The 55703-nt window shown below is 71.1% G+C and carries 57 protein-coding genes and 1 tRNA gene (2 of these 58 running past the window's edge); 27 read left to right on the top strand and 31 right to left on the bottom strand.

Annotated features, from left to right (window positions below; all coding sequences use genetic code 11):
• From ACWEOH_RS08645 to ACWEOH_RS08660, 4 genes are all read left to right on the top strand, one after another.
• A protein-coding gene (locus ACWEOH_RS08645) for a SulP family inorganic anion transporter (protein ID WP_452030031.1) crosses the window boundary here: on the top strand, positions 1-592 show its 3' end. Its footprint begins 1214 nt before the window's first position; 592 of the gene's 1806 nt are visible here — the last part of the coding sequence; its start codon lies off the left edge, out of view; it ends in the stop codon at positions 590-592.
• Between the two features lie 86 nt (positions 593-678).
• Positions 679-1329 (top strand): RNA polymerase sigma factor, encoded by a 651-nt coding sequence (locus tag ACWEOH_RS08650; RefSeq protein WP_452030032.1) that lies wholly within the window; start codon positions 679-681, stop codon positions 1327-1329.
• Position 1330: 1 nt separating this feature from the next.
• The gene (locus ACWEOH_RS08655; protein ID WP_452030034.1) at positions 1331-2077 is read left to right on the top strand and encodes a hypothetical protein; all 747 of its coding nucleotides are present in this window, start codon (positions 1331-1333) and stop codon (positions 2075-2077) included.
• A gap of 184 nt (positions 2078-2261) precedes the next feature.
• Entirely contained in the window at positions 2262-2453 is a 192-nt protein-coding gene (locus ACWEOH_RS08660) for a hypothetical protein (RefSeq protein WP_452030036.1), read from the top strand.
• 1 nt (position 2454) lies between these two features.
• On the opposite strand, the gene ACWEOH_RS08665 is transcribed toward ACWEOH_RS08660, so the two are convergent.
• The gene (locus tag ACWEOH_RS08665) at positions 2455-2781 is read right to left on the bottom strand and encodes a CHY zinc finger protein (RefSeq protein ID WP_452030038.1); all 327 of its coding nucleotides are present in this window, start codon (positions 2779-2781) and stop codon (positions 2455-2457) included.
• Positions 2778-3128: a DUF2200 domain-containing protein gene (locus ACWEOH_RS08670; protein ID WP_452030040.1), complete on the bottom strand. Its 351-nt coding sequence runs from the start codon at positions 3126-3128 to the stop codon at positions 2778-2780. Before ACWEOH_RS08670 ends, ACWEOH_RS08665 begins: the two co-directional genes overlap by 4 nt.
• Before the next feature lie 28 nt (positions 3129-3156).
• Between ACWEOH_RS08670 and ACWEOH_RS08675 the strand changes: the two genes are divergently transcribed.
• The 4 genes from ACWEOH_RS08675 to ACWEOH_RS08690 all read left to right on the top strand — a co-directional run bounded on the left by ACWEOH_RS08675 (position 3157) and on the right by ACWEOH_RS08690 (position 6524).
• Entirely contained in the window at positions 3157-3828 is a 672-nt protein-coding gene (locus ACWEOH_RS08675) for an arginase family protein (RefSeq protein ID WP_452031889.1), read from the top strand.
• A gap of 173 nt (positions 3829-4001) precedes the next feature.
• Complete coding sequence (locus tag ACWEOH_RS08680; protein WP_452030042.1) at positions 4002-4535, top strand: hypothetical protein; 534 nt, start codon at positions 4002-4004, stop codon at positions 4533-4535.
• Between the two features lie 102 nt (positions 4536-4637).
• Positions 4638-6200, top strand: coding sequence for a class I adenylate-forming enzyme family protein (locus ACWEOH_RS08685; RefSeq protein WP_452030044.1), 1563 nt, complete (start codon positions 4638-4640; stop codon positions 6198-6200).
• Between the two features lie 54 nt (positions 6201-6254).
• Entirely contained in the window at positions 6255-6524 is a 270-nt protein-coding gene (locus ACWEOH_RS08690) for a hypothetical protein (RefSeq protein WP_452030046.1), read from the top strand.
• A gap of 31 nt (positions 6525-6555) precedes the next feature.
• On the opposite strand, the gene ACWEOH_RS08695 is transcribed toward ACWEOH_RS08690, so the two are convergent.
• The 3 genes from ACWEOH_RS08695 to ACWEOH_RS08705 form a co-directional block, all read right to left on the bottom strand.
• Complete coding sequence (locus ACWEOH_RS08695; RefSeq protein WP_452030048.1) at positions 6556-7014, bottom strand: SRPBCC family protein; 459 nt, start codon at positions 7012-7014, stop codon at positions 6556-6558.
• 133 nt (positions 7015-7147) lie between these two features.
• Positions 7148-8230, bottom strand: coding sequence for an alpha/beta fold hydrolase (locus tag ACWEOH_RS08700; protein WP_452030050.1), 1083 nt, complete (start codon positions 8228-8230; stop codon positions 7148-7150).
• Positions 8231-8320: 90 nt separating this feature from the next.
• Positions 8321-8391: transfer RNA gene (locus ACWEOH_RS08705), tRNA-Gly, on the bottom strand.
• A 109-nt stretch (positions 8392-8500) separates the two neighbouring features.
• On the opposite strand from ACWEOH_RS08705, the gene dcd reads away from it, so the two are divergent.
• From dcd to ACWEOH_RS08730, 5 genes are read left to right on the top strand one after another with little or no spacing between them, the layout of a single operon-like run.
• Entirely contained in the window at positions 8501-9106 is a 606-nt protein-coding gene (gene dcd / locus ACWEOH_RS08710; protein ID WP_148733105.1) for a dCTP deaminase, read from the top strand.
• A 2-nt stretch (positions 9107-9108) separates the two neighbouring features.
• Positions 9109-10176, top strand: a complete 1068-nt coding sequence (locus tag ACWEOH_RS08715; protein ID WP_452030052.1) for a glycosyltransferase — start codon at positions 9109-9111, stop codon at positions 10174-10176.
• Positions 10173-11042: a nucleotidyltransferase family protein gene (locus ACWEOH_RS08720; RefSeq protein WP_452030054.1), complete on the top strand. Its 870-nt coding sequence runs from the start codon at positions 10173-10175 to the stop codon at positions 11040-11042. The genes ACWEOH_RS08715 and ACWEOH_RS08720 overlap by 4 nt, the downstream gene beginning before the upstream one ends.
• A complete protein-coding gene (locus ACWEOH_RS08725) occupies positions 11039-11305 on the top strand; it encodes a PqqD family protein (protein WP_452030056.1) in 267 nt (88 codons plus the stop codon). Before ACWEOH_RS08720 ends, ACWEOH_RS08725 begins: the two co-directional genes overlap by 4 nt.
• A 54-nt stretch (positions 11306-11359) precedes the next feature.
• Positions 11360-12733, top strand: a complete 1374-nt coding sequence (locus ACWEOH_RS08730) for an O-antigen ligase family protein (RefSeq protein WP_452030058.1) — start codon at positions 11360-11362, stop codon at positions 12731-12733.
• Here the strand turns inward: ACWEOH_RS08730 and ACWEOH_RS08735 are convergent.
• Entirely contained in the window at positions 12720-13907 is a 1188-nt protein-coding gene (locus ACWEOH_RS08735; RefSeq protein ID WP_452030060.1) for a hypothetical protein, read from the bottom strand. The two genes, ACWEOH_RS08730 and ACWEOH_RS08735, sit on opposite strands and share 14 nt — an antisense overlap.
• 66 nt (positions 13908-13973) lie before the next feature.
• Between ACWEOH_RS08735 and ACWEOH_RS08740 the strand changes: the two genes are divergently transcribed.
• From ACWEOH_RS08740 to ACWEOH_RS08760, 5 genes are read left to right on the top strand one after another with little or no spacing between them, the layout of a single operon-like run.
• Positions 13974-15476 (top strand): polysaccharide biosynthesis tyrosine autokinase, encoded by a 1503-nt coding sequence (locus ACWEOH_RS08740; protein ID WP_452030062.1) that lies wholly within the window; start codon positions 13974-13976, stop codon positions 15474-15476.
• A gap of 20 nt (positions 15477-15496) precedes the next feature.
• Positions 15497-16576 (top strand): glycosyltransferase family 2 protein, encoded by a 1080-nt coding sequence (locus ACWEOH_RS08745; protein WP_452030064.1) that lies wholly within the window; start codon positions 15497-15499, stop codon positions 16574-16576.
• Between the two features lie 48 nt (positions 16577-16624).
• Positions 16625-17746 carry a glycosyltransferase WbsX family protein gene (locus tag ACWEOH_RS08750; RefSeq protein WP_452030066.1) on the top strand — a complete coding sequence of 374 codons (1122 nt, stop codon included), beginning with the start codon at positions 16625-16627 and terminating at the stop codon, positions 17744-17746.
• A complete protein-coding gene (locus ACWEOH_RS08755) occupies positions 17743-18822 on the top strand; it encodes a glycosyltransferase family 4 protein (protein WP_452030068.1) in 1080 nt (359 codons plus the stop codon). The genes ACWEOH_RS08750 and ACWEOH_RS08755 overlap by 4 nt, the downstream gene beginning before the upstream one ends.
• Positions 18812-19918 (top strand): glycosyltransferase family 4 protein, encoded by a 1107-nt coding sequence (locus ACWEOH_RS08760; protein WP_452030070.1) that lies wholly within the window; start codon positions 18812-18814, stop codon positions 19916-19918. Before ACWEOH_RS08755 ends, ACWEOH_RS08760 begins: the two co-directional genes overlap by 11 nt.
• On the opposite strand, the gene ACWEOH_RS08765 is transcribed toward ACWEOH_RS08760, so the two are convergent.
• On the bottom strand, positions 19915-21153 hold the full coding sequence (locus ACWEOH_RS08765) for an ABC transporter ATP-binding protein (RefSeq protein ID WP_452030072.1): 1239 nt from the start codon (positions 21151-21153) through the stop codon (positions 19915-19917). The two genes, ACWEOH_RS08760 and ACWEOH_RS08765, sit on opposite strands and share 4 nt — an antisense overlap.
• Positions 21154-21377: 224 nt before the next feature.
• Here ACWEOH_RS08765 and ACWEOH_RS08770 point away from each other — a divergent pair, with 224 nt between their 5' ends.
• A complete protein-coding gene (locus tag ACWEOH_RS08770) occupies positions 21378-21851 on the top strand; it encodes a hypothetical protein (protein WP_452030074.1) in 474 nt (157 codons plus the stop codon).
• Positions 21852-21932: 81 nt separating this feature from the next.
• On the opposite strand, the gene ACWEOH_RS08775 is transcribed toward ACWEOH_RS08770, so the two are convergent.
• From ACWEOH_RS08775 to ACWEOH_RS08800, 6 genes are read right to left on the bottom strand one after another with little or no spacing between them, the layout of a single operon-like run.
• Entirely contained in the window at positions 21933-22751 is an 819-nt protein-coding gene (locus ACWEOH_RS08775) for an ABC transporter permease (RefSeq protein ID WP_452030076.1), read from the bottom strand.
• A gap of 49 nt (positions 22752-22800) precedes the next feature.
• Entirely contained in the window at positions 22801-23922 is a 1122-nt protein-coding gene (locus ACWEOH_RS08780) for a glycosyltransferase (protein ID WP_452030078.1), read from the bottom strand.
• Positions 23919-24956 (bottom strand): glycosyltransferase family 4 protein, encoded by a 1038-nt coding sequence (locus ACWEOH_RS08785; RefSeq protein ID WP_452030080.1) that lies wholly within the window; start codon positions 24954-24956, stop codon positions 23919-23921. The genes ACWEOH_RS08780 and ACWEOH_RS08785 overlap by 4 nt, the downstream gene beginning before the upstream one ends.
• Entirely contained in the window at positions 24953-26080 is a 1128-nt protein-coding gene (locus tag ACWEOH_RS08790) for a glycosyltransferase (RefSeq protein WP_452030082.1), read from the bottom strand. Before ACWEOH_RS08790 ends, ACWEOH_RS08785 begins: the two co-directional genes overlap by 4 nt.
• A complete protein-coding gene (locus tag ACWEOH_RS08795) occupies positions 26077-27249 on the bottom strand; it encodes a glycosyltransferase family 4 protein (protein ID WP_452030084.1) in 1173 nt (390 codons plus the stop codon). The genes ACWEOH_RS08790 and ACWEOH_RS08795 overlap by 4 nt, the downstream gene beginning before the upstream one ends.
• On the bottom strand, positions 27246-29261 hold the full coding sequence (locus tag ACWEOH_RS08800; RefSeq protein ID WP_452030086.1) for a glycosyltransferase: 2016 nt from the start codon (positions 29259-29261) through the stop codon (positions 27246-27248). Before ACWEOH_RS08800 ends, ACWEOH_RS08795 begins: the two co-directional genes overlap by 4 nt.
• Positions 29262-29353: 92 nt before the next feature.
• Here ACWEOH_RS08800 and ACWEOH_RS08805 point away from each other — a divergent pair, with 92 nt between their 5' ends.
• Both ACWEOH_RS08805 and ACWEOH_RS08810 read left to right on the top strand, forming a co-directional pair.
• The gene (locus tag ACWEOH_RS08805) at positions 29354-30037 is read left to right on the top strand and encodes an arsenate reductase/protein-tyrosine-phosphatase family protein (RefSeq protein ID WP_452030088.1); all 684 of its coding nucleotides are present in this window, start codon (positions 29354-29356) and stop codon (positions 30035-30037) included.
• Entirely contained in the window at positions 30034-31278 is a 1245-nt protein-coding gene (locus tag ACWEOH_RS08810; RefSeq protein ID WP_452030090.1) for a glycosyltransferase, read from the top strand. Before ACWEOH_RS08805 ends, ACWEOH_RS08810 begins: the two co-directional genes overlap by 4 nt.
• On the opposite strand, the gene ACWEOH_RS08815 is transcribed toward ACWEOH_RS08810, so the two are convergent.
• The 12 genes from ACWEOH_RS08815 to ACWEOH_RS08870 form a co-directional block, all read right to left on the bottom strand.
• Positions 31258-32256, bottom strand: a complete 999-nt coding sequence (locus ACWEOH_RS08815) for a glycosyltransferase family 2 protein (protein WP_452030092.1) — start codon at positions 32254-32256, stop codon at positions 31258-31260. The two genes, ACWEOH_RS08810 and ACWEOH_RS08815, sit on opposite strands and share 21 nt — an antisense overlap.
• Entirely contained in the window at positions 32253-34271 is a 2019-nt protein-coding gene (locus ACWEOH_RS08820) for a hypothetical protein (RefSeq protein WP_452030093.1), read from the bottom strand. Before ACWEOH_RS08820 ends, ACWEOH_RS08815 begins: the two co-directional genes overlap by 4 nt.
• 84 nt (positions 34272-34355) lie before the next feature.
• Positions 34356-34700: a ferredoxin gene (gene fdxA / locus ACWEOH_RS08825; protein ID WP_452030094.1), complete on the bottom strand. Its 345-nt coding sequence runs from the start codon at positions 34698-34700 to the stop codon at positions 34356-34358.
• Positions 34697-36106: an FAD-dependent oxidoreductase gene (locus ACWEOH_RS08830; protein WP_452030095.1), complete on the bottom strand. Its 1410-nt coding sequence runs from the start codon at positions 36104-36106 to the stop codon at positions 34697-34699. The genes fdxA and ACWEOH_RS08830 overlap by 4 nt, the downstream gene beginning before the upstream one ends.
• The gene (gene cobA, locus ACWEOH_RS08835; protein WP_452030096.1) at positions 36103-36924 is read right to left on the bottom strand and encodes a uroporphyrinogen-III C-methyltransferase; all 822 of its coding nucleotides are present in this window, start codon (positions 36922-36924) and stop codon (positions 36103-36105) included. Before cobA ends, ACWEOH_RS08830 begins: the two co-directional genes overlap by 4 nt.
• Positions 36921-37913: an ABC transporter permease gene (locus tag ACWEOH_RS08840; protein WP_452030098.1), complete on the bottom strand. Its 993-nt coding sequence runs from the start codon at positions 37911-37913 to the stop codon at positions 36921-36923. Before ACWEOH_RS08840 ends, cobA begins: the two co-directional genes overlap by 4 nt.
• On the bottom strand, positions 37903-38646 hold the full coding sequence (locus tag ACWEOH_RS08845) for an ABC transporter ATP-binding protein (RefSeq protein ID WP_452030100.1): 744 nt from the start codon (positions 38644-38646) through the stop codon (positions 37903-37905). The genes ACWEOH_RS08840 and ACWEOH_RS08845 overlap by 11 nt, the downstream gene beginning before the upstream one ends.
• Before the next feature lie 11 nt (positions 38647-38657).
• A complete protein-coding gene (locus ACWEOH_RS08850; RefSeq protein WP_452030102.1) occupies positions 38658-39764 on the bottom strand; it encodes an ABC transporter substrate-binding protein in 1107 nt (368 codons plus the stop codon).
• On the bottom strand, positions 39761-41113 hold the full coding sequence (locus tag ACWEOH_RS08855) for a sulfate adenylyltransferase subunit 1 (RefSeq protein WP_452030104.1): 1353 nt from the start codon (positions 41111-41113) through the stop codon (positions 39761-39763). The genes ACWEOH_RS08850 and ACWEOH_RS08855 overlap by 4 nt, the downstream gene beginning before the upstream one ends.
• Positions 41113-42126 (bottom strand): sulfate adenylyltransferase subunit CysD, encoded by a 1014-nt coding sequence (gene cysD, locus ACWEOH_RS08860; protein ID WP_452030106.1) that lies wholly within the window; start codon positions 42124-42126, stop codon positions 41113-41115. Before cysD ends, ACWEOH_RS08855 begins: the two co-directional genes overlap by 1 nt.
• The gene (locus ACWEOH_RS08865) at positions 42123-42866 is read right to left on the bottom strand and encodes a phosphoadenylyl-sulfate reductase (RefSeq protein ID WP_452030108.1); all 744 of its coding nucleotides are present in this window, start codon (positions 42864-42866) and stop codon (positions 42123-42125) included. The genes cysD and ACWEOH_RS08865 overlap by 4 nt, the downstream gene beginning before the upstream one ends.
• Positions 42863-44647, bottom strand: a complete 1785-nt coding sequence (locus tag ACWEOH_RS08870; protein ID WP_452030110.1) for a nitrite/sulfite reductase — start codon at positions 44645-44647, stop codon at positions 42863-42865. The genes ACWEOH_RS08865 and ACWEOH_RS08870 overlap by 4 nt, the downstream gene beginning before the upstream one ends.
• Before the next feature lie 263 nt (positions 44648-44910).
• Here ACWEOH_RS08870 and ACWEOH_RS08875 point away from each other — a divergent pair, with 263 nt between their 5' ends.
• On the top strand, positions 44911-45339 hold the full coding sequence (locus tag ACWEOH_RS08875) for a hypothetical protein (protein ID WP_452030112.1): 429 nt from the start codon (positions 44911-44913) through the stop codon (positions 45337-45339).
• The gene (locus tag ACWEOH_RS08880) at positions 45336-45671 is read left to right on the top strand and encodes a winged helix-turn-helix domain-containing protein (protein WP_452030114.1); all 336 of its coding nucleotides are present in this window, start codon (positions 45336-45338) and stop codon (positions 45669-45671) included. The genes ACWEOH_RS08875 and ACWEOH_RS08880 overlap by 4 nt, the downstream gene beginning before the upstream one ends.
• A gap of 6 nt (positions 45672-45677) precedes the next feature.
• Here the strand turns inward: ACWEOH_RS08880 and ACWEOH_RS08885 are convergent, their stop codons facing one another.
• Positions 45678-46433: a sirohydrochlorin chelatase gene (locus ACWEOH_RS08885; RefSeq protein WP_452030116.1), complete on the bottom strand. Its 756-nt coding sequence runs from the start codon at positions 46431-46433 to the stop codon at positions 45678-45680.
• A gap of 113 nt (positions 46434-46546) precedes the next feature.
• Between ACWEOH_RS08885 and ACWEOH_RS08890 the strand changes: the two genes are divergently transcribed.
• A complete protein-coding gene (locus ACWEOH_RS08890) occupies positions 46547-47536 on the top strand; it encodes a Gfo/Idh/MocA family protein (RefSeq protein WP_452030118.1) in 990 nt (329 codons plus the stop codon).
• Positions 47537-47562: 26 nt separating this feature from the next.
• Here the strand turns inward: ACWEOH_RS08890 and ACWEOH_RS08895 are convergent, their stop codons facing one another.
• Positions 47563-48468, bottom strand: coding sequence for an alpha/beta hydrolase family protein (locus ACWEOH_RS08895; RefSeq protein WP_452030120.1), 906 nt, complete (start codon positions 48466-48468; stop codon positions 47563-47565).
• Between the two features lie 105 nt (positions 48469-48573).
• On the opposite strand from ACWEOH_RS08895, the gene ACWEOH_RS08900 reads away from it, so the two are divergent.
• A complete protein-coding gene (locus ACWEOH_RS08900) occupies positions 48574-49233 on the top strand; it encodes a TetR/AcrR family transcriptional regulator (RefSeq protein WP_452030122.1) in 660 nt (219 codons plus the stop codon).
• Positions 49234-49308: 75 nt separating this feature from the next.
• Here ACWEOH_RS08900 and ACWEOH_RS08905 read toward each other — a convergent pair whose 3' ends face one another.
• The 4 genes from ACWEOH_RS08905 to ACWEOH_RS08920 all read right to left on the bottom strand — a co-directional run bounded on the left by ACWEOH_RS08905 (position 49309) and on the right by ACWEOH_RS08920 (position 53631).
• Complete coding sequence (locus ACWEOH_RS08905; RefSeq protein ID WP_452030123.1) at positions 49309-51222, bottom strand: substrate-binding domain-containing protein; 1914 nt, start codon at positions 51220-51222, stop codon at positions 49309-49311.
• A 203-nt stretch (positions 51223-51425) separates the two neighbouring features.
• A complete protein-coding gene (locus tag ACWEOH_RS08910) occupies positions 51426-51980 on the bottom strand; it encodes a hypothetical protein (RefSeq protein ID WP_452030124.1) in 555 nt (184 codons plus the stop codon).
• Between the two features lie 38 nt (positions 51981-52018).
• Positions 52019-52828 (bottom strand): PDC sensor domain-containing protein, encoded by an 810-nt coding sequence (locus ACWEOH_RS08915; RefSeq protein ID WP_452030126.1) that lies wholly within the window; start codon positions 52826-52828, stop codon positions 52019-52021.
• A complete protein-coding gene (locus ACWEOH_RS08920) occupies positions 52825-53631 on the bottom strand; it encodes a FadR/GntR family transcriptional regulator (protein ID WP_148733146.1) in 807 nt (268 codons plus the stop codon). The genes ACWEOH_RS08915 and ACWEOH_RS08920 overlap by 4 nt, the downstream gene beginning before the upstream one ends.
• Positions 53632-53748: 117 nt before the next feature.
• Here ACWEOH_RS08920 and ACWEOH_RS08925 point away from each other — a divergent pair, with 117 nt between their 5' ends.
• Positions 53749-54798 carry an ABC transporter ATP-binding protein gene (locus ACWEOH_RS08925; protein WP_452030128.1) on the top strand — a complete coding sequence of 350 codons (1050 nt, stop codon included), beginning with the start codon at positions 53749-53751 and terminating at the stop codon, positions 54796-54798.
• An 85-nt stretch (positions 54799-54883) separates the two neighbouring features.
• Positions 54884-55703: the 5' portion of an ABC transporter substrate-binding protein gene (locus tag ACWEOH_RS08930; RefSeq protein WP_452030130.1), read on the top strand. Its footprint extends 359 nt past the window's final position; only the first 820 of its 1179 coding nucleotides appear in the window; it begins with the start codon at positions 54884-54886; its stop codon lies off the right edge, out of view.

Here is a 55703-nt window from a genome sequence, read left to right on the forward strand (position 1 = left end):
CGCGGTCACGATCGCGCTGAGCCTGCTCGCGTTCGTGAACCAGTCGTGGCGGCCCTACCGGGCGGAGCTCGGCCGGGTGAGCGGCCTGCGCGGCTACCACGACCTGTCGCGCTATCCCGAGGGCGAGCGGATCCCCGGCGTCGTCATCGTGCGCTTCGACGCGCCGCTGTTCTTCGCCAACGGCGGGATCTTCGACGACTTCGTGCGGTCCCGCGTGCAGGCGGCCGGACCGGGCGTCCAGACGGTCATCCTCGCGGCCGAGCCGATCACGGGCATCGACACGACCGCCATCGACGAGCTGGTCGAGCTCGACGAGTACCTCGCCTCGCGCGGCATCCGGCTGATCCTCGCCGAGATGAAGGACCCCGTCGTCGACGTGCTGCGCGCCTACGGCGTGACCGACCGGTTCACGCCCGACCGATTCGCCCCGACGGTCGGCGCGGCCGTCGACGAGATCACCGGGACGCTGCGCGGCGACCTCGACGGCACGAAGTGGGCGGACGAGCCCGGCGCGTCCGGCTCCGACGATGACGGCGGCGACGACTCCGATGGGCCCGACCGGCCCGACGAATCGGGCGCGTCGGGCCGATAGCGCTCGCCGGAGCAGGCGGGGAGCGGAGCCGCCCTGTGGATGCATCGGCGCACGTGCAGGTCGCATCGCCTACACTCGTCCGCGCCATGGCTGAGAACGAGGGCGCGATCTCACGCGCGACGTCCAGAAGCGCGGCATCCGCGCGCCCATCCGCCGCCGGAGGCTCCGCCGACGCCTTCCCTGCCGTGCTGCTCGCGGCGCAGGCCGGCGCGCAATGGGCGTGCACGAACCTGTGGGTCGACTACGCCCCGGCCGTCGCCGCGTTCCTGCGGGCACGGGGGTCGCTCGAGCCCGACGACCTGACGAGCGAGGTGTTCCTCGCCGTGTTCGACCAGCTCGATCGCTTCCGCGGCGACGAGCCCGCCTTCCGTGCCTTCGTCTTCACCATCGCCTACCGGCGGCTCACCGACGAGCTTCGCCGACGATCGCGGCACGGGGTCCACGAGGAGTGGGACGACGAGCGCGACCCGCGGCGCAGTCCGAGCGCCGAAGACGTGGCGACGTCGAGCCTCGGGGATGCCGCGACGCGAGCGCTCCTCGACGGCCTCGCACCCGACCAGCGCAACGTGATGCTGCTGCGCATCGTCGCCGACCTCACGATCGAGCAGGTCGCGGAGGTGCTCGGCAAGCGTCCCGGCGCCGTCAAGGCGCTGCAGCGCAGGGCGCTCGAATCGCTGCGAAAGAAGTTGGCGCGAACCCGTACCCCTTTCGGGGCATCCGTCGATGGCAGGGAGTGAGATGAACACGCACCGGATCACCGACGACGAGGCCCCCGCCCTGTTGCGCGGTCGGGTCCCCGCAGACCGCGAGGACTTGACCGCGCTGGCGGAGGCCGTCGCCGAGATGCGGCAGGCGGCGTTCCAGGCGCCCCCTCGGCCCTCGGCCGAGCTGGCCCTGCGCCTCGACCTCGAACGAGCCGAGCGGATCTCGCCGTCCCTACCGGCAACCACCCCGGCCACGGCGCTCACCCCCGCGTCGTCGCCGAGAACACGGAGAAGAAGAGTGGCATTCACCGGACTTGCGAGCCTCGGGCTCGCGACGAAGATCGCGATCGGAGCGGGCGCGGCGCTCGCCGTCGGTGTCGGAGGAGCAGGTGCGGCGGGTGCCGTCGGCGCCCTCCCCGGCCCCGCGCAGCAGGTCTTCGAGCAGGTCACCGGGCACCCCGGCGGGGAGCACGTGAGCGACACCGGCGTCGAGAACAGCGAGTTCGGCATCGAGACCGCCGAGAACGCGGGCAAGCCGGCCGACGACGAGCGCCAGACCGGACTCGAGAACGCCGAGGACGCCAACCAGAACGGCATGGAGACCGCCGGCGAGAACGCCAGCGAGCAGGGCCAGGAGGGCCTCGACACCGCGGTCGAGCAGCGCGAGGCCGGCCTCGAGAACGCCGAGCAGGCGACCCAGGGCGCCGGAGACACGGCCGACGACAAGGGCGCCACCGGCCAGCAGAGTTCCGGGGACGCCCCCGGTTCCGGGAAGCACTGACCCCCCTCAGCGACCCGAAGCGACGGACCCCCGCCCTCCCCCCGGGCGGGGGTCCGTCGTGTCCGCGGTGTGCGACCTTCCTCCGGCCGGGCCGGCGTCGTTCGCGGGCATCCCGGCACCGCGGATGGGACGAATGGCCCGTGCGGCGTCACGCGCGGGCGTATCGTGGCCCGCGGAGGTCGACATGAGCGACAGGAGTTCGAACGCCGGCTGCTTCGCCGGCGGCGGCGCGATCTACGGGCTCGGGATCATCGGTGCCTGGGTGTTCTTCTTCCAGCGGGCCGATCAGTTCTGGGAGTTCATCTGGGCGTTCTTCCAGGGCATCTTCTGGCCGGCGTTCATGGTCTACGAGCTGTTCCACACGCTCGTGACGTGACTCAATCCTCGAAGTACAGGTGCGCGTGCAGGCGGCACCCAGGATTGAACGCGGCGCCGCAGGACGGGCACACGTCGGTGGCCCGATAGGCGTCGATCGTCAACTCGGTGCGGCACACGCCGCACAGGATCGCGTGCTCGCCGCCCGCGTCGCGCGGCCACTGCCGCGCGGGGTGCGTCTCGGACTCGGCGTGGCACGCGTGGCACGGGTAGTACCGGCCGCAGCACGCGAATCGGATCGCGACGACGTCGAGCTCGGTGCGATAGTGGATGCACCGGGTCTGGTCGTCGACGGTGGCGCCGTGCACGACGGGTGAGGCGTTCGTCATGACCCGCGGAGGATCGACGTCATCTTCTTGCCGCGGGCGATCTCGTCGACGAGCTTGTCCATGTAGCGGATCTGCTGCATGAGCGGATCCTCGATCTCCTCGACGCGCATGCCGCAGATCACGCCTGTGATGAGGGACGCGTTCGGATTCATCCCGGGGGCATCCGCGAAGAAGGTGCGCAGGTCGACCCCGTCGTCGATCGCGCGCTCGAGGCCCGCGTCGTCGTACCCGGTGAGCCAGCAGATGACCTCGTCGACCTCGTCCCGGCTGTGGTTCTTCCGCTCGACCTTCTGCACGTAGAGCGGGTAGATGCTCGCGAAGCTCAGGCCGAAGATCCGGTGCTCCATGCTCGTCGGTCTCCTTCGTGTCGTGGCGATGCGGGTCGGTCCTCCCAGCGTACGAGACCGCGATCGGAGGGTGGCTCCCGCCGCGAGGGGCGACATGGCACGATGCGAGGGCGACGTCCGCGTCGGACCGTACGGCATCGAGGAGGCCGTCGACACCATCCACGCGAAGGCGGGGCAGCTGGTCTCGGACGGCACGAGGATCCTCGCACTCGGAGGGGACCACACCATCGCGCTGCCGCTGCTCCGGGCGGCCGCCGCGGAGCACGGACCCTTGGCGGTCCTGCACTTCGATGCCCACCTAGACACCTGGGATGTGCTGCACGGCGCCTCGATCTGGCACGGATCGCCGTTCCGGCGGGCCGCCGAGGAGGGGCTGCTCGATCTGGACCACTGCCAGCATGTCGGCATCCGCGGCGGCGTCTACGGCCCGGAGGAGCTCGATGACGACCGACGTGCCGGGTTCGAGCTGATCCGGAGCGAGGAGTTCCAGAACCGGTCGATGGAGGACATCGCGGGTCGGATCCGGCGACGGCTCGGGTCCGGCCCGGTCTACGTCTCGATCGACATCGACGTCCTCGATCCGTCGCAGGCGCCCGGGACGGGCACGCCCGAGGTCGCCGGCACGGGCCTCGCCGCCGCGCACACGGCGTGGGAGCTGCTCACGCTGATGGGGCTGGGCGTGCCCGCGGCTCGTCGATGAATGCATCGGCATCGCGCTCGCGGTCCTCGCGCGCTGCGGTGCCAAGCCCTCCCAGCTCGTCCCCCGCATTGGGGACACGGGCGGCCGATCGCGGGCGGATACTCTTGCGACGCTGACGCCGGTGCAGCCCCTTCATCCGTGCCGGCGGACCCGACGAAGAAAGCCCGATGATCATGACCGATTCCGCTCGCCCCCAGTTCGGCGAATACGCTCCAGCCGCGCACCCGACCACCGCGTATCCCACCGCCGTTCACCCTGCAGAAGGGCACCCTCCGACCGGCCAGTATCCCCCCGCCACGTCGGGGGTCCTGCCCTACGGCATCCCGTCGCCGGATGCCCCGAAGCCCCGCATCCTGGGCATCGTCGCATGCATCGGCGCGATCGTGCTGCTGGTGCTCTCGGTCGCGACGTCGGTGGCCATCGGCGTCTTCGCCGGCTCGGTGACCGACCCGTCGACGACGTTCGAGCAGGACTTGACGGCGCCGACGACTGCGGTGGACGTCCAGCTCGGACTCATCGTCCTGCTGCACCTCGGGCTCGGGACCCTGGTGGGGGTCTGGGCGCTGGTCCAGGGGATCTTCGCCGTGGTGCTGAAGCGCGGACGCGGGTACGGAATCGCGGCGATCGTCGTGGCGACCGTCGCCCCGATCCTCTCGATGGTGGTGTACCTCGTGACGTCGGGCGCGATCATCGCCACCAGGATGTGAGCGCGCGAGAGGCGCATCCGGACTCGCGCTTCGTGATGACACGCCGTGGTGGCGAGACGGGCAGGGGCGTAGGCTCCTGCCACACGCCGTCGGGAGACCTTGGTGGGGACCTACTCCGGAGCAGAGCTGCGACAGCCGGCAACGCCGAGCGACCTGCTGCGTGCCGGTCTCGAGCGCGATCCGAACGGGCTCGCGCTCGTCTCCGCTCGGGCGCGCCTGTCGTGGGAAGCGCTCGAGGACGTGACCGAACGGCTCGCAGCCGGCTACCTCGAGCTCGGCCTGGAGCCGGGTGACCGGATCGCGTCGCTCATGCCCAACCGGTACGAACTCATCGTTCACTACCTCGCATGCTTCAAGGCGGGCATGGTCGCGACACTGCTCAACTACCGCTACACGGCGACCGAGATCGACCACGCGCTCGGCATCAGCGGCGCACGGATGCTGCTCGCCCACGTCGAGCGCGACGAGGACCTGGCGGCGAGCGAGCGGGTGGCGCAACTCCCGCTGGGCACGATCGGCTACCGGGAGGCCGAGCATGGCGGAGCCGCGTTCCAGGAGTTGCTGGAGCGCGGTGGGCCGGCCGAGCCGCTGGAGCCCGCGGAGCCTACCGCGCCCGCGGTCATCTTCTTCACGTCGGGGAGCACGGGCCCCCCGAAAGGCGTCACGCACACTCACCGGTCGCTCGGCTGGATGTTCGCGACCGCGGCGGCCGCGCTCGAGTTCGGCCCCGGTGACCTCGTGCTGGCCGGATCGTCGCTCTCGCACGTCGGCGCATTCTACGTGTCGTTCGGGGCGCTGAGTGCCGGTGCGGGCATCGCCGTCGCCCGCACGTTCGACGGAGACGAGCTGCTTGCGCTCCTGCGCGACGATCGTCCCACCGTGCTCTCGATGCTGCCGTCGGCCCTCTTCGCACTGACCCGTGACCACGGCGCCACGCAGGACGACTTCTCGTCCCTCCGCCTCTGCCGGGCGGCTGGTGACAAGGTGTCCGCCGAACTCGAACGCGAGTTCATCGCGCTCAGCGGAACCACGATCGACGAGGCCTACGGGCTGTCGGAGACCGGGCTCGTGAGCGTGAGTCCACCTGCCGAGATCAGGATCGGATCCGTCGGCCTGGCCGCACCCGGCGTCTCGCTCTCGATCCGTGACGACCTCGGCGCCGAGGTCGAGGTCGGGGGCGAGGGTCGCGCGTGGATCAAGACCAAGGGCGCCTGCGTCGGCTACTGGGGTGACGCCGCCGCGACGGATGCCGCCTTCGCCGACGGATGGCTCGACACGGGCGACGTCCTCCGCGCGGATCACGACGGCTTCCTCTACTTCACGGGTCGGCGGAAGCAGATCATCGTGCACGACGGATCGAACATCAGCCCGCAGGAGATCGAGGACGTCCTGCTGGAGCACCCCAGCGTCGACAGCGTGGGCGTCGTCGGAATCCATGACGCCGTCCACGGCGAGAACGTGCGCGCGTACATCACGCTGCGTGAGGGCTGCGAGCGGCCCCCCGACGTCGAGCTGATCCGCTTCGCGCGAGCGAAGATCGGCTACAAGGCACCCGAGGAGATCGTCGTGCTCGACGAGATGCCGTCGACCGCCACCGGAAAGGTCGACCGCATGGGCCTGAAGCGGATGGCGGAGCGCTCGGTGCACGGGCTCTCGCGTCGGTGACCCCGATCGGAGCCCATGACGGGGTGGGATCCGCGGACACGAGATACTGGGCGCATGTCATCTTCCGTCGAGTCCCGCTCCAACCCGACCGCCTGGGCCGCGTTCTGGTTCGCACTGGCCGGTCTCGTGCTCATGCCGATTCCATTGTTCATCGGGTTGATCGTGGGCGGCGGCCTTTCCATCGTCGCCGCGGTGCTCGCCGTGATCGCCCTCTTGAAGGGGCTCGCGCGCAACGGGAAGGGCATCGCGCCCGTCGTGTTCGCCGCGATCTTCATCGCGCTCACGTGGGGCGGCATCTCGGTCGGCGGCGGCACCGTCTGGTAGGTCTACCGATCGGTGTCCCGCCGGTCGAGTATCACATAGGACGGCCCGCGGCCGGCTGCGTCTCGAGCACTCGCTTGAGCGCCTGCGCGGTCTTGGTGTTCGGGTCGTTGGGATTCCGCTTGAGCAGCGGCGCCGCGATGCGGAAGAACCCGGTCGGTTCGAACTGGATGCGCCGGGCGAACAGGGTCCCGTCGCCATCGGGCTGGAACGTCATGGTCACCACGGGCTTCATCTTCCCCTTGCCCTCCACGGTGGTCAGCTGGATGAGCCGCTCGGGCTCGAGACCGGTCACCTCGATGCCGTAGGTGCTCGTGCCCAGCATCTTGATCACCCACTGGAATCGTTCGCCGACCCGGTACGGGCCGTTGCCGTCGCGGATCACCTCGACGAGCTCGCGGTGGTAGCGCTGTTCGTTGCGCGGCTCGGCCACGTAGGCGAACACCTCGTCGACCGGGCGGTCGATCCTGACGGTGTGGGTCTTGTCGATCATCGGGATCACCCCTCTCGCTCGCTGCGTCGGGTTCGGTGCTCACGTTAGGGCCCGACCGCAGTCGGGGGCGTCGGTGTCCACACGCAGGTTCGGCCGACGTTCCGCATCGCGTTGGCGTCCGACACGTACGCGCTCAGCGTCTCAGGATGTGCGCGACCGCGGCGGCGCGGGCAGTCGGGCCACTCACACCCAGCTTGCGGTAGACGTTCGACATGTGGCGCTCGACCGTCCGCGCGCTGAGTATGAGCCGATCGGCGATCTGATCGTTGGAGAGTCCCTCGGCCACGAGCAGGAGGAGTTCCTCCTCCCGGCTCGTGAGTTGTTCGTGCGGAGGTGGGACCGACATCGCGTCCCGCTCCGGTTCCAGGAAACGGCGGACCGCCTCCTGCCAGATCGGCCACGCCGGCTCGTCGGCCAACGGCAGGAAGTTGTCGGTGTCGAGCGTAACCAGGCGCGCGTCGGGGATGTTCGACGCCATCACGCGGCCTTGCTCGAAGGGCGTCATCCGGTTGCCGCGGCTGTGCACGACCAGTGTTGGGACGGCCACGTCCGACAACTCGGCCTGGACGTCGATATCGAATCGCGTACGGGCCGCAGCGACCGCTGTCGCCTTGCTGGTCACGAGTGGGGCGAGGTCGTCGATCCAGCGCTTCTGGTCCTCGGTCGCTCCCGGCACCATGCTTTCGGAGAAGACCCGTCGGAAACGTGAGTCGGGCAACGTCCACCCGTACTGCGCGGCTGCCGTCAACGCCTCGAAGAACTCCTCGAACTGCTCGCGGTACTCGTCGGTCACGCCGGCGTATGCGCCGTTGAGGACCAGGCGGGTCACGCGCCCTGGATGTCGCGCCGCATGACGGATCGCCACCTGCCCTGTCTGGCCCATCGCCAGCACTGCGTAGCGGTTGAACCCCGCGGCAGTTGCGACGGCCTCGAGGTCGGCGACCCTGGAATCCAGGGTGAAGCCGGGGGGATCCCAATCCGAGAGCCCGTACCCACGTTCGTCATATCGGACCACGGTCGTGATTCGGCTCAACGTCTCCAGGACGTGGCTGAGTGTCGGATCCTGCCAGTCGTATTGGAGGTGGCTGATCCACATCTTTCCCATGAGCAGCGGTGGGCCGCTGCCGCACACGGCGTATGCGATTCGGACGCCGTCGGGCGCACGGCAGAACATGACGCGCTCGGCTGCCGGTCCGAATCGGCGTGATGGCGTCATCACAGCCAATTCTGCCCCAGCGGGCCGCACCGGAGCCAGCCACCGCCTGCAATCGACGGCGGTCGGTGGGACGGGAAAACCCCTGATAAGAGCCGATGACGGGAATCGAACCCGCGCTGTCTGCTTGGGAAGCAGAAGTTCTACCATTGAACTACATCGGCGAGCGGCATCCGTGGATGCAGCGGTGACCATCGTAGCAACAGCGGGCCCCATTCCCATGCGCTCGCCGCCGGGCGGAACGAGCCCGCCGCGATCGGTAGGCTGACCAGCATGCTGCTCTCGGATCGTGACATCAGGGCGGAGCTCGATCGCGAGCGCATCCGGCTCGAGCCGTACGAGCCCGGGATGATCCAGCCGTCGTCGATCGACGTGCGACTCGACCGGTACTTCCGGCTGTTCGACAACCACAAGTACCCGTTCATCGACCCCGCCGAGGACCAGCCCGAGCTGACCCACCTCATCGAGGTGCGGCCCGAGGAGCCGTTCATCCTCCACCCTGGGGAGTTCGTGCTCGCGTCGACCTTCGAGGCCGTCACCCTGCCCGACGACGTCGCGGCGCGCCTGGAGGGCAAGAGCTCGCTCGGCCGGCTCGGCCTGCTGACGCACTCGACGGCCGGCTTCATCGACCCGGGGTTCACCGGCCACGTCACCTTGGAACTGAGCAACGTCGCGACGCTGCCGATCAAGCTCTGGCCGGGCATGAAGATCGGCCAGATGTGCTTCTTCCGGCTCTCGTCGCCGGCCGAGAAGCCCTACGGCTCGGCCGACTACTCGAGCCGCTACCAGGGCCAGCGCGGGCCGACCGCGTCGCGGTCGTTCCAGAACTTCCACCGAACCGACGTCGGCGTGACCGAGGCCGGGTCGGCAGGCCGGTAGCCGTGCCCGACATCGTCCTCGCCCACGACTACCTCGTGCAGGTGGGCGGCGCGGAGCGCGTCGTCGCCGAGTGGGCGGCCGGGTTCGACGTCCGCACGGTCGTGACACTCGCGTACCGGCCCGAGTCGACGTTCGAGGCGTTCGACCACCTCGACGTTCGGGCCACCATGCCGCCGGCACTCGCGCCGCAGGTCGAGCGGATGCTTCCGATCCTGCCGTCGATCGCGGCACGCACCACGGTGTCGGGCGGCGATGTCGCGCTCGCCTCGTCGAGCGGCTGGGCGCATCGGTTCCGCTTCGAGATCCCGCATGTCGTCTACGTGCACAGCCCGGCCCGCTGGCTGTATGCCGCTTCCGACTACCGGATGAGGCTCAGCGCCGTGCGGCGGGCCGGGCTCACGCTGAGCACCCCGCTGCTGCGACGCGGCGACCGGGAGGCGATGGGGCGGGCGCAGGCGATCGTGGCGAACTCCGAGATGACCCGGGCGCGCCTGCGCGACGCCTACGGCTTGGACTCCGTCGTCGTGCATCCGCCGGTGCAGCCGGTCGCCCGCGACGCCGTCCGGCCGGCACGTGAGCTGCCCGACGAGTTCGTCGCGGTGGTCGCCCGCGACCGGGGATACAAGAACGTCGCGCTCGCCGTGGCGGCGGCTCGTACGGCGGGGCTGCCGATCGTGATCGTCGGGACGGGATCCGAATCGCTCGACGAGCCCGAGTCCGGCGTGCACGGGATCGGTCGGGTCGCCGACGCCGAACTGTGCTGGGTGTACCGGCACGCGGCGGTCGTCGTGGGCGCGGGGCGCGAGGACTTCGGACTCACGGTCGTCGAGGCGACGCTCGAGGGCACGCCGGCGGCGACGGTGGCGGCGGGCGGATACCTCGAGACCGTGAAGCCCGGCGTGAACGGCTTCCACGCGGCATCCGAGACCCCCGCCGCGCTCGCCGAGGCCATCCGTCGGTCGCGCGAGCTCGACGCGGAGGCGTGCCGATCCTGGGGACGCGCATTCAGCCGCGACGCGCACGTCGCTCGCCTCGCTAGAGTGATCGAAGAGGTGGTGCAGCGGGCGTGAACGAGTCACAGGTCGAGGTGCCGCTGTCGGTGCGCCTGCGGTTCGGGCACGCAGCCGTGCAGCAACTCGCCGACGAGGTCGGCGTCGACCTGCTGCACATCAAGGGGGCGGCGATCGACCCGTCGCTGCGGCCGGCCGAGCTCCGCGGCACCGACGTCGACGTGCTCGTGCGGCCCCAACACGTCGCCCGACTCGACGACGCGATCCGGTCGCACGGATGGCGGCTCTACACGACCTTCGCCTCGGGCTCGCCCTTCGGTCACGCCCAGACCTACACGCACCACGTGTGGGGCTTCCTGGACCTGCACCGCTTCTTCCCCGGCATCCGGATCGCTCCCGGTGCGGCGTTCGACCGCCTGTGGGCCGACGCCTCCATGGTGCAGATCGCCGGGGTCGGATGCCGCGTGCCGAGCGTGCACGCGCAGTCGGTGCTGCTCATCCTGAACGCCGCTCGCGCGGGGAAGACCCGCGGCGACGATCTCGCCGTCGTGTGGGAGGCGGCGCCCGATGATCGCCGAGCGCAGATCAGGTCACTAGTCGACGAGCTCGACGCCGACGTCGCCTTTGCCGCCGCGATCGGCGGACTCGAGCACTACCGGCATGAGCGCGACTACCGGCTGTGGAAGGTCGTCTCCGAGGGTGGCCCGAGGTCGGCTGAGTGGTGGGCGCGCGTGCGTGCGGCGCCGAACCTGTCGCAGGCACTGCGCATCGCCGCCAGGGCGGGGCTCGTGAACGTCGATCACCTCACCCATCGGCTCGGGAGGCGGCCCACCGGCGTCGAGATCGCGTTCGAGTTCCTGGACCGACCCGCCCGCGCCATCGGCGAAGCCTGGCGCGGCCTGCTCGGGCGAGGAACCGCGAGGTGAACCGCCTGGGGCTGGGTCGCGATGTGGCGGTCATCGACGATGGCACCGTGATCTACGCGGCGGCGCTCCCCGACGGACCCATCGTCGTGCTCGAAGAGGGTGCTGCGGCCATCTGGGTCGAGGCGTGCCGCGGCGATCGGGCGACCATCGCGGACCGGCTGGTCGAGGGCACGGATGTGCCGGCCGACGAGATCCGCGACAATGTCGAGGTGTTCGTCGAGCGGATGATTCGCGCCGGGCTCCTCCGTGAGGATCCCGCCTGACCGTGCGGGGGTGCACCTGCGATACTGGGAAGAGCTGCGGCAAGGGAGGCGGTCATGACGTCGACAGGCCTCCGCGCGCCGTGGCGCAGCCGGATCGCCGACTGGTGGGCGAACGCGTGGCGCTGGGTGCTCATGGCCGCCGCCGCCGCCGCGGTCGTCTACATCCTGCTCGACCAGCACGTGGTCAACCCGCCCGCGATGGCGTTCGCCCTGTCGGCGTTGATCATCGCGGCCGTGCTGAGTGGTTCACGGCCCTTGGCCATCGCGTTGGTGGCCATGCCGGGGCTGTTCATCGTCCAGCGAGTGGGTGCGGGCGGTGTCGCATTGTCGGTCTCGGATGTCGCCCTGGCGGCCGCGCTCGGATGCGCCGTGCTGCTCGGTGAGCGGCCGTACAGCAAGCCCCTCCGGCAGTTGCTGTGGCTGAACCTGCTGTACCAGTTCACGACGCTGTTCACCGTGATCGTGAACCCCTACCTCGCCAACGCCGTCGAGTGGGTGCACGCGTGGCTGCTGGTTTCAGGCGCGCTCATCGTCGGATGGGCGGTCGGCGTCGCCGGCTACGCGAGAACCGTCTTCGGGTTGATGGTCGGCACCGGCTGCCTGCTCGCCGTGATCACCATCGTCCATGGCGCGCTGCAGTACTCGCGTGGGAACTTCGACGCCGTCTACCTGACCTGGCCGTTCGAGATGCACAAGAACTTCACCGGAACGGTACTGGCGATCACCGCCGTCATCCCGTACATCAACCCCGACTGGCTGGGCTGGTCGAAGCGCGCCGCGGGGACCGCGTTCTGGCTGCTGGTGGTCGGGGTGCTCCTCACGCAGTCGAGGCAGGCCATCATCGGCCTGATGATCGCGATCATCATCGCGGTCATCCGCCGCAAGGTGACCGGCCGCTCGCGGCTGATGCTGGTGCTCATCGTTCCGGCGATCATCCTGATCGTCACGATGGTCGCCGACCAGATCGCGTCGCAGAACAAGTTCAACTCCGTGTTCCAGCGCCTGGACTGGTTCCGCGAGGTGTACGGCCTCTGGCGCGAGGCTCCGGTCTTCGGGCACGGGCTCCGCTACTGGTACCTCGACCCGACCGGCTCGTTCCAGCCGCCGCAGGCCGAGATGGAAGTGCTGGTATCTGCAGGCGTCGTGGGCCTGCTGGGCTTCGGCGTGATGTGGATCGGGATCGTCGTCGTGCTCTGGCGGGTGGATCCCCGCTACGGAACGCTCGCGCTCGCCGCGGTGCTCTCCCGGTTCGTCCAGTCGCAGTTCGACCTCTTCTGGACCGCCGTCCAGGTCTCGATCCCCTTCGTGATCGCCGGCGTCTGCCTCGGTGCGTTGGCGCGAGAGGAACGCGGGAGCACGGGGTCATCCCCACAGGATGCCCGCGAGTCGACCGAGCGCCTGGGAGCGGCGTCGGCTAACGCCGCGTGAGCAACCGGGCGTCGACCAACTGATCCAGTGCCGTGCGAACGACCTCTGCCGCATCGACGCCCTCGGGCGGCTCGGGGAGCTGACGGAGCGCGGCATCGACGAGCTCGGGTTCCGTCGTGGCGTCGGCTGCGAGCCAGATCACCGGTCCGACGCCCTCGAGCATCGTGGCCTGCGCCGGCCTGAGCACGAGGAGACCGTCGTCGATCAGCAGCGCGTCGGTGTGGTCGGTGCGGCGGTATCGGCTGGGGGCCGCAGTTCCGATGGTCGCGTCCGCGACCGGGTCGGCGTCGGTCGCGCTGCCCTTGGCGCAGTCGCAGTCCCGTTGGGACTGATCCGCCACGGAGGTGAACGACGGCCTGCTCTCATCGACGGTTGCGAGGATCTCGTCGACCAGGGCCGGAAGCGTCTCGGCCTCGGTGTAGACGACGCGGCGCACGCCGCCGGTCGCGATGATCGTCTCCGCGAGCGTGGTGAGCGGATGCTCGAGGTCGGCCAGGAAGCTGGACTCGGGGATGAGCAGCGGTAGGGCCTCCGCGAGCGGAACCGACTCGACGTACGGCCGGTCGATGCCGGGTCGCCGGTCGAGCAGTGCCAGGGCGCCGAGCCGAAGACCATCGCGCGCGGCGGTGCGGAGTCCGAGCTCGGATGCCGCGCGGTGCAGCTTCCGCTCGGGACGCTCGCCGAACCCGAGCGGCTTCGGGTAGGCGAGGACGCCGCCGTCGGGAAGGATCGCCAGCGTCTCGTCGGTGACGTAGGCGAACTCCGAGCCCAGCGCCTGTGCGGCAGTCGTCTTGCCTCGACCGGACGGCCCGACCAGGGCGACGACCCGGCCGTCGTCGAGGGCCGCAGCGGCAGCGTGCAGCATGAGCGCCTCGCCTCGGAGCGCACCGATGGCCCCGAGTGTGACCTCGGAGCTCAGCGTGTCGGCGAGCTCAGTCGGGGAGGCGGCCCGAATCGTCTTCCGGTCCCGGATGAACATCTCGTCGGGCGTTCGAGCGGCTGCGTCGGAGGTGTCGATGCTCCCCCGAACGGTCAACGACGGCGCGTCGCCGTTCTCGGCGATGAGATCGGACCACTGCGACTGGATGCGATCGCGCTCGTCGGCGGACAACGAGTCATCGAGCTCGACACGGATCGTGGAGGTGAGCGCCCGCACATGGAAGGTCGTTGGCATAGCATGGAGCCTACTCGTTGAAGGTCTGCCGCGCCGCGGCGGGGGCCCAAACGCGACGGAGGTGTCATGGAGCTCCGCGATTACATGCGTGGCCTGCGCCGGCACTGGCTGGCGATCGTCCTGATGACGGCAATCGGGGTGGCGGCAGGCTACGGCTGGACCCTGCTCCAGACGCCGGTCTACACCGCGAGCGCGAGCGGATACGTCGCATCGCAGCAGAGCGAGGATGTCGGCATCTCCACCATCGGAGACAACCTGGCGCGATCCCGAGTGCAGTCGTACCTCGACATCGCCGGTTGGCGGGCCGTCGCCGAGAACGCGATCGACGAGCTCGGCCTCGACACCACGCCCGAGGAACTCGTTACCCGGGTCACGGCGGAGAACCCCGAGGACACCGTCGTGATGAAGATCACCGCCGAGGCATCGACGCCCACCGACGCTCGTGATCTCGCCGAGGCCTGGATCCAGGGGATGATCATCGAGATCGACGCCATCGAGGGCGACGGCACCAAGGGGTCGGCTCCGGTCCAGGTCGTCGCCGGTGACTCGGCCTCCCTTCCGTCGAGCCCGTCGTTCCCCGATGTGCAGACCGCCCTGCTGGTGGGCGGCATCCTCGGGCTCGGATTCGGCATCGCCTTCGCGATGATCCGAACCGTGTCCGACCGACGCATCCGCACCGCCGAAGACGTGGAGCAGAAGACCGGGGTGGCGGTCGTCGGCACCATCCCCATCGTCTCGGGACTCGACGCCGACAATCGGCTCATCGACTCCATCGAGAAGTCCGGCAAGATGTCGCTCTTCGCCGTGTCCGAGGCGCTGCGATCGCTCCGGACGAATCTCCAGTTCATGGACGTCGATCACCCGCCGAAGACCATCGTCGTCACGAGTCCCCTCCCCGGCGACGGCAAGTCGACCATCGCCTGCAACCTGGCACTGACGCTCGCCGCGGCCGGAACCACCGTCGTGCTGGTCGACGGCGACCTCCGCCGGTCGATGGTCGCCAAGACCATGGGGCTTCCCGATGGAGCCGGGCTGAGCGATGTCCTGGCGGGCCGCGCGAGCCTCGCCGAGGTGCTGCAGCGCACCCCCCGTTCGGGCAACCTCCTGGTGCTCGCCGCGGGCAGCGTGCCGCCGAACCCGAGCGAGGTGCTCGGGTCGGAGCGCATGCACACGCTGCTCGCCGACCTGACCAAGCACGCAACCGTGATCATCGATGCGCCACCGCTGCTCCCGGTGACCGACGGCGCGGTGCTCACGCACCAGGCCGATGGCGCGCTGGTCGTCGTCACCCTCGGCAAGACGACGCACGACCTGCTCGACAAGGCACTCGACACGCTTCACAAGGCGCGCGGTCGCGCGCTCGGCGTGGTGCTCAACAAGACCCCGCTCCGCGGCGCCGACGCCTCGCCCTACTCCTACGACTACCGTCGCGAGTACACCGCGAGCGCACCCAAGGCGGCACCCGCGCCCCGCGCCGACCTCGACGCGAGTCTCTCCGCAGACCTCGCAGACGTCGTCGGCGAGCCTGAGACCGTGCCGGCGCCCCCGCGACGCGGACGGCGAAGCTGAGCTCCGCGCGGCTGCGCAGGATGGCGGCGGAGTCGATCGGCGGGTCGGCCGATGCTGACGTGCAGCCCGTCGTGTCGGTGGTGATCCCGCTCTACAACGGCGCCTCCTACATCTTCCAGACGCTCACCTCGATCGCCCGCCAGACGCTCGAGGGAATCGAGGTCATCGTCGTCGACGACGGCTCCACCGACGACGGACCCGAACTCGTTCGCTCGCATCCCGTCGGCGCCTCGCTCCACGAGCAGTCGCATCTCGGCGTGGCCGTCGCGCGGAATCGCGGGCTCATGCTCGCACGCGGGCGCTGGGTCGCCTTCCTCGACCAGGATGACCTCTGGCATCCGACGCACCTCGAGCGGACCCTCCGCTGGTTTCGCGCCCACCCGGGCGAGCGCATCGTCTTCGTCCGGGAGATCACATTCGGCATCGCAGACGAGACCGACCGGCTTCGCTCGATGGATTCGGGTGTCTCGGACTGGGCGACGCATCTCGTCGGCCGCGAGCGGACGTTGGAGGAGCTCGTCGATGCGGCCGACGTGAGTGGGTCTGATGAGGTCGAGGTCCATGACCTCCGTACGATGCTGCGCGGACCGATCTCCGTGACCACGAGCTTCGTCGCGCAGCCGGAGCTCCTCCGGCTCGTCGGCGGTTTCGCACCGCACGCGCTCGCCATGGACGACTACTGGATGCTCGTGAACGTGGCACGGCTGCAACCCATTCCGCAGATCGATCAGCGCACCGTGTTCTACCGCGTGCACGTCGGCGCAACCTCCCGCACCACCCGACTCGGCCTTCCCTTCCTCTCCTCGGCGGTCGCGCTGCGCCTGGGCGGCGGCCTGATCGACACCGACGAGGGACTCCGCGGCGGGCAGGTTGGGAAGCTCCATTCGCATCTGCTCCGTGAGCTGCTCACCTCGTCCGGGTACGCCCGGGAAGCACGGGTGCGCCGCGCGGTCGGTCATCTCGCTTCGCTGCTCTGGCCACCGCACGGTCGGCGGGGAGAACGTCGCCGCGCGCTGATCGCGGCTCGCCTGCCGTGGTTGCGGCGGGCGGTGCGCACACTGCGCGACGGACGGAGGCCCGCCGCCCGACGGCAGGACTGACAGTAGGATCAACGTGCTCGCGTGACGGTTGGAAGAATGGTGGTTCCGGTGGTCGAGAATCCCGCATCCCACTCGGCCGCCGATGTGCGCCGCGAGAGCGCGCCGCCGGCGCTCAGGGCACGGGCACTCGCGTTCTACCTTCCGCAGTTCTTCCCGATACCCGAGAACGACGAGTGGTGGGGTCCCGGCTTCACCGAATGGACCAACACCGCACGGGCACGGCGCCTCTATCCTGGGCACCTCCAGCCCACCCTCCCCGCCGACCTCGGCTTCTACGACCTGCGCGTTCCCGAGACGCGGCAGGCGCAGAGCGATCTCGCCCGAGAGTACGGGGTCGAGGCGTTCGTCTACTGGCACTACTGGTTCGGCGGTGGCGAGCGCATCCTCGAACGGCCGTTCCGCGAAGTGCTCGAGCTCGGAGCACCCGAGATCGGCTTCTGCCTCGCATGGGCCAACCAGTCGTGGACCGGAATCTGGCACGCCGCCGCCGACAAGGTGCTCAGGCAGCAGACCTATCCGGGCGACGACGATGACCGGCGCCACTTCGAGGCGATCCTCCCGGCGTTCCGCGACGAACGGTACTTCCGGGTCCACGGGCGCCCGTTGTTCTACGTCTTCCGGCCCGAGGAGCTGCCCGATGCGGCTGCATTCGTCGATCGTTGGCAGGCCATGGCACGGAAGGCCGGACTGGAGGGCCTGTACCTCGTCGCGGAGTCGAGCGACCTGCTCGGCGCGGGTGCGCGATACACGGATGCCGCGGCGGACGGGTTCGACGCGAGCGTGTACATGCGGCTGCCCGCGCAGGTGACACCGGCCTCCCGTTTCCGCATGCGCGCGATCCGCAAGGTCATGGGCGGACCCGAGATCTGGCCTTATTCCGACTCCGTGGTCTCCACCTATCCCCGCGACCCCCACGTGCAACCGTGCGTCTACCCCAACTGGGACAACACGCCCCGCGCCGGCCGGCGCGGCCTCGTGGTGCAGGGGGCCACCCCGGCACGGTTCCAGCGCGCCGTCGAGCAGGCGGTCGACCTGCTGGCCGACCGACCCGCCGAGGAACGCCTGCTCTGGATCAAGTCGTGGAACGAGTGGGCCGAGGGCAATCACCTCGAGCCCGACCTCCGCGACGGGCATGCGTGGCTCCGCGCGCTCCGGACCGGCCTGTCGTGACCGCCGCCCCGCAGCATCCGCCCGCGGCATCCGATCGACCATTGCGGATCGCGATGATCTCGTACTACCTCCCGAGCGAGAGCAAGATCGGCGTCGGGTACCAGGTGCATGCGCTCGCCAACGAGCTCGTCCGCCGCGGACACGCCGTCGACGTGTTCAGTCCCTGCGCGCCGGTCGACGGCGCGCAGTACGGTCACGTCCACCTCCCGATGTCGGGCGGGCTCAAGACGTTCCGCTTCGCGTTCGTCATGCGCAGACAGGACCTGTCGTCGTACGACGTGCTCCATGCGCACGGTGAGGACTACTGGATGTGGCGCAGGCGGGTTCCGATGCACGTTCGCACGCTGCACGGGTCCTGCTTCGAAGAGGCGCGGTACGTGAAGGGCGTCAAGGAGAAGGCACGGATGCTGCTGCTGGGCCTCACCGAGGTGCTCGCGAGCCTCGTGGCCGACCGGACCGTGCTCATCTCGCCCGGGACCCGTCGGTGGACGCCATGGGTCCGCACCGTCATCCCGAACGGCGTGGATCCGGCGCTCTTCGGGCGGACTGCACCGAAGGCCGAACGGCCCACCGTGCTGTTCGTCGGCACGTGGGGCGGTCGGAAGCGGGGTGCCGCGCTCGCCGAGGCGTTCGCCCGCGACGTCACTCCGCGTGTGCCCGATGCCGAGCTCCGCATGGTCACGCAGGACGCGCCGGCGAACCTCCCGTCCGGCGTCACGGCCCTCGGGCGGCTCAGCGACGAGGAGCTCGCCCACGAGTACGGCCGTTCCTGGGTGTTCTGCCTCCCCTCGACGTACGAGGGGTTCGGCATCCCGTACGCCGAGGCCATGACCGCCGGACTTCCGGTCGTTGCGACACCGAACCTCGGCGCCAGGTACGTGACGGAGGAGGGCCGTGCGGGGGTCCTGACGGACCTGCAGGATCTCGGAAACGTGGTCGCGGACCTCCTCTCAGAACCGGAACGTCGGGAGCGAGTCGCGCGCAGCAGTCGCGAGCGTGCGAGGTCGTTCGACCTCGGGGTCGTCGCATCGGCCTACGAGCGGGTCTACCGCAGCAGGAGGCGTCGTGACCGCTGACCAACGACGTCGCCGCGTCCTCTGGCTCAGCAACGAGACGCCCGACGTCGCAGGACAGGGAGGCCAGCGGCGCCAGTACTTCCAGATCAGGGAACTGAGCCGCGCCGGAGTCGCGGTGGACGCGATCACCCTCGCGGGTCCCCAGGACGACGCGTCGCTCCGGGCGATCGCCGACGTGCGTCGCGTCCGCCGCCACCGGAGGTTCGGCATCCCGGATCCCGTCGGGCGATCGATCATCGCCCGCGCAGTGCGCGACACAGGGTACGACGGGATCGTGATCGCCCACCTCGATTCGTGGGCCATGGTCGAGCGACCGATGGCATCCGCCGGTGCTCGAGTCCTGGTCGACCTGCACAACGTGCTCAGTGCGTGGTCCGAGCGAGAGGGCGATCACGCCGGGGCCGTCGCGTTCGAGAGGATCGAGCGGACCGTGCTCGGTCGCGTCGACGCGGTCGCCGTCTGTTCCGCGGCCGAGGGACGCCGGCTCGGTGCCGGCGGCGCCGCACGCCGGATCGTGCTGCCGCACGGGATCGATACCGCGGAATGGCCCGAGCCCGGTACCCCGATGGGGACGCCCGCCGTGGGCGCCATCGGCAACTGGGACTGGGAGCCGAACCGGCACGGCATCGAGTGGTTCGTCCGTACGGTGTGGCCGATCGTCGTCGCTCGAGTTCCGCACGCCGAATTCGTCGTCGCGGGCGCCGGCCTGCGGGCGGCCCTGGCCGACGCACCCGGCGTGCGATACCTGGGCCGGATCGAGCACCGCGAGGATCTCATCGCTCGGGTCGACGCGATCGCCGTCCCGGTGCTCGACGGCGTCGGCGCTCCGGTCAAGTACGGAGAGGCGCTGGCCAGCGGGCGCGCTGTCCTCGCCACGCCCGATGGGGCGAGCGCCCATCCCGACGCGCCCGCGTTCGTCTCATCCGATCCCGCCGCATGGGCGGAGGCCATCGTGGCCTGGTTCTCGGATCGTGCCGCCGCAGCGACGATCGGGGCGGAATCGAGGCGTTATGCGCTGGCCGAGCTGACCTGGGGCCGAACCACCCGGCCGCTCGTCGCGTGGGTGCGCGACGCCTCGGGAGAATCGCGAGCCTAGAGAACCCGGGGCTCGGAGTCGCCGGGCGCGTCGACACGGTACGTGAAGTCCGTGAGGACGGTGCCGTTGGAGTACGCGTCCTCGGGGACGGCGCCGGGATAGGGCAGCTCGGGCAGCACGTCGAACGCCTGCGCACCCTGCCATGCGTCGAGGATGCCGGCGCGGCAGACGAACACGTCGACCGTGTAGCGACCCGGCCGCAGCCAGAGGCCGCTCACGGTGAGGGTCATGCGCTGCGGTTCGGTCGGGTCGAACCAGACGCCGTGCACGCGGGAGTCGCACTGGGCGATGACGGCGCCGTTCGCATCGTTGATGTGCGCGGAGACGTAGTACGGCAGGGTCGAATCGGCACTCGTCGACCCGACGTCGATCTCGATCACCTTGTCGTCAGCTGCGTGATACGCGCGCTCCATCCGCACATCGGTCGCGCGCAGCTCACCCGATCCGGGCCTGCGGGCGGCCACTCGCTGGGCGGAGGCGAACTCCTCGAAGGTCGCGCGGTACCGCATCAGGGCGCCATCGACGGACCCGTGGTAATCGAGCCGGCCCGCGTCGAGGAAGAGCGCGCTCGTGCACAGCGACGTGACCGTCTGCATCTGGTGGCTCACGTAGAGCACGGTGCGGCCGCTGCGCGCGGCATCCCGCATCTTCGCGAGCGACTTCCGCTGGAACTCCGCGTCGCCGACGGAGAGCACCTCGTCGATCGCGAGCATCTCGGTGTCGAGGTGCGCAGCCACCGCGAACGCGAGTCGGACGTACATCCCCGAGGAGTACCGCTTGACCGGGGTGTCGAGGAAGCGTTCGACGCCCGCGAAGTCCACGATCTCGTCGAAGCGCTGCCTGATGCCGCGCTTGCGCATGCCGAGGAGCGTGCCGTTCAGGTAGATGTTCTCGCGGCCGGTGAGCTCGGGATGGAATCCGGTGCCGACCTCGAGCAGGCTGCCGATGCGCCCGTTCAGCTCGATGCGGCCGGACGTGGGAGCGGTGATTCGCGTGAGGAGCTTGAGCAGCGTCGACTTCCCGGCGCCGTTGCGGCCGATGATGCCGACCGCTTCGCCACGAGGGATCTCGAAGTCCAGCTGGTCGAGCGCCTCGAAGTATTCGTATTCGGCGCGCCGGAACGGATGCCGGAGCCGCTGCGCGATCGCCTCCGTGGCCCGGTTGCTGCGGTGCTGGTGACTGATGCGATAGGTCTTGGAGAGACCGGAGACCGAGATCGCCATGGCGTTCGACATGAGCCCCCGTCCCTCCGGCGTCATTCCGGCCTGCGACCGGGCGTGAAGCCTACGCTAACATCCCGAATTCCTACCCCCCGAAAGCGGGGGTCGTCGGTGCTGGAAGAGATTTGCACGGAACTAGAGTTGGCCCGGGAAACCCGATAATGTGCCGTGAGAGAGTTTCACTCTCTCCCAAGAAACCCGAAAACGTGTCCAGCAGCCTCAGCCCAGGAGGAATCACTATGACCGACCTCGAAGAGCAGAAGCCGGGCGTCAGCCGACGCACGGTCGCCAAGGCGATGGCGTGGTCGGTTCCCGCTGTCGCCCTCGCCGTCCCGGCGCCGGCCTATGCCGCCAGTCCGAGGTGCGTGCCCACGATCTCATTCGAGGGCTGTCGTTGCCCCGGGCAGTCGACCGAGTTCGAGTTCACGTACTTCGTTCGGTTCTGCGCCGTGCTGCCCGATGGCTGCGGCTCAGGGTCCGTCACGGTCGAGAACGTCTTCGCGAACACCGGTGGCAACCCGGCGCTCGTGCCGGTCGGCTTCAACTTCCCGGTCGTCGTGCCCGCCGGTGGGTGCACCGACACCGTCTACGAGCTCGGCTCCACGAACAGCAGCGTGAATGTGCTGGTGCAGGTCCAGGGCTTCGCGGACCTCGTGGATGCCAAGATGCCGGTGCAGCAGTGCCCCGAATGCGAGGGCGAGGCGACCCCGTAAGAAGCGGCTCCCGCACTCGACGTATCGACGAGAACCCCGGTCCGATGACCGGGGTTCTCGTCGTTTCTGCAGGTGGTCCGATCAGATCAGGTCGGCGAACGACCGCTCGTGGCGCTGGAACACCGTGGCGCCCAGCAGGAACACGCCGAGGCTCACCACCACCGCGCCGACGATCTGCCATGTGGGCGGCAGCGCCTCGCCGAGGAGCGAGTACCGGAAGAGCTCCATGAGCCACGAGAGCGGATTCGCGGCGAACAGGGGAAGCAGGTCGGCGGGCACCGCGTCGAGGGAGTAGGCGACCGGCGTCGCGAACAGCGCGAACTGCAGCACCCACGGCAGGACGTACGCGATGTCCCGGTACCGCACCATCCATGCCGATGCGGCGAGCCCGAGCCCGAGTGCCAGCAGCACGAACAGCAGCACCCAGACCGGGAGCAGCAGCACGCCCCATCCCGGGTTCACGCCGTAGACCACGAGCAGCACGATGCCCAGCGCCAAGCCCACGGCGAAGTCGAGCAGCGCCGACATGGCGGTCGAGATCGGCACCAGCATGCGCGGGAAGAAGACCTTCGCCACCAGTGCCTGGTTGGCGACGAGCGAGGGCGCGGCGCGCCCCACCACACTGCTGAAGAGCGTCCACGCGAGCATGCTGATGAAGGAGAACAGGAAGTACGGCACGCCGCCCGTGGGCAGGTTCGCAACGCTGCCGAACACGAGCGAGAAGATGCCGGCTGCCGCGAGCGGCTGGATGAGCACCCACGCGACACCGATGGCGGTCTGGCGGTACCGCAGCACGATGTCGCGCTGGCCGAACCGCAGCGCGACCTCGCGAGCCTCCCACAGCTCGCTCCAGCGCGGCAGGGGCAGCCGGCCCGGTGGGGTGATGACGGTCGTTCGCATGTGTGTCCGTTCGAGATGGCGAACGACGCAGCCCGCCTGAGATGGAATGCTACCCGTCGGCGAGGGAATCGAGCACGTCGTGCATGCGCGCCACGCGCTCGCTCCAGTCGGGCACGGTGAGATCGGCGCCGTGCGGGAATCGTGTCGGGGCGGGCACCGCGGCAGCGACCGCGTGGGTGAAGGCCCCACCGTCGGCGACCGTGATCCGAGGATCGGCCGCATCGCGGAATCCTGCGACGGACGTCGAGACGACCGGGCGGCCGACCGCTTGGTACTCGTAGAGCTTGAGCGGATCGAGGCTCTCGGTGAAGGCGGTGACGACGTGGGGAACGACGAGCACGTCGGCATGCTGCAGGTACGCGATCACGGCGTCTCGTGGCCGTGCGCCGAGGAATCGGACGCCGGCCTGCTCCAATCGTGCGGTCTCGTCGTCGGCGAGCAGGTTCGGGCCCACGAAGGTCAACGTGCTCGTCGACCCGAGCGCCCGCGCCGTGGCCTCGACGAGGGGGACGTCGAGCCGGTCGGCATGCACGGTGCCCAGGTAGAGCGCGACGGCGCCGATGGGCAGGTCGGCGGGCCGTGGCATGGGGCGGCGGTAGGCGGCGACATCCACCGCATTCGGGATCAGCGTGATCGGACGCGTGGCGCCCTTGCGCCTCGCCAGCTCATCGGAGCAGACCACCACCTCACGGGCCGTACGCAGCAGGTACGCCTCGTTGTCGGCGATGCGCGCGAGCTCGGCCGGGGCGCGGTCGGCGGCGAGCCAGTCGTCGGTGATGTCGTAGAGCGTCGGCCACGCCGAGCGCCGCGCGAGCGTCGCGGCGCCCGGGTCGTTGATCCACAGCAGCGGGGTGTCCATCCCGAGCTTCGTGACGGCCCGCATCACCGTGCGCGCGAGACGTTCGTCGGCGCGCGCGTCGAGCCGACGCGGGAGCCACTTCACCGCTCGCATCGTCCACAGCCGCCCACCGGCGGAGTCCGCGACCTTCGCGGGACCATGCCCGAAGCCCGGGGCCCGCCGCCGGCTGAGGTCGTGCAGCGGGTCGGCCGGCGGCTCGACGAACAGCACCCGCAGGTCGGGGTCGGCCACGAGCAGGCCGGCGACGAGGTGCTGGTTGCGGCGCCACACATCATCCCAGGCCTCGAGCGACATCACCACGAGATCGGTCACAGCACGCTCCGGTACACCGCGTCGGTGCCCTGGACCTGGGCGCGGAGCGAGAACTCGCGCCGCTGGCGTGCCTGTTCCGCCGCACCGAGGGCATCGCGCCCGACGGCGTCGTCGGCAAGCGAGCGCAGGGCGGCTGCGGCATCCGTCACGTCATCGGGCCGGAACATCGCTCGCGGGTCGAGTTCCTCGAGCATCTCGAGATGCCCTCCGCCCGCCGCCGCCACGACGGGGAGTCCGCCGGCCATCGCCTCGAGCACGCTCAACCCGAAGTGCTCGAACGGACACGACGCGAGCAGGATGCCGGCTCGGGCCGCGACGTCGGGGAGGTCGGCGCGGAAGCCGAGGAATCGCACCGCGCGCTCGAGGCCGAGCTCCGCGACGAGCGCGCGCAGCGTGGCGAGTTCCGAGCCGGTGCCGGCGATCTCGAGGGTCCAGTCATCCGATGCCAGACCGGATGCCGCGAACGCGCGGATGCCGACGTGCGTGTGCTTCTCGGGCTCCAGTCGCTGCGCCATGAGCACCGTGCGTGCTCGGGGCCGACCGTCTCCGAGGGGCCGTTCCTCGACACCCGGATGCACGATCGTACTGGGTCCGTCGATGGATGACGCGACGAGCTCGCTGATCGCCAGTTGCGCGTCGATGCGACGACGGACGAGGGCGCCGACCGGCACCGGTCCCACGCGGCCGCGCGGCTTGGCGAAGTGCCGCGTGGCGACGACGGCGGGCTGACGCCGACCACGACCGGCCAGGCCCGCCACCGTGCCCACCTCGGCCGCGGTCATGTGCGTGTTCACCACGTCGACGTCGCCGGCCCGTCGCCGGACCGCTCGTGCCACCTCGAGCGTGCGCGCCGCCGGCGTGTGCTCGATTCCGGCCGCATCGAGGCTCGGGCGCATCCGCACCGTCGCCCCACCGATGACGGCGACCCGATGGCCGTCCGCGGCCTGCGCGCGCGCCAGCCTGAGCACGAACTGCTCGACGCCGGCGAACCCGTCGGACCTGATGGCGTGCAGGATGCGGAGGGGCTCGGTCACCGCTCCTCCTTCTTCGCCTGCAGCTCATGGACCAGTGCCAGGTACCGGTCGGCGGTTGCTCGCCACGAATGACCGGCGGCGCGCTCGCGTGCCCGCTGCCGCCACGCGGTGAGGTCCTGTCCACTGAGCTCCCGAAGCCGCTGTCCGACCACCCCCGCGTCCTGGGGAACGATGAACCCGTTCATCCCGTCGTCGATCACGTCGGGCGCGACACCGACGGACGTCGAGACGACCGGTACCCCGCTGGCGAGGGCCTCCATGATGACCAGGCCGTAGGACTCGTACGCGCTGGGGAGCACGAACACGTCAGCCGCCTGGAGGAAGGGCACCGGGTCGGGCTGCGGGCCCAGGAAGTGGACCCTGTCGGCGACCCCGAGCCGCTCCGATTGGCCGCTCGAATGCCGGATCTGGTCGGGCGTTCCGCCGACCACGAGGAGCGAGGCGCCCGGTGCCTGCCGCAGCGCGTCGATCACGATCGGCAGGCCCTTCCGCTCGAACTCGTGTCCGATGAACACGGCCACCAGGGAGTCGTCCGAGAGCCCGATGCTCGCACGGGCCCGCGCGCGTTCGGCCTCGCTCGCCGGGCGGAATCGTTCGAGATCGACGCCGTTCGCGATCACCCGGATGGGCAGGTCCACTCGCCCGTAGGTGTCGACGAGCAGTTGCGCCTCCTGGTCGGTGAGCGCGACGATCGCGCGGTGCGTGCGCCCGCGGTAGCGGATGCGATCACGCGCGGCGGTGAAGAGATGCAGCGGGTTCCGCAGCATCCTCAGCACGTAGTGGCCGCGTGTGCGCATGGCCGCCACCAGCAGGCCATGGTTCACGTAGACGTCGCCGGCCATGACGTCGTTGTGGCAGATCGACACCGCGTCGGGTCGCTGGGCGAGGAATCGCCTGGCTCGTGCCGTGCCGACCGTGCTGAACCAGGCCACGTCGGCCGCGTGCCGGAGGCGCATCCCGATCGCCGATCGCGGGGCTCGCCGGCGCCGCCGGCCGGCTTCGACCGCGGTGAACCGCTCCACGGTGGCCCCACTCGCGATGAACTCGCGCTCCAGGGCGTAGGCGACCCCGGCGACTCCGGTCCCGGGCCCGATCACGGGCGCGATCTGGACGATCCGGGTCATCCGCTCGTTCCCCGGGCGATGCTCGGTGCGGAGCTCGCATCGCGATGGGCCTGCAACTCGACGACGAGGTCGAGGTAGCGCTGCGCGATGGCGCGCCACGAGTACGGCTCGACGCTGGCACGCGCCCGTCGCCCCCACTCGGCGAGCTCGTCGTCGGGGAGCAGTGCCAGCTGTTCGAGCCGCTCGCCCACGGCACGGGCGTCGCGGTCGACGAGGAAGCCGTTGTCGCCGTCGGCGACGACCTCCGGCGCGAAGCCCACGCGGGTCGTCACGACCGGCAGCCCGCTGGCGAGCGCCTCGAGCACGACCAGGGCGTTGGCCTCGTACGCACTCGGCAGCACGAACATGTCCGCTGCCGCGAGGAACGGGCCGAGGTCATAGCGGGGTCCGACGAAGAGGACCCTCGTGCCCACGCCGAGCGCCTGGGCGGTCGCGTTCGCCTCGGCGATGATCTCGTCGGAGCCGCCGACGATCAGGAGCAGCACCGACGGTGCATGGCGAAGCCCCTCGATGGCGAAATCCAGTCCCTTCCGGTGGAACTCGTGACCGACGAACACCGCGACCCGCTCCTCGTCGCCCAGGTGCAGCTCCGAACGGGCCTCCCGCCGCTCCTGCGGCGTGGGCGGGTGGAAGCGGTCGAGGTCCACGCCGTTGGGGATGACGACGACGGGCGGCCGCACGCGGCCGTACGAGCGCTCCAGCTCCGCGACATCCTGCCGCGACAGCGCCACCACCACCCGGTGCGAGCGCCCGCGGTACCGGAAACGGTCGCGCATGTGGATGAAGACGTGGAACGGGTTGCGGAGCATCAACCAGGCCGGATTGCCCCTCGCGCGCATCGACGCGAGGATGACGCCGTGGTCGACGTAGACGTCGCCGACGAGCAGGTCGTTGTGGCAGATCGAGATCGCCTCGGGGCGCTCCGCGAGGAAGCGGCGGGCCCGCGCCGTGCCGACCGTGCTGAGCCACACGACGCGCCAGCCGCGCGCGAACCTCCGCATGAGCCGCGACTTCGGCCACGTGCTCGTCTTGCCTCGCCGTGCGTCATCGAACGTGTACCGCTCGACGGTCGCACCCAGCGCCCGCAGCTGCCGCTCCAGGTTCCACGCGACACCGGCGACGCCGGATCCGGGCCCGATGAACGGCACGACCTGCACGATGTGCGTCATCCCCGGACCCTCGCGGGAGACGGCGCCGAGCGCGATTCACGCGTGAGCCGGGACGCCACGCGCACCGGTCCCAGCCGGTACAGCGCCGCGCGGCGGCGCGCCTCACCGCCCCGCTCGCCGCGGAGCACCAGCGAGCGGGTCATCGCGCCGAGCCACTGCCCGATGCGCGCGGTCTGCCAGCCGAGGCTTCCATAGTGCTTTCGCAGGTAGCGCTCGACCGACGCGTGGAACTGCGCCTCGCGACGCTTCGCGTCGTCGCTCGTCGCTGCTCCGACGTGGAGTGCCGTCGCCGCGGGCACCGAAGCGTGGCGCCAGCCGAGCCGGCTCGCACGGTAGGCCCAGTCGGTCTCCTCGGAGTAGAGGAAGAACCGCTCGTCGAACTCGCCCACCTGATCGATCGCCTCGGCGCGCAGCAGCAGCACCGAGCCGATGACGAAGTGCGGTGCCCGGTGGAGGCGTGCGAGCCCGGCCGCGTCGAGCCACGTCGAGAGGGGCGAGGGGAACGGCCATTCGGTCCTCGACCGGGTGCCGGTTGCGTCGACCTGGGTCGGGCCCACGCTCGCGAGGTCTCGCTCGGCGCGCAGCGCCTGCTGGAGCATCATGATGTCGCGGGTCGCGATGACCGCGTCGGGGTTGAGGAGCAGCACGTCGGCCCCGGGCACGAGGCGTTCGCGCAGGGCGACGTTCACTCCGGCGGCGAAGCCATCGTTGCGGCCGGGGTCGAGGTAGCGCACGGCGAGCTCGCCGCAGAGCTCCTCGATCTCGGGAAGCGACGAGTTGTCGACGACGGTGACGGGAAGTTCTGCGACGGGCTCGAGCGCGCGGCGGAGCAGCTCGGGTGTGCCGTACGCGACGACGACGACCTCGATCGGGGGCAGGCCTGATGAGGTGACGGATGCGGCGTGCACGACGGAGCGATACAGCTCGAGGTAGTCGTCGCCGACCGCCTCCCAGCTGCAGTCGGCGGCTCTCGCGAGCCCGCTCGAGCGAAGTTCGTCCCGGCGGGGGCCCGCAGCCTCCACGAGCCCGAGCGCGAGCGCCCCGGCATCCCCGGCGGGGACGACGATGCCCGCTCCGCCGACGACGGCGGGCAGCGCTCCGGCGTCGCTCGAGACCACGGGAACCCCCGATGCCATCGCCTCGACCGCCACCCGGCCGAACTGCTCCGTCCACGTCGGCGTCGGCAGCGAGGGCACCGCGAGCACGTCGAGCGAATGGTAGAAGTCCTCGATGTCGTCGGGGTCGATCGGTCCCATGAAGTCGACGCGATCGGCGATCTCCAGCTCGTCGGTCCGTGCGCGCAGTGCGGGCTCGGCCGGGCCGGCGCCGACGATGCGGGCGCGCAGGCGTGGGTCGCGCACGAGCGCGTCGAGGAGGATGCCGGCGCCCTTCTCCGGCACGAGCCGGCCGACGAAGCCGACGGTCACCCGTCGGGCCTCGGCGGCCGGGCGGGGCTCGGCGATCACGGGCGCCGCTGCGGCATCCGATCGGAAACGCTGCAGGTCGATGCCCAGCGGGATCACTCGAGCCCGGCCGGCGAACCCCTTCTCCTCGACGATCCGAGCGGCCTCGGCGTTGCACGCCGAGACGCCCGAAGCGGTGCGCAGCGCCAGGCGCTCGAACCAGCGGAACGGAACCGGATACCGCTTGCGCAGGTTCTGCGCGGTGTACAGCACGATCGGGGGGCGTCGGCGCCGCATCGCGCGGAGCAGGAGGATCTCGGCGGTTGCGAGCGCGAACGGCTCCTCGTGGATGTCGATGACGTCCCATCGCTCGCCGAGTGCTCGCCAGATCGGCCGGGGGTCGTACAGGAACAGGGCGGGATGGCGACCGATCGTGGCGACGCCCGTGACGGTCTCGCCAGGACGCGGCTCGACCGCGACGACCGAGCCGCCCTCGGGCCACCGGCGCGCGGACACCAACGAGACGTCGACGCCGAGTGCGGTGAGCGCTCGTTCGCGACCTCGCCACTCGTCGACCACGGCGCTGTGCGAGACCCGCAGCACGCGCACGGATGCCCCCGCTCGTAGACTTCACTGGACAACTACAAGATATCGGGTCGGGGGCGCGCCATTCCGCGCGGTTCGCAACTCCGAGTTGGGGGATGCCAGTGGTGGAAGGTCCGTTCACCGTGCTCACGATCTGCACCGGGAACGTGAACCGTTCCGCGCTCGCGGCCGCATTGCTCGACCGATGGGCGAGCTGGTACCTGCCGTCGGACCTCGCGGATCATGTGCGGATCGCCAGCGCCGGGCTCGGCGCGCCGGCAGGGGCGCGCATGGGACGCCGAACGAGCGCCATCTCCGAGGCGCTCGGGGCCGACGGATCCGCGCACCGCGCGCAGCAGGTCACGGAGGAGCTGCTGCGCGGCGCCGACCTCGTGCTCGTGGCATCGTCTCAGCAGCGGGTGCAGGTGCTGCAGCTGGTTCCCGGCGCGCTGCGCACCACCTTCTCGATCCGCGAGGCCGGCCGCATCGCCGCGGAGCTCGCCCCATGGTCGACACCCGATGGTGTCGACGACCTGCGGCAGGCCGTGGCCGCGATGGCTGACAACCGCACGGCCGCCGCCGGTGCCGAGGCTGACGACATCATCGACCCGCAGGGCAAGGACGACGAGGCGTTCCTCACGATGGCCCGGCAGGAGGTGCCGGCGCTCGCAACGCTCGCCACCGCGCTCTTCGCGATGCCACCGGCCGAGGCGGCCGCCTATGCCGAGGCGGTCGAGGACCCGTCGCTGCTCGAGGGTCGCTCGCGCTCCCACGGCGCCGCGGGCCGGCACGGGGCATGAGCTCGCGAGGCGAGGGCGCGGGCACGGATGCCGCGTCGCCGCGTCACCCTCGGGTACTGCACCTCGAACACACCGGCGTTCGCGGTGGCGCCGAATACGCCCTCCTCCGGATGCTGCACGCCGGCGTTCCGTGGGCGCCGCTCGTCATGCTCGCACCGACCGGCGAGGCCGATCTCGGCGTCTGGGAGGCGCTGCCCTCCGACGTTCCCCAGCGGATCGTCGGCGTGCGCCAACCCGCCGGCGTGAGCACCGGCAGCGGGCGGCTGCAGCTCGCGGCGACAGCTCGGCTCGTGCTCCAGGCGATCGCCACGCGAGTCCACCCGGCGTTCCGCACCGCCGACATCGTCGACGCCAACACCGCCCGGGCTGCGGCGTACGGCGCGCTCGCCGCGCGCACCTCGCGTCAGCCGTTCGTCGTGCACATCAGGGACATGATCGACGCGGAGGCGCTCGGCCGCGCCGGGCACCTCCTCATGACGCGCCTGATCCTCCCGCGTGCCGACGGGGTGATCGCCGATACGGATCCCCCGCTCGATTCCGCCAGACCGTACCTCGCGCCCGACGCGATCGCGAGGGTCATCCCCAGCGCGTCCGGGCTCAGCAGGCGTCGGACGGCACGGCCGGCGGGTACCGACCGGACCCTCCGTATCGGCATGCTCGCCCGCATCGACCCGTGGAAGGGCCAGCGGCTGCTGCTCGACGCGTTCGCCGCCGCGTTGGGACGCACCGACGCGCGGCTCGAGTTCGCCGGTGATGCGCCATTCGGGCACGAGGGCTTCCTCGCCGAGCTGCGTGCGCGCGCCGATGAGCTCGGCATCGCCGACCGGGTGGCCTTCCTCGGGCATGTCGACGATGTCGACGCGCGGCTCGCGCAATGGGACATCGCCGTCCAGGCGTCGACGCGCGCTGAGCCGCTGGGCCAGAACGTGCTGCAGTACCTCGCTGCGGGTTGCGCGACCGTCGTGGCCGACGAGGGAGGGCCGGCGGAGTGGGTGGCCGACGGCGTGAACGGACTGCGAGTGCCGCCACGCGACATCCGTTCACTCGCCGACGCGCTCGAGCGCCTGGGATCGGATGCCGCGCTCCGAGAACGGCTCGGTGCCGCAGCCGCGGCGACCCCCGGCCTGCTCGACGACGCCGAGGTGGTCGCAGAGCATGCGACGTTCTACGCGGACGTGCTGGACGCGGTCGCACGCCGACGAGGCGCCGCCGGCCGTGACTCAGGCGCCGTCGTCCAGTAGCCCTCCGGGATCCCAGCTGCGCCACCGCATCGGATCGGGGACCACGACGCGCTCGGCAGGAGCGGACGTCGTCGCCAGGTCACCGATCTCACCACGGACGTAGGCCGACCATCGTGCTGCCCGCTCACCGTCGGTGAGCGTCGTCCACTCATGCCAGTGGGTCCCGATCGAGTCATCCATGCCCGCTCTCCGAAGGGCGGCGACGCCGTCGCGTGCCTTGCTGGAGTACTGCTCGAGCGAGCGGCATGAGAAGTGCAGCAGGTCCACTGCCCGTTGCGGTCGCGGGCCACGATTCCGGAGATCGTGGTTGCCTTCGCCCACCCAGACCCAGCGTCGGGCGCGGAATGCGATCTTCATCCACGCCGTCGGTCGGCGGTCGACTTGGACGGGCCGGCCTGACGCCAGGTCGAGTCGGCCGTCCTCGGGGAGCGGGTAGGCGTTCCAGAGGTGCGCCCACACCCGGTCGACACCATGCAGGCGTGCGAGCCGACCGGCGAGCGTCGCGTCGGGGGCGTACCAGAACTCGTCCGCGTCGAACGGCACCACCCAGTCGGCTCCGGCCCGCCAGGCGAGGTGCGCGAGGTACGAGGTCTTCATGCCCTGGAAGAAGCCCGGCTCGGCGTCGACGCCGACGTGCACGCGCGCGTCTTCGGCGGCGAGGCCCGCGAGCAGGGCGCCGGTGCGGTCGGTCGACCCGTTGTCGACCACGATGACGCCGTCGACCCCCTGATCGAGCATGTGCCGCGTGGACTGGACGATGATGTCCTCCTCGTTCTTCGCGAGGCAGACGGCCCACACCGACCCGGCGCGCCGCCGTCGCCGGGGCAGGCCGTCGACCACGATGCGGCGGTTGATGCGACGCTGCAGGCGACCATGCCGTTCCGCCTGGAGGAGCACACTGCGCTTCACCTCGCGGAGGGCCTGGCCGGCGGGGGCCGGCAATGCGCCCATGATCGCGCGCTTCAGGCGCCCGCTCACCAACTGACGATCCGATCGCCGTCGAACGAGGGGTCGGCCAGGAGTCGGTCGCGCGTCTCGGGCGAGACCACGATCACGGCTTCCGGCTGTGCCGCCTGTACCCGATGGAGGGCTGCTTCGGGATTCCGCGGGCGTTCGGCACGAGGCAGGTCGTCGCCCCACAGGTCGTTGATGACCCGGTCGGACGAGTCGGACCATCGGCCGGTGAATGCGAAGAGCCACTGGTTCGACAACCGCGGTGCGGTGGAGCCGTCGAGCCGAGCGGGCACCCAGAAATACGGCCCGTCTCGGGTCACCGCGTCTGCAGCCCGGAGGATCTGATCGGCGCCGGCGTCGGTCCGGGCATCGGCCTCGGTGGTCCGGTCCGGTGATCCGAGAATGCGGAGCCAGGCTGCGCGGGCATCCAGCCCAGGGGGTCGTCGAAGGCTGAGCGCCTCGGATGTCGCATTGACCACGCCGGATGAGGTGGCGAGCAGTGCGGCGAAGGCGACGCCCGCAGCGCCGAGCACCACCCGTCGTCGAGAACCCGCGCGCACCGAGGGAATGAGCACGCCGATCAGCGTCGCCACGAGCACCACGGACGTCAGCTGGACGCCGGCGCCGAGCTTGTAGAAGTAGTACCCCAGGCCATCGGTCTGGGTGAGCTGGAGCACCGCCACCCAGACGAGCAGCAGCAGGCCCGTCATCGGGGCGAGCCCCTCGGCCGAAGCCCTCACGAGGAGCCCCCGCTGGTTTCCGGCGCCCCGGGCGAACGCCGCCATGGCCACGCTCGCGATGATCGCGACGAGCGGCGGGAGCAGGATCTCGCTGAGCGAGCCCCCGATGAAGCCACCGTCGATCAGGAGCTTCGCATCGACCGCCGCGGCGTCGTCGCTTCCCGTCAGGGTCGACCATGCGGCGGCCCCGCCGACCACTGTCCCCCCGACGACGAGACCGAGGCCGGTCCAGCCCGCGGTCGAGGCGGGCCACCGGTGTCGGCGAAGCGGGAGGAGCGCCGGCACCAGGCCCGCGAACGCAACGACGAGCAGCAGGGCCCAGTTGTGGGCGACGCCGACGAGGATCCCGGAGAGCGCGAGCAGCGGCGCCACCGGCCCGATCCGGCTCATCGGGATGACGACCAGGGGAACGCATGCCAGCAACGCAGTCGCGAGCAGGAAGTTGGGGAATCCGAAGTGGATGAGGCTCCCGCCTCCGGGGCCCCAGGTCAGTGCCAGCGTCACGAGGGCGACGAGCGGTGCGGCCAGGAGCGGGCGCCGGCGGAGCTGCGGAAGGGACACGAGTCCCGCGGCGACCACCGTCACCGAAGCGATGGCTACGAGCGCCGTGGCGTGGACGAACCCGACGATCTCTGCGTCAGGAGCGGCGATCGCCGGACCCACTGTCGCCTCCATGACGGATGCCGCGGCCGCATGGAACCCCTTCGGGTATTCCGAGTACGCCCACGTGCCATAGGGTCCGGGCGACGCCAGTTCCACCAACGACCCGGTGCGCCGGATCATCTCGGTCATGTTGAAGTGCGCGGCGTAGTCCCAACCCAATCGGAGCACACGCAACGCCTGCTCGCCGTTCACGACGGTCAGCAGCGGCGCGATCGTCCAGGCAGTGAATGCGGCGGCCGCGGTGACCAGTGCGTCGGTGAGCCGGAACCGCGGAACGAGGGTGCGGAGACCGCCAGGTCGCGCGACCGACACGGCCACGAGCACCGCGAGGGTCGCGGCCACCACGAGACCGAGCCGCGTCACTCCCGAGACCGGGAGTGGCAGCCACCACAGGAGCGTCACCCAACCGAGCGCGATGCAGCCGACGTAGAAGACGCGGCGGCCGAACTCTCGTGATGAGGGGACCGCGAGCGAGGCGAGGACGCCCAGCGTGATCAGCGGCCACCCCGACAGCACACCCGCGACCTGCGCGGCGACGGCGATCGAGAACACGAGGACGCCCAGTACGACACCGAGTGCCGGCGCACCCGGGTGACGGCGGGGTTCGGCGTCTGGTGACTCACCTCCGCCGGTCATGTCCACAGCCTACGGGGAAGCGTCGTCCGTGGGTTCCGGCTGCGTTGCACTCCGAACGGCGCTTCGGGTGGCCGCTCACACCCGCTACGCGTCGCCCTGCGGCGGCAGCGCCGCGACCAGCGGGTGGTCGAAGTCGAGCGCCCCGACCTTCGCGGCGCCACCGGGCGAGCCGAGCGCCTGGCCCGAGGACGTCACGACGTCGAAGAACTCGACGTTCGCCGTGTAGTAGTCCGACCACTCGTCGGGGAGGTCGTCCTCGTAGTAGATCGCCTCGACGGGGCACACGGGCTCGCAGGCGCCGCAGTCGACGCACTCGTCGGGGTGGATGTAGAGCGAGCGTTCACCCTCGTAGATGCAGTCGACGGGGCATTCGTCGATGCAGGCCCGGTCCTTGACGTCGACGCAGGGCAGCGCGATGACGTACGTCACGAGGCGACCAGCGCGCCGGCGCGGGAGATCTCCACCTGCTCGTCACGGGGCACGACCTTCACGCGCTCGCGCTCGACGCCCTCGAAGGCCTCTCCGAGGCCGCGCTCGTGCGCGTCCAGCTCGAGCCAGCCGGCCCAGGTCGTGTAGCGGATGCCGCGGGCCTCGAGCAGCTCGAGCACCTCGTCGCCCCCGGCGGCCTCGACGAGCGTCGCGGGGAGCGCGCCCGCCGCGGCATCCGCGAGCAGGTTCGTGATCGTCTCGAGCGCGTCGCCCTTCGTGTGCCCGATGAGGCCGACGGGGCCGCGCTTGATCCAGCCCGTGGCGTAGACGCCCGGGACGTGCGACCCCTCGGCATCCGTCACCCGGCCGCCGTCGTTCGGGATCACGGCGCTGCGCTCGTCGAACGGGACGCCCGGGAGCGGCGAGCTCGCGTAGCCGACCGCGCGGTAGACGGCCTGCACGGGCACGTCGACGAACTCGCCCGTGCCCTCGACGCTGCCGTCGCCGACGGGGCGCGTGCGCTCGAACCGGACGCCCTCGACGCGCCCGTCGCCGAGCACCTCGACCGGGTTGTAGAGGAAGTGCAGGTGCAGGCGACGCGACGCGGTGCGCACGGTCTCGGCCGAGGGACGCCACCCGTTCAGCGTGCGCGTCATGACCTTCACCTGGTTGTTCGACGCGTGCAGCTGCTCGGCGTGCGGGTCGCCGGCGGCGCGCTCGAAGTCGTCGTCGTAGACGATCACGTCGACGTCGGGCACCTCGCCGAGCTCGCGCAGCTCGATCGGCGTGAACTTCACGTGGCCGGGGCCACGGCGGCCGAACACGTGCACGTCGGTCACCGGCGACGCCTCGAGGCCGGCCACGACGTTCGCGGGCACGTCGGTCGTGAGCAGGTCCTTCGGGTGCTTCGCGAGCACGCGGGCGACGTCGAGCGCGACGTTGCCGTTGCCGATCACCGCGATCTGCTCCGCCTCGAGCGGCCACTCGCGCGGCACGTCGGGGTGCCCGTCGTACCAGGCCACGAGGTCGGCCGCGCCGTAGGAGCCGGGCAGGTCGATGCCGGGAATGTCGAGGGGGGCGTCCTTCAGCGCGCCGGTCGCGAAGACGACGGCGTCGTAGCGCTCGCGCAGCTCTTCGACCGACACGTCGCGGCCGACCTCGACGTTGCCGATCAGCCGGATCGTGCCCGCGTCGAGCATCTCGTGCAGCGAGTTCACGATGCCCTTGATGCGCGGGTGGTCGGGCGCGACACCGTAGCGGATCAGGCCGTAGGGCGCGGGCAGCGACTCGAACAGGTCGATGGCGACCTCGCCGCCCGCCTCCGTGGCCTGCCGGTGGAGGATGTTGCCGGCGTAGATGCCGGCGGGGCCGGCTCCGACGATCGCGACGCGAAGGGAGAGGGTCATCGGTTGGTGGCCTTTCGGTACGTTTCGCCGGCTGAGCCGGTCGAAGCCGGGTTCGGTCGGCTGGTTTCGACGAGCTCGACCAGCGGTTGGGGAGCATAGGGGCTGAGGGTCACGACGTCGCCGACCACGACGACGGCGGGCGAGCGGATGCCGCGACGCGCGGCCTGCAGCGCGATCGTGTCGAGCGTGCCGATCGTGACCCGCTGGCGCGGTCCGTAGCCGTCCTCGATGATCGCGACGGGGCAGTCGCCGCCGCGCTCGCCGCGGGCGAGCGTGATCGCGGAGTTCGCGAGCGTGCCGATGCCCATGAGCAGCACGACGGTGTGGTCGCGGCCGCCGCCGAGGGCCCGGATCTGGTCGTGGCCGGTGACGACGGTGAACGTCGTCGCGAGGCCGCGGTGGGTGAGCGGGATGCCGGCGATCGCCGGGACCGAGATCGCGCTCGTGATGCCGGGCACGACCTCGACGTCGATCCCGCGGTCGCGGCAGTGGGCGAGCTCCTCGCCGCCGCGTCCGAAGATGAACGGGTCGCCGCCCTTGAGCCGTACGACCTGCTTCCCGTCGCGTGCGAGCGTCACGAGCAGCTCGTTGATGACGTCCTGCGGCACGGCGTGGTGGCCGGGGAGCTTGCCGACGTCGACGACCTCGGCGTGCAACTCCACGCCCTCGTCGGCGAGTCCGTCGAGCACCCCGCGGGCGCCGAGCCGGTCGGCCACGATCACGTCGGCGGCCTCGAGCGCACGCAGTCCGCGGATGGTCAGGAGGCCCGCGTCGCCAGGACCGGCGCCGACGAGGACGACGCGGCCGACCCCGCTCATCGGTCCCGCTCCACGAGCAGGCCGCGGCGGCGCAGCATCCGTCGCTCGAGCGGGGCGAAGGCAACGAGCTCGATCAGGATGCCGATCGCGAGGATCACGAGGATCGTGGCGAGCACGCCCGCGAGGTCGGCGAGCTCGCGCGTCTGCTGGAGCATCGAGCCGAGGCCGAAGCCGATCGTGCCGCCCATCGCGATGATCTCCGCGGCCATGAGCGAGCGCCACGAGAACGCCCAGCCCTGCTTGAGGCCTGCGACGTAGCCGGGCAGCGCGGCGGGCAGCACGACGAGCGTCGCGAGCTCCCAACGGCGGGCGCCGAGCACCGTGCCGACCCGGCGCAGCTGCGGCGGCACCTGGTCGACGCCGGCGATGAGGCCGTTCACGATCGACGGGATCGCGCCCATGAGGATGACGAAGTACACCGTGGCATCCGACAGCCCGAACCAGATGATGGCGGCCGGCACCCAGGCGACCGACGGGAGCACCTGCAGGCCCGAGATGATCGGTCCGACGGCCCGCCGCAGCGGGCGGATCTCGGCGAGCAGCAGGCCCAGCGGCGTGCCCACCGCGATCGCGATGAGGAACCCGAGGATGCCGCGCTCGAGGCTGGTGGTGATCGCGAGCTGGAGGCGACCCGCCTCCCAGGCCGCCGAGATGGCGTTCACGACGTCGGCCGGTGCGGGCACGATGTCGGGCCGCGGCTGCGCGATCACGATGTAGAGCTGCCAGACGGCGATGAGCACGACCACGAACAGGATGGGCGGCAGCACGCTGGTCGTGAACCGGCGCCATGCGCTCGCGCGACGCTCAGGGGTGGTCTGCAGTCGGTCGAGGCCGGCCTCGAGGCTGCGGAGGTCGTCGTGCCCCGACGGTGGTCGAGTCGGCAGCGAAGCAGCCGCATCGAAACCGGACGCCTGGGTCTCGATACGCGTCGACTCCGTCGTCGCTCCTCGACGACCGGTGTCCTCGGTGAGCAGGTCTTCACGCGGCATTTCGGCGGATCTCCTTCCGCAGCTGGTCGGTGATCTCGATGGAGAGGGCCGCGACCTCGGGCGACTCGATGCGCCGCCCGGCGGTCTCGGCGATGCGCCACTCGCCCGCGACCCGGCCGGGGCGGCTCGACAGGAGCACGACCCGCTGCCCGAGCCGGGCCGCTTCGCGGACGTTGTGGGTGACGAAGACGATGGTGCGGCCGGTCTGGCGCCACACCCGCTCGAGCTCCTCGTGCAGGAGGTCGCGCGTGATGGCGTCGAGGGCGGCGAAGGGCTCGTCCATGAGCAGGACGGGCCGGTCCTGCGCGAGGGCTCGCGCGAGGGCGACGCGCTGGCGCATGCCGCCCGAGAGCTCGTGCGGGCGCTTCTCCGCGGCATCCGCGAGGTTGACGACGTCGAGCAGCTCGAGCGCCTCGCCCCGACGAGCGGATCGCGGGACGCCCCGCAGGCGCAGCGCCAGCTCGACGTTCGCGCGCGCGGTGAGCCACGGCATGAGCGCGGACTCCTGGAACATGACCGCGGAACCCTCGGCGGGCGTGTCGATCGAGCCCGTGGTGGGCTGGTCGAGTCCCGCGATGAGGTTCAGCAGCGTCGACTTGCCGCAGCCGGATGCCCCGAGCAGGCAGACGAACTCACCCGCCGTGATCGAGAGGTTCACGTCGTCGAGCACGAGCGGCCCGGCGCCGAAGCGCTTGCCGAGGTGCTCGATGCGGATGGCCGTCTGCCCGCTCATGGGTCGACTCCCTACTCCTCGCCGAGGTCGCCCGCGGAGACCGGCTCCTCGCCGGCCGCCTCGAGCTGTCCGTTCAGCAGTCGCAGGTCGAACAGGCCCTCGATCGAGCCGGCCTTCTGCGTGCCGGCCTCGAGGCCGTTCTCGACGAGCGTCGTGAACGTCTCGGCGTGCGGGTCGGCCGAGAACGTGACGTGCTCGAGCGACCGCGTGATGACCTCGTCGGCGAGCGGCTTGCCCGTCTCGGCCTCGAGGGCGGCGTTGATGACCGTCGGCGCCTCGTCGGCGTGCTCGTCGAGCCACGCCAGCGACGCGAGGTGGCCCTCGAGCAGCGCCTCGACCGTCTGCGGGTGCTCCGCGAGGAAGGTCGCGTTCACGAGCAGCACGGTCGTCGGGAAGTTCCCGTCCTCCCAGAGGTCGGCCTCGTCGACGAGCACCTTCGCGCCGGCGTCGACGATGAGCCGCGAGACCCACGGCTCGGGGAGCCACGCGCCGTCGAGCTGGCCCTGCTGGAACAGGGTCAGCGTTTGGGCGTTCTCGGTCGGCGTGATGTGCACGTCGCCGCCGCCCGAGGTGTCGGTCGTGAAGCCCTCGTCGGCGAGCCAGCTGCGCAGCGCCACGTCCTGCGTGTTGCCGAGCTGCGGGGTCGCGAGCGTGGTGCCCTCGAGGTCCTCGGGCGAGTCGATGTCGTCGCGCACGACGAGCGCGGCCCCTCCGGTCGCAGCACCGGCGACGATGCGCGCCGACTCGCCGGCCGACTGGATGAACGTGTTGATCGACGGGTTCGGGCCGATGTAGGTCGCGTCGATGGCGCCCGCGGTGAGCGCCTCGATCGCCGCCGGGCCGGCGTTGAACACCTGCGTCGACAGCGTCGTGTCGCCGAGCGCCTCCTCGAAGAGGCCCTCCTGCAAGCCGACGAGCGCGGGGGCGTGCGTGACATTGGCGAAGTAGCCGAGGCGCAGCTCCTCGGCCGGCGTGCCGCCGTCGGATGCCGCGGCGGTCTCGCCGGCGGCCGACTGCGCGCTGCAGCCGGTCAGCACGGCCGAGGCGACGATCGCGCCGGCCATCATCATGCCGCCCACCAGGCCGAGGCGGGTGCGGACGCGGGACGTGGCGTTCATGCTGCTGCTCCTTCTGGATCGGTGGTGCGGATGGGGGTGTCCGTCGCGGGTGGGACGGGCGGGGTGACGATCGCGGCCGCGAGGGTCGCGCCGTCTTGCGGGTGGATCACGAGGAACGCACCCGCACGTCGGTGGTCGGCGTACGGTTCGACCGGGAGCTCGGCGGCGAGCTTCAGGGCGACCTGTCCGATGTCGTTGGCCTCGAGCCGGTCCGCGGGCTCGAGGGCGAGCGTGCCGAGGTCGCGGCGGCCCTGCACGGCCGTCACGAGCGCTTGCACGGTCGAGGTGCCGGTCTTCACGAGCACGCGCGAGCCCGGCACGAGCGGCCGGGGGTCGAGCTGGAACACCGAGGCGTCGAGCTCGCGGCGCGGCTCGGGCAGCGATCCGGATGCCGCGATGACGGCGCCGCGCGCCGCGTCGATCTCGTCGGCGAGCCGCAGCGACACCGACTGCGGCGCCGACGCGGACTCGAGCTCGACCGGACCGGCGTCGATGCCGACGACCGTCGTCGTGGCGCCGCCGGGGAACACCTGCACGGCGTCGCCGACGCGCACGGTGCCCGACGCGATGCGTCCGGCGAACGCGCGGTAGTCGCGGAACGCCTCGGGGTCGGCGACGTCGGGCGCCAACGCGCCCTGCGGCCGCACGACGAGCTGCACCGGCATCCGCAGCGCCTCAAGCTCGGTCTCGAGCTCGTCGAGCGACGGCAGCGCCTCGAGGAGCTCGAGCAGCGCAGGCCCCGAGTACCAGGGCGTGTTCGCCGACCGGTCGACGATGTTGTCGCCGGCGAGCGCCGAGACCGGGATGACGTGCGCGTCGGGCAGTCCGAGCTCGCGAGCGAGCGCCGTGACCTCGTCGGCGACGCGCGTGAACGCGGCCTCGGAGTAGTCGAGCAGGTCGATCTTGTTCACTGCGACGATGACGTGCGGCACGCGCAGCAGCTGCACGACGGCGAGGTGGCGGCGGGTCTGCTCGAGCACGCCCTTGCGCGCGTCGACGAGCACGACGACGGCATCTGCGGTGGTGGCTCCGGTGACCATGTTGCGCGTGTACTGCACGTGGCCAGGGCAGTCGGCGAGGATGAACGACCGGCGGCCGGTGGCGAAGTAGCGGTAGGCGACGTCGATCGTGATGCCCTGCTCACGCTCGGCGCGAAGGCCGTCGGTGAGCAGCGCGAAGTCGATCGCGCCGGGCTCGCCGCCGAAGCCGCGCTCGGCGGACGTGCGGGCGACCGACTCGAGCTGGTCGGCGAGGATCGCCTTGGAGTCGTGCAGCAGCCGCCCGACGAGGGTCGACTTGCCGTCGTCGACCGAGCCGGCCGTCGCGAAGCGGAAGAGCGCGTCGCCCATCAGAAGTACCCGTCCTTCTTGCGGTCCTCCATGGCGGCCTCCGAGATCCGGTCGTCGGCGCGGGTCGCCCCGCGTTCGGTGAGGGTCGAGGTGGCCACCTCGCGCACCACGTCGGCGACGGATGCCGCGTCGGACTCGACCGCGCCGGTGCAGCTCATGTCGCCCACCGTGCGGTAGCGCACGATGCGACGCTCGATCGCCTCGCCCTCGCGAGCCGGCGACACGTCGGACACCGCGCGCCACATGCCGTCGCGGCGGTACACCTCGCGCTCGTGCGCGTAGTACAGCGGCGGGAGCTCGATGCCCTCGCGCTCGATGTAGCGCCACACGTCCAGCTCGGTCCAGTTCGAGATCGGGAACGCGCGCACGTGCTGGCCGACGGTGTGGCGGCCGTTGTAGAGGTCCCAGAGCTCTGGACGCTGGTTGCGCGGGTCCCACTGGCCGAACTCGTCCCGCAGGCTCAGGATGCGCTCCTTGGCGCGGGCCTTGTCCTCGTCGCGGCGTGCGCCGCCGAAGACGGCGTCGTGGCGGCCGGCGGCGATCGCGTCGAGCAACGGCTGGGTCTGCAGCGGGTTGCGCGTGCCGTCGGCGCGCTCCTGGAGGCGGCCGTCGTCGAGGTAGTCCTGCACGGCGGCGACCTCGAGCCGGAGCCCGAGCCGCGCGACGGTGCGATCGCGGAAGTCGATGACCTCGGGGAAGTTGTGGCCCGTGTCGACGTGCAGCACCGGGAACGGCACCTTCGCCGGCCAGAACGCCTTCGCCGCGAGGTGCAGCACGACCACGGAGTCCTTGCCGCCCGAGAACAGCAGCACGGGGCGCTCGAACTCGGCGACGACCTCGCGGATGATGTGGATCGACTCGGACTCGAGCGCGTCGAGGGTGGAGAGGGAGCGCTCCGCTCGTCGAGTAGCGCCCGGCGCAGCCGGACGCGTATCGAGACGCGGCGAGTCGGTCTCGATACGCGTCCGCTCCGCGGTCGCTACTCGACCACCGGGGTTCAGGATCTCGCTCATAGGTGCAACCCGCATTCGGTCTTGGCGAGGCCGGCCCAGCGGCCCGACCTCGGATCCTCGCCCGCGGCGACGGGCTTCGTGCACGGCTCGCAGCCGATCGAGGGGTAGCCGTGCGACATGAGCAGGTTCACGGGCACCTGGTGCGCACCGGCGTAGTCGAGCAGCTCGTCGAAGGTCCACGCGGCGAGCGGGTTGACCTTCACGAGCCCGTTCCGCTCGTCCCACGTGACGAGTGGGGTGTTCGTGCGCGTCGGGGCCTCCTCGCGGCGCACGCCCGTGAACCACACCTCGTAGCCGCCGAGCGCCTGCTGCAGGGGCGCGACCTTGCGGCGCGCGCAGCAGAGGCCCGGGTCGCGGGCGAAGAGCTCGGCGCCGAACTCGGCGTCCTGCTGCGCGACGGTCTGCTCGGGCAGCACGTCGACGATCCGAACGTCGAGCGCCCGGGCGACCTCGTCGCGCGTCACGTACGTCTCGGTGAAGTGGTACCCCGTGTCGAGGAACAGCACATCGACGCCGGGCAGCTGCTCGGCGATCACGTGCGGCAGCACGGCGTCGGCCATCGAGCAGGCGACCGCCGCGGCATCCGTGGCGAAGTGCTCAGCGACCCACGTGACGACCTCGGCGGCGGATGCCTCGTGGTCGGTGAGGCTGCCGAGCTCGACGTTGCCCGCCTCGGCGAGCGCGCGCAGCTCGTCGCGCGAGCGCAGCGTCGCGGCGCGAGGGGCGAGGGAAACGCTCATCGCAGGGCCTCCTCGTCGGCGCGGTGCGCCCACTGGGCGAACGTCTCGTCGGCTGCGGCGTCGCGCTCCTCGAGGAAGCGGGTGACCACGCGCGAGACGTAGTCGGCGATCCCGTCGGCCGTGACCTTCAGGCCGCGCACGGTGCGGCCGAGGCCGGCCTCGTCGCGGTCGAGCGAGGCGAGCCCGCCGCCGAGGTGCACCTGGTAGCCGGGGACCTGCTCGCCCGAGTCGTCCATGATGAGCTGGCCCTTGAGGCCGATGTCGGCGGTCTGGATGCGGGCGCACGAGTTGGGGCAGCCGTTGACGTGCAGGCTGATCGGGTGCGGCAGGTCGAAGCCCGCGAGGCGCTCCTCGAGCTCGAGCACGGCGGCGGTCGCGTACGCCTTGGTCTCGACGATGGCGAGCTTGCAGAACTCGATGCCCGTGCACGCGATCGTGCCGCGGCGGATGAGGCTGGGGCGCGCCGAGAGGCCGAGCTCGTCGAGGCCTGCGATGAGCGACTCGACCCGGTCCTCGGGGATGTCGAGGATGACGACCTTCTGGTGCGGCGTGGTGCGCAGCCGGGTCGACCCGTGCGCCTCGACGAGGTCGGCGAGCCTGGTCAGGATCGGGCCGGAGACGCGTCCGACGATCGGGGTCGCACCGACGTAGAACCGGCCGTCCTTCTGGCGGTGCACGCCGACGTGGTCGCCGGGCGTGGTGGGCGTCGGCGCCGCAGGGCCGTCGGGCAGCGGCGCGTCGAGGTACTCGGTCTCGAGCACCTCGCGGAACTTCTCGACGCCCCAGTCGGCCAGTAGGAACTTCAGGCGCGCCTTGTTCCGCAGCCGGCGGTAGCCGTAGTCGCGGAAGATCTGCGCGACGCCGTGCCAGGCGTCCGCGACGCGGTCGGGGGCGACGAAGACGCCGAGGCGCTCGGCCAGGCGCGGCGCCGTGGAGAGGCCGCCGCCGACCCACAGGTCGTAGCCGATGCCGAGCTCCGGGTGCTCGACCGCGACGAACGCCACGTCGTTGATCTCGTGGACGACGTCCTGGCTCGGGTGGCCGGTCAGGGCGGACTTGAACTTGCGCGGAAGGTTCGCGAGCGACTCGTCGCCGATGAAGCGGCTCGTGATCTCGTCGATCTGCGGGGTCGGGTCGATGAGCTCGTCGGCGGCGATGCCGGCGACCGGCGAGCCGAGGACCACACGGGGCACGTCGCCGCACGCCTCGGTCGTGCCGAGGCCGACCGCCTCGAGGCGGCGCCAGATCTCGGGCACGTCCTCGACGCGGATCCAGTGCAGCTGGACGTTCTGGCGGTCGGTGAGGTCGGCGGTGTCGCGCCCGAACTCGGTCGAGATGCCGCCGATGACGCGCAGCTGCTCGGTCGTGAGCTGACCGCCGTCGATGCGGACGCGCAGCATGAAGTACTCGTCCTCGAGCTCGTGCGGCTCGAGCGTTGCGGTGCGGCCGCCGTCGATGCCGGGCTTGCGCTGCGTGTAGAGGCCCCACCAGCGGAAGCGGCCGTGCAGGTCGGTCGGGTCGATCGAGGCGAAGCCGCCGTCGGCGTAGATGCGCTCGATGCGCTCGCGCACGGCGAGACCGCCGTCCTCCTGCTTCCACTGCTCGTTGGCGTTGAGCGGCTCGGTGCCGTCGACCTTCCACTGCCCGTGGGGGCGCGACGCCGGGCGGGCGGGGCGATCGCCTCGGACCGGGCGATCGCCTGCCGGACGCTCGGGCCGGGCCGGGCGCTCGGTACGGGCCGGGCGCGCGGGCGCGGCATCCGTCGTGGGCGGTGTCGTCACGGGCGTCCTCCTCTCGGCCGGCGCGTTCTGCGCGGTGGTGTCCGGTCGAACGTAGGCGAGTCGGCCACCCGCGAACAGGTGCCGTGTCACGCCCGGTCACGGCCCGTCGCATTGCGTCACATGGCGTCGTTGTTCGACACGAGGGGTTGCGCTCGACGCCGAGGCGGTAATGGGACGATCGCCTCCGTTTCGGGCGGGATCGGATGATGCCCTTGACCTGACAGAAAGTACTTGCCAGACTGGAAAGTGACAAGGAGGTCGCCATGAACGAACCGAGCGAGTCCGCTGCCGCGCGGTCGCTCGCCGACGCCGAGCGCATCGAGGCCCTCGTGCAGGCGCGCACGTCGCAGAACGTCGTCGGCTGGCTCGCCGCCGTCGCGGGGGCGAGTGCCTTCTACCTCACCGGAGTCGGCGCGGCCGGCACCGACTGGGTCTGGGTCGCCATGCTCTCGGGCCTCCTCGGCACGGTGATCACGAGCGTGTCCGCGTTGTTCTTCGCGACGGACATCTCGGGCGCTCGGCCGCAGCTGCGGCGATGGTGGCGCGTCGTCCTCGTCTGGCTGGTCGTCCTCGGGGCGGCGCTGGGCATCGGCCTTCCGCTGTTCCCCGGGCAGCTGGGGTACTGGCTGCCCATCGCGGTGGTGAGCGCCGTGCCGCTCATGGTCGGCATCGCGCTCGAGATCCGCGAATGACGACCACCGTGCCTGGCGCGAGCGCCGGCGGCGGCGAGCACCCGCGCCACCGTCTCGAGCAGTCGCTGCTGCACGCCGTTCGCTTCTCGATCATGGCGACGCTCTCGGCGACCGACTCGGCCGAGTTCGCGTTCGTCCGCGACACCGTCGAGGTGAGCGATTCGGTCCTGAGCAAGCAGGTCGCCGTGCTGGAGGTCGCCGGATTCGTGTCCGTGCAGAAGGGGTACGTCGGCAAGCGCCCGCGCACCTGGCTGCGAGTGACGCCGAGCGGGCGCGACGCGTTCGCACGCCATCTCGAGGCCCTGCGGGACATCACCCGCGAAGGTGCCTGACGGGCGTCACCCCGGCTGGGCCTCGCCGAAGGAGGCGGCTGCGGCGAGGTACCGGTCGAGCACGACCTCGACGACCTCCTGCGGCGCCGGCTCGTCGGGCAACAGGAGCGGCTGCGCCGTGACGTCGGCGCCCGCCGCACGGGCGAGGTCGTCGAAGTAGCCGGGGGCGAGCAGGTAGTTCGCGACCACGACGCGACCACCATTACCGGCCGCCGCCCGGGCCGCCGTGACCGCCTCGGGCAGCCGCGGCTCGGCCGCCGAGAGGAACCCGAGGGCGATCTCCCGGCCGGATGCCGCGGCGAGACGGGCGGCCTGGTCGCGGCAGTCCTCGACGGCGCGCCGGTCGCTCGAGCCGGCGACGGCGAGCACGATCCGGTCGTCGTCACGCAGGCCCGCCTCCTCGAGCCGGCGCAGGAGCAGGGTCGCGAGCCGGTCGTCGGGACCCAGCGCTCCGGCGAGCACGACCGCGCGGGTCGTCTCGTCGGCGACGGCCTCGGTGAGGTCCACGTACACGTGGTATCCCGCCGAGAGCAGCAGCGGCACGACCACCGCGGGCTCGCCGGCGTCGAGCGAGGCGAGGGTCGCGGGCACGTCGGGCTGCTCGACGTCGACGTGTCCGAGTCGCACGCTGGGCGGGGCATCCGGATGCCGCTGCGCCACCGCCTGGGCGACGGCGTCGCGCAGGCCGCGCACCGCGCGCTGCCCCTCGGGCGACGAGGTGCCGTGCGAGATGCCCACGAGGGCCGGGGTGCGCTGCGCCATGGAACCATGCTCGCACCTGCTCGCCCGCCGGCTCGACGGGTCGCCTCGAGGTGGGTCGCTCCGACGCCGGCCGGCTCGGCGCGGCATCCCTCGGCTCGGCTAGCGTTGCCGCCATGGCGAACCCTCCCCGCATCCGCGTCGGCATCATCGGCACCGGCTGGATGTCCGACATGATCGTGCCCGACTTCCGAGCCCTCGACGCGTTCGAGCTCGTGGCCGTCGCCGGGCGCGACGGCGAGCGCACGCGCGCCTTCGCGGAGGCCCGCGGCATCCCGCACCCCGGATCGGTCGACGACCTGCTCGGCCGCGACGACCTCGACCTCGTCTACATCGCGACCACGCACGACAGCCACTTCGAGCTCGCCCGTCGCGCGCTGGAGCGCGACCTGCCGGTGCTCCTCGAGAAGGCGTTCACGATGGATGCCGCGGAGGCCGAGCAGCTCGTCGCGCTCTCGCACGAGCGCGGCGTCTTCCTCATGGAGGCGATGTGGATGCGGTTCAACCCCGCCATCCGCCGCGTCGCCGCGCTGCTCGCCGAGGGCGCGATCGGCGAGCCGCGCAACCTCGCCGCGACGTTCGGGTTCGTCATCCCCGATCCGACGCACCGGCTCTGGGACGCGGAGCACGGCGGCGGCTCGGCACTCGACCAGGGCGTCTACCCGCTCGCGCTCGCCGACCTCCTCTTCGGTCCGCACACGTCGCTCGCGGCCACGGGCTCGCGGCTCGGCCCCGACGGCGCGCCGACCGTCGTGGACGGCGAGCTGGCCGTGCTCCTGGGCTACGCCGACGGTCGGCAGGCGACGCTCGCGACGTCGCTGCGCTCACTGCTGCCGTGCGACGCATGGATCGGCGGCACCGCCGGCCGCATCCGGATCCTGCCCGCGTTCTGGGCGACCGAGGGCTTCGTGCTCGAGCACCCCGTCGGCGGCGTCGAGCTCGACCGCGAGGAAGTGCTGATCCCGAAGATCGGCAACGGATACGTGCCGATGCTCGAGGCGGTCGCCGAGGCGCTGCGCGACGGACGGATCGAGCACGACCTCAGCAGCCATGCCGCGACGCTGCGCGTCATGCGCGCGGTCGACGCGGTGCTCGCGGCGGTCTGACGCACGCGGCGGGAAGCTCCTCCCGATCAGGCGGATGCCGCGGGCACGACCGCCGCGCCGAGGCCGGCCGCGTCGACGCCGGCGAGCCCGCCGAGCGCGAACGCCGTGACGGCGTCGAGCGTCGGATCGGCGCCGAGCACGCGCGCGTGACCCGCGCCGTCGGTGAGGACGAGCCGCGAGCGCTCGCCGTGGGCGTCGTGCAGGCGTAGCGACTCGCCGACCGAGACCTCGCGGTCGGCGCGGTCGTGCACGAGCAGCAGCGGCACGCCGTCGGGCAGCGGATTCGACACCGCGTCGACGCGTGCGAACGGCTCGGCCACGTCGGGAACGACCCGACGCGCGAACTCGCGGGCGAGCACGTCGGCGCTCGCGGGTCCGATGCCGACCCGTTCGGCGAACGAGTCGACGAGGTAGCGGGCATCGCCCATGCCGGCGATCGCGACGACGCCGCCCGCTGCGGTGCCCTCGCGCGCGGCCGTGAGTGCCGCGAGGGCGCCGAACGAGTGCCCGATCACGAGACGGAACATGCCGTAGCGGCGTTGCATCGCCTCGATGCCGGCGAGGTAGTCGCGGATGTCGGTGCGTCGCCCGGCGGAGGCGCCGTTGGCCGGCGCGTCGAATGCGACGACGCGGAACCCCTCGGCGCGCAGCTCGCGGACGATCGGCCCGAACTGCGAGGCCCGGCCGCGCCAGCCGTGCACCACGAGCACGGTCTCGGGCCCGTGGCCCCACGAGTACGTCACGACCTCGCGCTCGCGCACGGTGATCGTGCCGCGTGACGCCTGCTGGTGCACCGCCCGATCGCTCGAGCGGACGGGCAGCACCGGCCGCACCTGGCGGAACAGCGGCAGCGCCAGGCGTCCGGCGAGCGACGGGGAGACGCGGTCGGCGGCGCGGAGCGCCGAGACGGCGAGGGTGGTGGCGGGGTTCATGACGGCCTCCGATGGTCGTGGCTCGCGGCATCCGCGGGACGATGTCCAATCAATACGAACGATCGTACGTATACTATACGAACGATCGTGCGTAAAATACAAGACATGGACCAGGTCGACGGGCGACGGCTTCGCGGCGACGCGTCGCGGCGCGCCGTGCTCGAGCGCGCGGCCGACCTCGCGTCGGTCGAAGGACTCGACGGGCTCTCGATCGGGCGGCTCGCGGCGGCGGCCGACGTGAGCAAGAGCGGTGTCGCCACGCTGTTCGGCTCGAAGGAGCGGCTGCAGCTCGCGACGGTCGAGGCCGCGGCGCAGCGGTTCCGCGAGCACGTGCTCGAGCCCGCGCGCGTCGAACCGCGGGGCGTGCGCCGCATCGCGGCCCTGCTCGACGCCTGGATCGCCTACTCGCGCGACCGCGTCTTCCCCGGCGGCTGCTTCTTCGCCGCCGCCCTCGTCGACTTCGACGCCAAGCCCGGGCCCGTGCGCGACGCGATCGCCGCCGCCTACCGGAGCTGGAACGACTACCTGCGCATCTCGGTCGGGTACGCGATCGAGCAGGGCGAGCTCGATGCGGGCACGGATGCCGCGCTGCTCGCGTTCGAGTTCGTCGCCCTCCTCGACGCGGCCAACGCGCAGTCGGTCATGTCGGGGTCGCCCGAGCCGTACGCGCTCGCCCGCCGCGCGATCGCGCCGCGACTGCTCGCCGCCGGTGCGGCCGACGACGTCGTGCGCCGATTCCTCGACGTCGACGACCTCGCCGCCTGACGCGGCGCATGCCCGATCGGCGCCCTCCAGCAACCGGGCACGATCGACGAGGCGCCGGCCGACGCCGGTCCGCGACTAGAAGCTCGTGACGAGGTCGCCCAGCACGTCGCTGACCTTGGTCGGGTCGGTGGCGTCGTAGTAGTGCGCACCTGTGGCGCTCGAGATCGACTGCAGCGTCGCGACATCCGCATCGGCGCCGTACGCCAGCGTGAAGATGAGCACCGGGGTGTCGTGGTGCAGCGCCTTCAGGTTCGCGATCATCTGGTTGGCGTCGATCGTCGGCGTCATCGTCTCGTTCTTGCCGTCGCTCAGCAGCACGATCGCGTTGATGCGGTCGGGCTGGAAGTTGGCCGCCTGCTCCTTGGCGAACGTGTCGACCGCCGCGTAGAGCGGGGTGAACTCGATCGGCTGCAGGCCGCCGAGTGCGCGCAGGAAGTCGGGGCGGGATTCGCCGATGTCCTGCACGGGGCTCACGTTGCCGGGCGTGATCGGGCCGTCGTCGATCGACGAGAACGCGGCGAGGCCGAGGTTGTCGCCGCCCGAGAAGTGCCCGAGCGCCTCGGTGATGGCGTCCTTCGCGGCGGCGAGCTTCGTCTCGCCGGTCGCGATGGGCTCCTCCATCGAGCCCGACACGTCGACGAGGAACAGCAGCTGGGCGCGCTTGCGCACGTCGGGGAACGCCTCGTGCGCCGCGACGACCACGCGCTGGGACGGGAAGGGGAGGCCGCCGTCTTCGGTCGGGTCGCCGAGCAGGCCGACCGACTGGACGATCGGGCTCAGTCCGCCGTTGAGGTCGCGGTAGCCCGTGTCGCGAACGATCTGCTGTCCCTGGCTGGTGCGGGCGTACCGGATGAAGTCCGCGCCGGCGGCCGTCTCGGTCTCGTCGACCCAGGGACCGGAGAGCACGGCGCCCGGGTTGTCGGCGATGTAGTAGCCGTCGCTCGGGTAGATCGGCACGAGCGGCTCGGCGGGCGGCGTGCTCTCGATGCGGTTGACGCCGTCGCGGCTCGTGATGCCGCGGTTGTAGTCCCACACGGACTTCTCGTCGACGATCACCGCGGAGAGGAAGTCGGCGACGGAGCCGGTGTCGGCCGCCTGGCGCGCGTGCCAGAGGAAGTGCTCGGGCGTCGCCATGTAGTGACTGGTGCTCAGCTCGTGCTGGCGCACCTCGTCGGTGACCTCTTCGTCTTCGATCTGGTCGGACGTGAGGTCGGCGAGGGACCCGGCGGCCGCGCCGTACGAGGCCAGCAGCGCGGCCTCGCCCGAGCTCGCGATCAGCGGACTCGTCTTGCCGAGCTTGAAGGCGCCCCATTCGGGGTGGCCGAGGTCGGTCCAGAGGTTCGCGTCGTCGGCCGCCCCGAAGATCTCGTCCCACGTGGGGCGCTCCTGGTCCCATCCGATCGCGGTCGCGAGCGACTGCGGCATGGCCAGCACGATGTCGGAGTACCCGATGCTGTCGGCCGCCTTCGGCACGCTCGCACCGCCGCCGCCGTAGCGCGCGACGGAGAGCCACGAGCTCGCGTCGGGGATCCAGACGATGGGCCGCTCGTCTTCGGGCAGGTCCTTGAAGTTGGCGGCAGCGTCCTCGGCGGCGATGCCCGACTTGTCCTTGACGACCGCCACGCTGACGCAGTTGCCCTCGACGTCGCGGGGCTGCGCGTTGTAGCCCTCGGCGAGCTTGGTGACCATCTCGGCGTTCTCGAGGGAGGCCATGACCTTCACCGGCGTGCACGGCTCGGCGCCCTGGGCGGCGGCGGGCTCGTCGTCCTCGAAGACGACGGGCTCGGCGGGCTTGGGCGTCGACGCGGTGGTCTCGGGTTGGCCGTCGCCCTGGTTCATGAGCACGGCCGCGGTCACGCCGCCGGCCGCGAGCAGCACGATGGCGGCCACGGCGGCCGTGGAGCCCCAGACGACCCGCCGGCGGCGCCGGCGGCGCTCCTCGCGAAGCTGTCGCCGGTCGCTGCTGCGCGACGGCAGGCCCGCGCTCATGGCGTCGCCTCGAACCGCCACGGGCCGGTGTAGGGCGGGCGGTCAGTGCGAGCGGAACGGGCGTCCAATGCGTGGCGCATCGAAGAATCCTTCAGTCCGGGGGTACTGGGATCGTCGTGAGCCTATCTCAGAAGCCTGTGGAGAAGCCGAGCGTGCACACAGGAAGCATTCGGGCGGCGTTCAGGTCGTCGCGTCGCGCAGGCTCAGGTCGTGGCATTCAGCATGCCGATGAACACCGCGGTCCACCACGCGACCTGCGAGACGATCGCGCTCGTCATGAACCCGACGCGCGCCGCCTTGGGCAGTTGGGCGTACCGAGCCGTCGGTGGAACGCGCGCGAGATCGGCCGTCCAGCGGGTGAGTGCGACCCCGTTGAGCGACAGCACGAGCACCGCGACCATCTTGATGATCGTGAGCGGACTGTCGAGGTGCGGCTCGAGCAGCGCGCCGGTCGCGAGCAGCCCGAACAGGCCCACCCAGATCGGAATGATGAGCGTGCGGTCGGCCTGCCGGAGCTCGCGCACCGAGCTCCAGCCGGTGGCCCAGAGCAGTGCATGCCAGTCGATCGCGAGCACCGCCCCGAGCCCGACGACGAGCGCGGCGAGGTGCCCGAACAGGGCGATGACGTGCAGCCAGTCGGGCGGGGAGAGCAGCTGGCTCACCCAGATCGAGAGCACCCATGCGGCGGTCACCCCGATGTAGGCGAGCGCACGCTGCCGTTGCCGGCGGCGCCGCTTCTCGCGGATCGTGATCGTCACGGCCGAGCCCACCCCTCGTCCGTTGCGGCCGAGCGCCGTCACGCTTCGAGCACGAGTGCGAGCGAGGTGTCCCCGCACGGGACGACGGCTTCGCCGCCCGGGAGGCTCGCGGCATCCGTTGCCGTGGCGTCGTCGCGCAGCGGCATGAGCGCATCGGCGAGGCCGTCGAGGCGCAGGAGCGCGCCGGTGGCCCGGCGCGCGTCGGTCGACGCCACGATGCGTCCCGACGAGTTCACGAGGGTGCACGGATGCCCCGACTCCCGGATCACCGGCAGCAGCACGCGCTCGAGTCGCGCGACGTAGAGGTCGGTGCCCACGAGGCCCGCCATCTCGCCGCCCACGCGCACCGGCGTGGTGATCGTGACCGTGTAGTCGTCGGTGCAGAGGTAGTCCACGTAGGGACCGGTGAGGTGCCGCGTCCCGGTGCGCGCGGGAACGCGCCACCACTCGAGGGTCGTGTAGTCGCGGAACTGCTCGGAATCGGGATCGCTCACGACCTCCAATCGTCGCAGCTTCGCGTCGGGTCCGGCGCCGAAGGTGTTCGTGCCGCTGAGCCACCAGGCCAGGTGCCAGGGGGCGTCGGCGAGGAATCCGGGTGCTGCGACGAAGCCCGCACCCGTGATGAGCGTGCCGTCGCGCTCGAGCTCGGCGCTGACGAGGGCGGCGACGATGGGGTCGAGGGTCGCCGCACTGGGGTCGGATGCCCCGGTCAGCGCACCCGCGAACGGGCCCTCGAGCTCGCGCTCGAGCACGTCCCGCCAGCCGTCGATCATGGCGAAGACGGGGTCGATCGTGGAGGCGATGCGCCGCGCGATGTGCTCCGCGGCGACGTCGACGGTGACGGTCATGGCCTCCCTCCTTCCGGTGTCGCACCCCCGGATGCCTCGGCGGCATCCGGCGTCGGCGCCTGCTCGAGGCGCACCTTCTCGTCGATGAGCCACTCCACGGCCGACGCGATGTGGTCGGTGGTCGCGCGCCGTGCACGTTCTGGCTGCACGTCGCGGATCGCCTGGATGACCTCGAGCCGGGCGGTGCGACTGCGATCACGTGAATCCTGCTCCCTCATGCACAGCCAGAGCAAGGCCCCGGCCTCCGCCTGCAGGCGCAGCTCCTCGTGCACGAGCCGCGGCGACTGGCTCACCGCGGCCACCTCGAGCTGGAATCGGCCGACCGCGCGGCGGGCTCCGCCGGGGGTCGTGAGGTCGGCGCGGGCGTCGATCTCGACGAGGCTCGTGAGGTCGTCCTCGCTCGCGCGGTCGGCGGCGATCTCGGCCGCCATGCCGGCGATCGCCGCGTAGTGCAGGGAGAGGTCGCGCAGCTCGATGCGGCTGAGGGCGCGAACGCGGTCGTCGACCATGCGGCTGGCGGCGTCGCGGTCGTGGGTGACGAAACTGCCGCCGTCGCGGCCGCGCCGGGTCTGCACGAGGCCCTTATCGCGTAGGGCGACGAGCGCCTCGCGCGCGGTGACGACGGCGACGCCGAGGCTGCGCGCGAGGTCGGACTCGCTCGGCAGGCGCTCGCCGTCGCGCAGCACGCCGGCGACGATCGCGTCGGTCAACCGCTGCTCCACGAGTTCGGCCCGGCCGGCCCCGTCGAGCGGCGAGAACACGACCGCGCGCGTGGCATCTGCGCGGCCCGTCGCCTGCGGCATCCGTTCCTCCCGTACCCGGCGTCTGGAAATCCGTGACAAGACCGTAACACGCAGGACTGGACGTAGACATCTGGATCCATATGATTTAGACGAACGCACATCGAAGGGGAGAGCGTCATGACCGACCAGCAGCCGGCCATCCGGCTCACCGGACTCACCAAGGAGTTCGGCGCCGTCACCGCCGTCGACCACGTCGACCTCGAGATCGCGGCGGGCGAGTTCTTCTCCATGCTCGGGCCCTCGGGCTCGGGCAAGACCACCGTGCTGCGGCTCATCGCCGGGTTCGAGCAGCCCACCTCGGGCACGATCGAGCTCTTCGGCACCGACGTGACCAAGCGCGCGCCGTTCGACCGCGACGTGAACACGGTGTTCCAGGACTACGCGCTGTTCCCGCACATGAACGTGCTCGACAACGTGGCCTACGGCCTGCGCGTGCGCGGCATCGGCCGCAAGGAGCGCAACGAGCGCGCCCGTCGGGCCCTCGCCTCCGTGCGCCTCGAGCAGATGGCCGACCGCAAGCCCTCGCAGCTCTCAGGCGGCCAGCGCCAGCGCGTCGCGCTCGCCCGGGCCACCGTCGTCGAGCCGAAGGTGCTGCTGCTCGACGAGCCGCTCGGCGCCCTCGACCTCAAGCTCCGCGAGCAGATGCAGGTCGAGCTCAAGCAGATCCAGCGCGACCTCGGCATCACGTTCATCTTCGTGACCCACGACCAGGAGGAGGCGCTCACGCTCTCCGACCGGATCGCGGTGTTCAACGCGGGCCGCATCGAACAGCTCGGCACCCCCGCCGAGCTCTACGAGCAGCCCACCTCCCGCTTCGTGGCCGACTTCGTCGGCACCTCCAACCTCTTCGACGACGAGCGCTCGCGCACGATCCTCGGACGCGACGGCCACCACTCGGTCCGCCCCGAGAAGATGACCGTCACGCGCGACGGCCTGCAGGGCGCGGGCGTCGTGAACGTCGCGGGCACCGTCGTGGAGGCCATCTACCTCGGCAGCGGCGTGCGCCTCGTCGTCGACCTCGACGACGGCACGCGCGTCAGCGTGCTCGAACAGAACGACCGCGATCGCGTCCACGACGACGAGCGCGGCGACCGGGTGGTCGTCTCATGGCACGACGACGACGTCGTGCCGCTGGGACCGGGCGTGCTCCCCGGGATCTCCGGCTGAGGCATCCGCCGGCCGGACCAAGCCCAACGCACCTGCAACTGCACATCACCGCACCACCTGCACTGCACAGAACAAGGAGAGAACCATGATGCGAATGCGCACCGCCGCTCGCGGCGCGACCGTGGGGCTCGCGATCGCCTCGGTCGCACTGCTCACGGCCTGTGGAACGTCCGGCGGGTCCGGATCCGGAGGCGGCGAGGCCGCCGAGGAGCTCGGCGAGATGGAGGGCCAGGTCTCGATCCTCGCGTGGCCCGGCTACGTCGAGGACGGCTCGAACGACCCCGAGGTCGACTGGGTGACGCCGTTCGAGGAGGACACGGGCTGCGAGGTGACGGTCAAGACCTTCGGCACCTCCGACGAGGCCGTGAACCTCATGAAGACCGGCGAGTACGACGTGGTGTCGGCCTCGGGCGACGCGACCCTGCGGCTCATCGCCGCGGGCGACGTGGCTCCCGTGAACACCGACCTCATCCCGAACTACGCCAACATCTACGACTTCCTCAAGGAGAAGGAGTGGAACTCGGTCGACGGCGTGCCCTACGGCGTGCCGCACGGCTACGGCGCGAACCTGCTCATGTACAACACGACGGTCTTCCCCGAGGCCCCGACCTCGTGGGACGTCGTGTTCGACAAGGCCGGCGACTACTCCGGCAAGGTCACCGCGTACGACTCGCCCATCTACATCGCGGATGCCGCGGTGTACCTGATGGCGCACCAGCCCGAGCTCGGCATCGAGAACCCCTACGCCCTCGACGAGGAGCAGTTCCAGGCCTCCGTCGACCTGCTGAAGGCCCAGCGCGAGCACGTTGGCGAATACTGGTCGGACTACCTCAAGGAGATCCAGGCCTTCACGACCGGCGACTCGGTGGTCGGCACGACCTGGCAGGTCATCCAGAACGTGCTCG

It is taken from the genome of Agromyces sp. NPDC004153, from assembly GCF_053603635.1.

Bases quoted from the DNA above. Each gene is read 5' to 3' on its own strand.
- ACWEOH_RS08795 (WP_452030084.1), bottom strand. From the start codon at position 27,249: ATGACGCACATCGTGCAGGTCGTGCCGTTCATCGGGCCCGGATCCGGC.
- ACWEOH_RS08905 (WP_452030123.1), bottom strand. From the start codon at position 51,222: ATGAGCGCGGGCCTGCCGTCGCGCAGCAGCGACCGGCGACAGCTTCGC.
- ACWEOH_RS08765 (WP_452030072.1), bottom strand. From the start codon at position 21,153: ATGTCGAACGCCATGGCGATCTCGGTCTCCGGTCTCTCCAAGACCTAT.
- ACWEOH_RS08900 (WP_452030122.1), top strand. From the start codon at position 48,574: ATGGACCAGGTCGACGGGCGACGGCTTCGCGGCGACGCGTCGCGGCGC.
- ACWEOH_RS08890 (WP_452030118.1), top strand. From the start codon at position 46,547: ATGGCGAACCCTCCCCGCATCCGCGTCGGCATCATCGGCACCGGCTGG.
- cysD (WP_452030106.1), bottom strand. From the start codon at position 42,126: ATGAGCGAGATCCTGAACCCCGGTGGTCGAGTAGCGACCGCGGAGCGG.
- ACWEOH_RS08805 (WP_452030088.1), top strand. From the start codon at position 29,354: ATGCCAGTGGTGGAAGGTCCGTTCACCGTGCTCACGATCTGCACCGGG.
- ACWEOH_RS08790 (WP_452030082.1), bottom strand. From the start codon at position 26,080: ATGACCCGGATCGTCCAGATCGCGCCCGTGATCGGGCCCGGGACCGGA.
- ACWEOH_RS08875 (WP_452030112.1), top strand. From the start codon at position 44,911: ATGAACGAACCGAGCGAGTCCGCTGCCGCGCGGTCGCTCGCCGACGCC.
- ACWEOH_RS08925 (WP_452030128.1), top strand. From the start codon at position 53,749: ATGACCGACCAGCAGCCGGCCATCCGGCTCACCGGACTCACCAAGGAG.
- ACWEOH_RS08845 (WP_452030100.1), bottom strand. From the start codon at position 38,646: ATGAGCGGGCAGACGGCCATCCGCATCGAGCACCTCGGCAAGCGCTTC.
- ACWEOH_RS08820 (WP_452030093.1), bottom strand. From the start codon at position 34,271: ATGACCGGCGGAGGTGAGTCACCAGACGCCGAACCCCGCCGTCACCCG.
- ACWEOH_RS08895 (WP_452030120.1), bottom strand. From the start codon at position 48,468: ATGAACCCCGCCACCACCCTCGCCGTCTCGGCGCTCCGCGCCGCCGAC.
- ACWEOH_RS08655 (WP_452030034.1), top strand. From the start codon at position 1,331: ATGAACACGCACCGGATCACCGACGACGAGGCCCCCGCCCTGTTGCGC.
- ACWEOH_RS08670 (WP_452030040.1), bottom strand. From the start codon at position 3,128: ATGGAGCACCGGATCTTCGGCCTGAGCTTCGCGAGCATCTACCCGCTC.
- ACWEOH_RS08880 (WP_452030114.1), top strand. From the start codon at position 45,336: ATGACGACCACCGTGCCTGGCGCGAGCGCCGGCGGCGGCGAGCACCCG.
- ACWEOH_RS08885 (WP_452030116.1), bottom strand. From the start codon at position 46,433: ATGGCGCAGCGCACCCCGGCCCTCGTGGGCATCTCGCACGGCACCTCG.
- ACWEOH_RS08650 (WP_452030032.1), top strand. From the start codon at position 679: ATGGCTGAGAACGAGGGCGCGATCTCACGCGCGACGTCCAGAAGCGCG.
- ACWEOH_RS08690 (WP_452030046.1), top strand. From the start codon at position 6,255: ATGTCATCTTCCGTCGAGTCCCGCTCCAACCCGACCGCCTGGGCCGCG.
- ACWEOH_RS08695 (WP_452030048.1), bottom strand. From the start codon at position 7,014: ATGATCGACAAGACCCACACCGTCAGGATCGACCGCCCGGTCGACGAG.
- ACWEOH_RS08915 (WP_452030126.1), bottom strand. From the start codon at position 52,828: ATGACCGTCACCGTCGACGTCGCCGCGGAGCACATCGCGCGGCGCATC.
- ACWEOH_RS08850 (WP_452030102.1), bottom strand. From the start codon at position 39,764: ATGAACGCCACGTCCCGCGTCCGCACCCGCCTCGGCCTGGTGGGCGGC.
- ACWEOH_RS08840 (WP_452030098.1), bottom strand. From the start codon at position 37,913: ATGCCGCGTGAAGACCTGCTCACCGAGGACACCGGTCGTCGAGGAGCG.
- ACWEOH_RS08675 (WP_452031889.1), top strand. From the start codon at position 3,157: ATGCGGGTCGGTCCTCCCAGCGTACGAGACCGCGATCGGAGGGTGGCT.
- ACWEOH_RS08855 (WP_452030104.1), bottom strand. From the start codon at position 41,113: ATGGGCGACGCGCTCTTCCGCTTCGCGACGGCCGGCTCGGTCGACGAC.
- ACWEOH_RS08665 (WP_452030038.1), bottom strand. From the start codon at position 2,781: ATGACGAACGCCTCACCCGTCGTGCACGGCGCCACCGTCGACGACCAG.
- ACWEOH_RS08865 (WP_452030108.1), bottom strand. From the start codon at position 42,866: ATGAGCGTTTCCCTCGCCCCTCGCGCCGCGACGCTGCGCTCGCGCGAC.
- ACWEOH_RS08810 (WP_452030090.1), top strand. From the start codon at position 30,034: ATGAGCTCGCGAGGCGAGGGCGCGGGCACGGATGCCGCGTCGCCGCGT.
- ACWEOH_RS08775 (WP_452030076.1), bottom strand. From the start codon at position 22,751: ATGCGAACGACCGTCATCACCCCACCGGGCCGGCTGCCCCTGCCGCGC.
- ACWEOH_RS08735 (WP_452030060.1), bottom strand. From the start codon at position 13,907: ATGCCAACGACCTTCCATGTGCGGGCGCTCACCTCCACGATCCGTGTC.
- ACWEOH_RS08830 (WP_452030095.1), bottom strand. From the start codon at position 36,106: ATGACCCTCTCCCTTCGCGTCGCGATCGTCGGAGCCGGCCCCGCCGGC.
- ACWEOH_RS08740 (WP_452030062.1), top strand. From the start codon at position 13,974: ATGGAGCTCCGCGATTACATGCGTGGCCTGCGCCGGCACTGGCTGGCG.
- ACWEOH_RS08660 (WP_452030036.1), top strand. From the start codon at position 2,262: ATGAGCGACAGGAGTTCGAACGCCGGCTGCTTCGCCGGCGGCGGCGCG.
- ACWEOH_RS08680 (WP_452030042.1), top strand. From the start codon at position 4,002: ATGACCGATTCCGCTCGCCCCCAGTTCGGCGAATACGCTCCAGCCGCG.
- cobA (WP_452030096.1), bottom strand. From the start codon at position 36,924: ATGAGCGGGGTCGGCCGCGTCGTCCTCGTCGGCGCCGGTCCTGGCGAC.
- ACWEOH_RS08920 (WP_148733146.1), bottom strand. From the start codon at position 53,631: ATGCCGCAGGCGACGGGCCGCGCAGATGCCACGCGCGCGGTCGTGTTC.
- ACWEOH_RS08770 (WP_452030074.1), top strand. From the start codon at position 21,378: ATGACCGACCTCGAAGAGCAGAAGCCGGGCGTCAGCCGACGCACGGTC.
- ACWEOH_RS08745 (WP_452030064.1), top strand. From the start codon at position 15,497: ATGGCGGCGGAGTCGATCGGCGGGTCGGCCGATGCTGACGTGCAGCCC.
- ACWEOH_RS08700 (WP_452030050.1), bottom strand. From the start codon at position 8,230: ATGACGCCATCACGCCGATTCGGACCGGCAGCCGAGCGCGTCATGTTC.
- dcd (WP_148733105.1), top strand. From the start codon at position 8,501: ATGCTGCTCTCGGATCGTGACATCAGGGCGGAGCTCGATCGCGAGCGC.
- ACWEOH_RS08730 (WP_452030058.1), top strand. From the start codon at position 11,360: ATGACGTCGACAGGCCTCCGCGCGCCGTGGCGCAGCCGGATCGCCGAC.